This is a genomic window from Nocardia sp. bgisy118 (assembly GCF_057708605.1).
Genome location: NZ_JBYISM010000015.1, coordinates 57,672 through 115,342, shown reverse-complemented (window position 1 = coordinate 115,342; position 57,671 = coordinate 57,672). Strand labels below are relative to the sequence as shown.

Sequence of the window (57,671 nt, the reverse complement as noted above, 5' to 3'; positions counted from 1 at the left end):
ATCCGGTCCCTCGGCACCGCTTCGCCGTCGAGCCCAGCGGCCTGGAACGCATGGACCGGGACGTCCGGAGGCAGCACCGCAGCGAGTTCACGATAGAAGTAGACGCTGCCCCCGATCGGGTGGATCAGGAAAAGCGGCGCGCAATCGGGCACTCCCTCATTCAAAGTGACGAGGGTCCTGATGGCCGATGCAGCCGGGTCGGAATCGGCGAGCAGTACCGCCATTCCGGCCGCGGTAGGGGCGTCCAAGACGGCATGGCTCGGCAGAGTGACACCGAAAAGTTCGGCGACAGCGACGACTACCTGCAGAGCCAGCATGGAACTGCCGCCGAGCTCGAAAAAGTCGTCATGCACACCGATCGGGCTGATACCGAGAGTCTGTTCCAACACCGTGACCGCGCGGCGCTCGGCTTCGGTGCTCGGTGCAACGTATGGAGTGCGCAGGGCTGGACGCGGGTGAGCTATGCCCGGACTCGCCGTCCGGGACCCGTCCGCACCGCCGCCGCTCGACATCTGCCTACCACCCACCCGCCCCGGCGGATCAATCCAGTACCGCTGGAGATCGAACACATAGGTGGGCAACGGAACTCGGCGCGGACTGCGATCAGCATGCAGAGCTGCCCAGTCGACCTCGACACCGTGCAGCCACATCTGTGCCAGTGCTTCCCTGGTTGCACGCATCGGGTCGGTGCTGGTCATCGTGACTACCGTGTGGTCGATGGCTTCCGGCAACGAGGCTCCACCGAGATCGAGCAGCACGACATCAGGTTCGCTCGCGAGAAGTTTGCTCACATCCGGTCTTGTGTGTGAGTGCCGACGTCCGGTCCAGTAGGCCGGGCTCATTGCCTGCTCGTCGGCGATCCACTCACCGGTAGCGGTGGATGCGAACCGCACCTTGGGACGCTGCGGTGTGATCGCCGGAGCTGTGCCGGTCCCCGAGTAGCAGGCAAGTCGCACGGCCTCCGCCGCTGACAGGACTCCGGCGACCACCGCGGTCGCGTACTCGTCGTCGCCGATCACCGCGCATGGCCGGATACCCCAGGACTGCCACAATCGAGCTAGTGCGATCGACACGGCCGTCGCCACCAGCGGCGCGGAGTTGCCGGCCCGGACCAGGGTGAGTAGATCGAGGCCGCATTCGCGCTCGGCAAGGGTGGCCATTTCTGTGATAGCCGTGCGAAATACGGGTTCGTGGTCGAGAAGCCCGCCGAGCGGGTACGAACCGAGCAAGAATACGACCTGCGCGCGCGGTCGCGCGGGGACGGGCTGGGCTGCGGCGAGCAGGTCGGCGCATTCGGCCCGGTCCCGGCCAACCGCCGCCACCCGGTATCCGAACTCGTCCCGGCCCGTCTGCGCGGTGAACGCCACATCACTGAGCGTCACCTCGTAGGGTGACCCGGTACCGCGCAGGAACTCGGTCAACCGCGCCCGCTGACCCAGTACCGACTCCGCCGACTTCCCCGAAGCGACCAGCACCTCCCATCGATCGCCGCCAACCCACATCGGCGCCACCGCTGGGGGCTGTTCCACCACTACATGCGCATTCGTGCCACCGATGCCGAACGACGACACCCCCGCGCGCCTCGGCCCGTCCGAAGACCATTCGCGCAGTACATTATTCACGAAGAACGGGGACGACGCGAAATCGATGGCCGGGTTCGCGGTATCGAAGTGCAGGCTCGGCGGCAGCCAGCCGCGTTCTACGCACAACACGGCCTTGATCAGCCCTGTCACCCCCGCCGCCGCATCTAGATGCCCCACATTCGATTTCACCGAACCCAGCGCACAGGACTCCGTAGCCACCGCACCCGCCGCCCGGAACGCCTGCGACAGCGCCGCGACCTCGATCGGATCACCCATCGGTGTTGCCGTCCCGTGCCCCTCCACCAAGCCCACCGAGTCGGCGTCGACCCCGGCGGCCCGCAAGGCCTCCAGCACCACTGCCGCCTGTCCACCCACGCTCGGTGCCGTGAACCCGACCTTCCCCGCACCGTCGTTGTTCACTGCCGAACCCCGGATCACCGCGCGCACGCTGTCGCCGTCCCGCATCGCATCCGACAGACGTTTCAGCACCACCACGCCCGCGCCGCTGGTGAACACGGTGCCGCGCGCATCGGCACTGTAGGGGCGGCACTTTCCATCCGGAGAAGTCATACTGCCCTCGACATGGAAATAGCCACTGCGTTCGGGGGTGCGCACCTTGGCTCCAGCGGCCAGCGCCACATCGCAATCCCTGGCGATGAGGGCGCGACAGGCCTGCACGACGGCGACCAGCGACGTCGAGCAGGCGGTACCCACGCTGACTGCGGGGCCACGCAGATCGAGCCGGTAGGCGACGGTGGTGGCCGCGAAATCCTTCTCGTTGCCCAGGCCAACCAGTGTCGGGTCGATTGAGGTGTCGTCGCGGTGCGGGATCAGGTTGTTCAGCAAATAACTGCTCAGCGCGGTACCCGCGTACACACCGACCCGGCCCGGATATTCGCGAGGCCGGTATCCGGCGTCCTCCAGCGCCTCGTACGAGCAGGTCAGCAGCAGCCGCTGCTGGGGATCCATCAGTTCGGCCTCACGAGGTGTGAAGCCGAAGAACGCCGCGTCGAACAGGTCGACACCCTCGGGGGCTCCCGCCACGGCGACATAGGTGCCCGGTGTGCCCTGCGCGGATTCGGCCGGCTCGTCGGTGGGCACCAGGGAATCGACGCCACCCATCAGATTCGCCCAGAACTCGTCCGCTGACCTTGCCCCTGGCAGGCGCAATGCCATACCGATCACGGCGATGTCAGTGTCCGCACCATGGTCACCGACCGTGACCGAGTCCGAGAGATCTGCTACAGCAGTCTTGGAAAGATGCGCGGCCAGCTGCGAAATAGTCGGATACCCGAACAGGTCTGCCACCGACACGGTGACCTCGAGGCGCTGCCTTACCTGCCGCCCCGCCTCCAGGATCAGAACCGAGTCGCCACCCAATTCGAAGAAGTTGCCGCTGCGGTCGATCTGCTCGCGACCGAGCAAACCCCGCCAGATCTCGATCAGGACCTGCTCGACCTCGTCCGCGGTCCTGGTGACCACGGGACGTTCGACGGCGGCCCCGATGCGGTGCCGATCAGCACCCGACGCCAGCCGCCCCGGCAAGGTTTCGGTGGATACGATCACCCGACGCAGCCCGCAGAACAGGGCTCGTTCGAGGGCACCTAGCGCGTCCGATGCCGGGAACCCGGCCCGCTCGTGCCCGGCATGTGCCCGCACTACTTCCTCGGGTAGCCGGTTCGTCGAGGCCATACCTGTGTCCCACCAGGTGTCCCAGTCGATGACGACGGTATTCGGCGGAGCCTCCGCGGAGTTGGCCCAAGCGTCGGCGAAGGCGTTTGCAGCACAGTAATCGAGCTGGCCGAAGCCGCCGAGTAGCGCACTCACTGAGGAGAAGACGGCGAAGAAATCCAGGTCCCGGCCATGCAGGGCGGCAGCGAGGGCACGGGTGCCCAGCGTCTTGGGTGCCAGTACCCGACGCACGTTCTCGGGGATCTGGAACTGTGCCAGACCGCCACCGGCGATCCCGGCGGCGTGCAACACCCCGTGGATCACACCGAAACGCCGTTCGACCCTTGTCACCGCCGCGGCGACTGCCGCAGCATCGGTGACGTCGGCAGTTTCCACCACCACCTCGGCGCCGGCCGCCTCCAGGGCTGCCACCAGCGCGGCACGGCCGTCCGGATCGGGTTCACCGGCCGCCGGAACGGGAGTGCGGCCGAACAGCGCCAAACGGACAGGCCCCAGCCCGGTCAGATGCTGTGCTACTCGCGACCCGATACCGCCGAACGCACCCGTGATCAGGTATACGCCGTCCGGGCGAAGGGACGTGCGAGGCGATGCGCGGGTGAGCGGCTGTACCTGTTCGACCAGCCGTGTGTCGCCACGTATGGCGACGAACGCATTCGGCAGACCAGCCGTCAGCTCGGCTATCAGTGCCGCGGCGGCATCCTCGGCGGTGCACGCACTAGTAGCCTTCTCAGCCGTGCCGACATCGATGGCGGCGGCGCGCAGGCTGGGGTACTCCAGCGGCAGCGTCTTCACCGGGCCGAGCACCAGCGCGGCCTCCGGTTCATGCACGATCCCGTCGGCCGATGCCTGACCTCGGGTCACTGCGGCCAGCCGGATGGTGCCGGACCAGTCGGACAGGCCGAGGGCACGAGCCAGCGCGATCGGGCCGTCCACACTCACGACCGCAGGGTCGTCACTCCCGGGATCGGCCGACCACAGGTAGACGAGATGACGCAGCGGGGCTCCAGGGAGCGCGGCGTAAAGTCGCTCGGCGTCAGCGCTGTCGCCCAGCCTGACCTGGTAGGCATCGGCGCCGAGCCTGGCGAAGCCGGGGCCTCGGACCACGGTGGTTACCCGATGCGAGCTGGCGCGCAATCGGGTCAGCAGAGCCTCGCACAGGGGGGTGTCGTCGGCGAACACGATCCACTCAGCGCCCGGGCCATCGATCGGCTCCGGCCGCGGCTGTGCTCCGAAGACATGTCGAAACAGCCGGGCGGTCGACACTGGCGCAGCACGAGGACGGTCGATCCAATGCCGCTGGGAGTCGAAAGCGTACGCGGGCAACGGAACCCGCCGCCGGGGCCGGTCAGCGTGCAAGCCGGCCCAGTCGATGTCGGCGCCGTGCACCCACAGTCTTGCCAACGCCTCACGCACGACACACAGGTCATCGGCGGTTGACTGTTTGCGGCGCATCGAGGTGACCGTGACCCGGCTGCGGGCCTCGTCATGCTCACGCAGCATCGTGGTACCAACGGCGCTGGGGCCGACCTCCAGTATGACTGCCTCCGGCTCATCGGCCAGCAGCCGGATCACGTTGCCGGAGTAGCGAACCGCGCTCCGGACCTGACTACCCCAGTACTCCGGGTTCAGTGCCTCCTCATCGGTGATCCAGGTCCCGGTGACATTGGAACCGAACCGGATCGACGGCCGATGGAACGGTACCGTGCGCAACCTGCGGACGAACTCGTCGAGCATCGGCTCCATCAGCGGCGAATGGAACGCGTGCGACGTGACCAGCCGGTGATGCCGGACGCCGGTGTCGACCAACCGTGCCGACAGTGCCGCCACCGCCTCCTCCGTACCCGACAGCACGGTCTGTAGTGGACTGTTGACTGCCGCGACCACACAGTCGCCCGCCAGCTCGGCGACGGCCGACTCGCCCAGCGCGACCGCTAGCATCGCGCCACGCTGCTGCGCCTGCATCAGATCGGCGCGCCAGCACACCACCCGCATCGCGTCTCGTGCAGACCAAACCCCGGCGACCGCGGCGGCGACACACTCGCCGATGCTGTGCCCGACCATAGCGGCGGGTTCTATGCCCCACGACCGCCACAGGGCGGTCAGCGCGTACTGGACCGCGAACAGCGCCGGCTGCACGACTCGGGTATCGACGAGTTCAGCGGTGGGGTCGCAGACCAGGGTAACCAGGTCGATGCCGAGTTCAGCGTGGGCGACCTCGGCACAATCGTCCACGGCTGCACGGAACACCTGTTCACCCGCATACAGACCGGCGGCCATTCCGGGGAACTGCGAGCCCTGACCCGCGAAGCAGAACGCCACTGGAGCATGCGGCGTGGCCGAGTAATCGCTCGAGTCGGTGCCGACCAGCCGTTCGGCGCATTCGGCCCCATACCGGCCCACCACTGCGGTCCGGTATGCGAATTCCCCCCGGCCGGTCTGCAACGTGAACGCGGTATCGACCAGCGATTCGGCGGCCTCGCTGCGCAGGTGCCGGGCCACGCGTTCACGGTGCCGGGCCAGCGATGCCCGCGACTTGGCCGAAAGTGGCAGCACCTGCCAACCGTCGGACTCGCCTGTGCTCGTGTTACCGGTTGCCGTGACCGGTGGTTGCTCCACCACCACGTGCGCATTCGTTCCCCCCATACCGAACGAGGACACCCCCGCTCGCCGTGGATGCGGTGAGACCCATTCCTGGAGAACGTTGTTGACGTAGAAAGGCGACGAAGCAAAATCGATGGCCGGGTTCGCGGTATCGAAGTGCAGGCTCGGCGGCAGCCAGCCACGTTCTACGCACAAAACGGCCTTGATCAGTCCTGCCACCCCGGCGGCAGTATCGAGATGTCCCACATTCGATTTCACCGAACCCAGGGCGCAGGATCCGGGATCCACCGCACCCGCCGCCCGGAACGCGTCGGTCAGAGCCGCCACCTCGATCGGGTCCCCCATCGGTGTCGCGGTGCCATGTCCTTCGACCAGCCCGATCGAGGCCGCGTCCACCCCCGCGGCCTGCAGGGCCTCGAACACCACCGCTGCTTGGGCGTCGACGCTCGGCGCGGTGAAACCCACCTTGCCAGCGCCGTCGTTGTTCACTGCGGAACCCCGGATCACCGCACGAATGCAGTCTCCGTTTCGTACCGCCTCATCCAGGCGTTTCAGTACCACCACACCCACGCCACTGCCGCCGACCGTGCCCAGGGCGGCGGCGCTGTAGGGGCGGCACCGGCCGTCCGGTGAGAAGATATTGCCTTCCTGGTAGCGGTATCCGCCGCGCTGCAGCACATTGATCGTCGCACCGCCTGCCAGAGCCACATCACATTCGAAATCCAGCAGGCTCCGGACGGCCTGATGCACGGTGACCAGGGAAGTCGAGCAGGCCGTGCCGATCGTCATGGCCGGACCGGTCAAGTCGAGCCGGTGCGCGAGATGGGTTGCCGCGAAATCCTTGTCGTTGAACAAAGACACCTGCCGGGCGAACGCGCCGAGCAGCTCCGCGCGCGGCAGCAACTGCGCCAGGAAATAGCTACTGCGGCCAATGCCGAGGAACGCGCCGACGGTGCCGTCCGCGCGGGCCGGATCGTGCCCGGCGTCGTCGAGTGCCTCCACAGCGACTTCGAGCAGGAATCGCTGCTGCGGGTCCATCAGCTCGGCCTCGCGCGGGGTGAACCCGAAATAGTCAGCATCGAAATTCTCGATACCGTCCAGCAGCCCGATCCGCCGCACGAGGGCCGTATCGGCCAGTACCGCGGGATCGTCATACACCGACAGCAGATCGTCCTCGGTCAGGTCGGCGATAGAGTCGACACCGTCGCACAGGTTGCGCCAGAACGTCTCTACATCGGGTGCGCCGGGGCAACGCAGGGCCATGCCTACTACGGCGACTGCGGTGCCGAGATCGTCCCCGGTCTCTCTGTCGTAGTCGTAGACCGTGGTCATCGAACGCTCCTCTCGCGCGCCGCGCGCCGACGTGCGATCCGGTTCTGCACCTCGGCGAATGCGGGCGACGCCTCCTCACCCGGCGCGACTTCCAGATGGCGGGCCAGGGCGGCGATGGTCGGATGCCGGAATAAGTCGGTGATGGCCAACTGGCCGGGGAAGACACGGCGCAACTGGCCGAACACCTGGGCCAAGGTCAGCGAATCGCCGCCGATGTCGAAGAAGCTGTCGTCGGCGCCAGGCTGTTCGATCCCGAGTACCGCCGTCCATACCTCGGCGACAGCGGATTCGATCGGACCGGACGGCACCCGAGAAGAACGCTGCGCCACAGTCGGTTCCGGTGCCGGCAGCGCCTGCCAATCGACCTTGCCATTGGGTGTCAACGGAATCCGATCCAGCACCAACACGGCGGTGGGGATCATGTACTGGGGTAGCACGTTACGCAGTGCATCGAGCAGACGACCAGGTTGCAGTGCGCCCGGCCCGAGAGTGGTTCCGACCGCGTAGGCAATAAGACGCCGCACCCCACGCTCGCCGGTGTACACCACGGAGGCCGCATCGGATACACCGTCCAGCGCGCGCAGCGCCGACTCGATCTCACCCAGTTCGATACGGAAACCACGCAGCTTCACCTGCCGGTCGTTGCGCCCCAGATACTCCAGCTGCCCGTCGTCGTGGCGCCGCACCAGATCGCCAGTGCGATAGAGCCGGGCGCCGGGAACCGATCCGAACGGGTCGGGGACATAGCGATCCGCCGTCAGCGACGGCCGCTCGTGGTACCCCTGCGACACACCGTCTCCTCCGAGGTACAGCTCGCCGGGCACCCCGACCGGAGCAGGGGCACCAGCGCTGTCGAGCACATACACCTGGCTTCCGCCGACCGGCACGCCGATCAGCGGTTTCCCCGAACCGCGGGGAATGCGTGCCCACGTCGAATACACCGTGTCTTCGGACGGGCCGTACAGATTGCGGACCAGCCGATCCGAGTCCTGCGCGTGCAGCCGGTCCACCAGGGTCCGAGGCAACGGCTCACCGGCCAGATTGACCGCGCGGACCCCGGCTGGCAGTCCGTCAGCGCGCAGCAGTGCATCCATCGCCGACGGCACGGTGTTGACCAAGGTCACCCGGTCCCGGCCAGGAGCCGATGGCAGAAGCAGCACGTTGGGCACCAATACCACTGCGCCGCCGGTGCACAATGGCAAGAACAGCTCGAATACCGACAGATCGAAGCAGATCGAGGTGGATGCCAGCGTGCCCGCCAGATCGCCCGGATCGAATTCCCGGCGGCCCCATTCCAGCAAGGCGCGTACATTGCCGTGGGTGATCCGCACTCCCTTGGGGGTCCCGGTCGATCCGGACGTGTAGATCACCATTGCCACCGACTGCTCATGCACCGTCGCGGCGGGCGACACCGCAGGATCCGCCACCACGGTGGCCGGATCGTCGACGAGCAGGATGCGCCTCGTCCCGGCAGTAATAAGATCCTGGGTGCTCGACTGGGCCAGCACAACCGGAGGCCGGGCATCGCCGACGATCTGCGCGATCCTGGACTCTGGATAGGCGGGATCAAGGGGAACGTAGGCGCCCCCTGCCTTCAGCACGGCCAGGATCGACACCGGTAGATGCGCCTCCCGTTCCAGGCACACGCCCACCAGCGTGCCATCGACCACGCCGGCAGCGCGCAAGCTACTGGCGAGGATGTCCGAGCGCTTATCCAGCTCCGCATACGACAGCACCTGCTCGCCGACCACCAGCGCATCGGCGGTCGGCGTGCGCCGCACTTGCTCCCGGAACAGCTCGTGCAACGCGAGCGCTCCGAAATGCGGCTGGACAGCTGGTGTGACGGCGGTGAGCACCGCCAGCTCCGGGCCGGTCAGCACCGGCAGGGTACGAAGCGTGCCCGGGGTGCCCGCAAGCGCCGTCAGCACGGTCTCGAGATGGCCGAGCATGCGCGTGATCGTGGCCGCATCGAATCGTTCGACGTCATAGCAGAGCTGCAGCGATAACTCATCGCCCGGCACCGCAGTGAGGGTGAGCGGAAAGCCGGGGTGCTCGGACATGGAAGCGTTCTCGACGGTCAACGGGCTGTCACCGAGCCGGGTGGTCGCGCCTAGGGGGACGTTCTCGAAGACGACGAGCGATTCGAACAGCGGCGTATCGCCGCGCAGACCCGCCCAGTTGCGGATGGTGCCCAGCGGGACATAGCCATGCTCCTCACGGTCCACCTGATCGGACTGCAGTTGCCGCAGCCAGTCGAACACGGGTTTCTCGTCGTCGACGAGAACCCGTACCGGCAGGATGTTGAGGAAGCAGCCAGCCATCGCGTCCGCGCCCTCCAACACAGGCGGCCGCCCGGCAACCACAGTGCCCGTGACCACATCGTGCTCACCGCTGTAACGGCGCAGCAGGATTGCCCAGGCGCCGAGCACGAAGGTGCTGAGGGTGATCCGTTCGCGCCGCGCCGCCCCGGCCAGCGCCGCGGTCGTGGCCGCAGTGAGCCGCGTGCGGTGTTTGCGGACCGAGCTCAGGCCGAGAGTGTCCCGTCCCAGCGGCCGATCCACGGCGAACGGGGTCGGCCCTGTCACCCCGGACAGCGTGCTACGCCAGTAATCCTCGTCCTTGGTCAGATCCCGCCCGCGCAGCCAGGAAATATAGTCCCGGAACTGTGGGGCGGGCGCGACCGCCGGGACCGCGCCACCCGCCAGGGCCGCATAGTCGCGCAGCACATCGCCGATCACGATCGGCATGGACCACCCGTCGGAGATGGCGTGGTGACGGGTCCAAAGCACACGATGTCGGTCCTCGGCCAGCCGCACCACCGTGATCCGCATAAGCGGCGCCTGCGCCGGATCGAAATCCTGCGATTTGTCCTGACCGATCAACTCGGCGAAGCGCCGCTCTTGCCGAGCTGGGTGCTCGTCCGACCAGTCCAGCTCCTGCCACGGCAGCTCCGCTGTGTGCCGGACCACCTGCAGCGGTTTGGGCTCTTCCAGCCGTACGAACAAGGTGCGATGCATATCGTGCCGGGCCACGGTCGAGGCCCACGCCTGCCGCAGCGCGACCGGATCCAGCGAACCACACAAGTCGAAATGCATCTGCACCAGATAGACACCGCTGCCCGGATGCAGCTGCGATTGCAGCAGCATCGCGCGCTGTAGCGGAGACAGCGGGTAGACGGCCTGGATATCGGCCCGATCGATCATCATCGGTCAGCCCTCGCTTGCCAGTTCGTTGAACAGATCGTCCAGCTCGTCGACGGTGAGGCCGGCTTCCCGCAGGTCCGCCTCGCTGAACCCGACCACACCCAGCTCGCCAGTCAGCGCCCGGCGCAGGGTGGCGGCGAAGGTGTCGCAGACGGCTGCGATCGTGGCCCGCTTGTGTACCGCCGCACAGTAGGTGAAGTCCACCCGCAGCTGGCCGTCGGCCACCAGCCCGTTGATGTTCAGCAGGTGACGGCGCCGCTGCGCTGGACCGTGCGGCGGACCAACCGGATCGGTGGACAGCCGGAACAGCGCGTCCGCAGTGCGGGAGGCGTCGGCCTGGCCGAGATAGTTGAAGACGATCTCGGTCCGCTCGGCTCCGGCGAGTACCGACCGAACTTGCGGGTCGGCGGACAGATACCGCAGGAGTCCGAAGCCGAGACCATGGCCCGGTATCGCGCGCAGCTGATCGCGGACGGCGGTCAGGTCGGCCGGGCCCCGGTCGCCTGGCAGCCGCAATCGCACCGGATACATCGCGGTGAACCACCCGACAGTCCTCGAGATGTCCACCCCATCGAGCAGATTCTCGCGGCCGTGTCCTTCGACATCGAGCAGAATCTCCCGGTCCCCAGTCCACTCGGTGACTGCATCGGCCAGCGCGAACAGCAGCACCTCGGGCACCTCTGCTCGGTACTTCGTCCGTACCTCACGCAGCAGGGTGGCGGTCTCGGCAGCGGTGAACTCTACCGAGAGCGTGGCGGCGTCGCGTTCGGTGTTGGCGGCAGCGTAGTCGCGGGGCAGCACTGCCGTATCCAGCGCCACCTGCGCCGTCCATTGCCCTAGTTCGGCGCGGACGGCGGGACTGTCGGCAGCGACGACCAGGCCCTCTGCCCATCGCTGGTAGGAGGTGGTCTTAGGCGGGAACGCCGGTGTCTGCCCGGCGCGCAGCATGGTATATGCGAGCTGGAGATCCTCCAGCAGCACCCGCCATGAGATGCCGTCGATGACGGTGTGGTGAATCACTGTGCACACCTGGGCCGGGCGCGCGACACCGAAGTCCAGATACGCCATTCGCAGTAGCGGCCCGTCGGCAAGGTCGAGCCCGGTGTGCAGCCTGGTCAGCGTATCCATCCGTACCTGCTCGTCTGCCCCGTCCAGGCGAAGCACTGCAATTGGGCCGCCACTGTGCGAGCCCACGGTGTGCTGGCGCGCGCCGGTCAGGTCGAACCGGTTGCGCAGGGCGTCGTGGTGGCTCACCACGGCGTCGCGCGCGGCCGCAAGCAGTTGCAGATCCAGATCAGCGTCGTTCACGTCCAGCAAGACGGCCTGGTTGTAATGAGCCGGGTCGGCGAGATCCTGCTCGAAGAACCAATGCTGAATGGGCGTGAGCGGGGTCTCGCCCGTCACCGGCCCCTGATCGGCGTCGATTGCACTACCGGCGCGCGCGATCGCGGCCAACTCCCCCAGGGTCTGGTTGCCGAACAGGTCTCGCGCGGAGAATTCGATTCCGGCGCGCCGGGCCCGCGACACCATCTGGATCGCGATGATCGAGTCGCCACCCAGGGCGAAGAAGTTGTCGTTGGTCCCTACTCGAGGGACGCCGAGCAGCTGCGACCAGATCCGCGCCAGTTCCTGCTCCGCACGGGTAACCGGAACCTGGGAACCGTCGATCTTGCCGACAGCGGGGTCCGGATCCGGTAGGGCACGGCGGTCGGCCTTACCGCTGGCCAGCAGCGGCATCTCGGACAATTCCACAAATGCCGCGGGCACCAGTTGCCTGGGCAGTCGGCTCTCCAGGTGGCGGCGCAGGGCTGTCCAATCCGCCGGCTCGCCGTCCAGGACGACGTAGGCGACCAGTCGTTTGCCGCCGCGTCCGTCGTCGGCGGCTAGGACCGCGGCGGCCCGCACGCCTGGAGCCTCGGTCAGGTATGCCTCGATCTCACCCAGTTCCACTCGGAAGCCATGGATCTTCACTTGGTGGTCGCGCCGGCCGAGGAACTGCAAGGTGCCGTCGGGGCGGCGGCGCACCAGATCACCGGTCCGGTACAGTCGGGCGCCCGGCACGGAGGTGAACGGGTCAGGCACGAATTTCTCGGCCGTCAGCGTGGGACGTCGTAGATAGCCGGGTGCCACGCCCTCGCCGCCGAGCACCAATTCGCCGACGATGCCGATCGGGACCGGCCGCAGCCGTTCGTCGACCACGTAGGCCTTGGTGTTGCTCAGCGGCTGTCCGATAGAGGTGTCGGCGCCGGTCACGAGATGGCTTGTAGCCCAGACCGTTGCCTCCGTCGGGCCGTACACGTTGAGTACGTTTCCGCCGACCGCGCCCGACAAGGCGGAGGCCAGGACCGGATCGAGCGCTTCCCCGCCGATCAGCAACCAGTCGAGGCCGCGCAGCGCGGCCCGGCATTCCTCGTCCGCCGACAGCAGCCTCGCCACCGATGGTGTGCACTGCAGATGGGTGACCTGGTGGCGTTCGAGCAGTGCCGCCACATCCTGGCGAGTGTCGTCGCGGGCCACCGGCATGGCGTCCCGGCGTACCTGGTCCAGTGCTCGCAACCCGGCCAGCACCTCGTCGGTACCGACACCGAAGTCGATGAGGCAAGCGATCTCGTCGACCCCGGCAAGTTTCAGCTTGTCGACCATCGCCGCGCATCTCTGCGGAGTACCGAACAAGCCGCTGGTCTCGTAATAACGGTCAAAGGCGTGATCGAGCAATGCTTGCTGGTCCTGTGCGTCGAAAGTCTCCAGCTCCAGTCCCCGCTCCACGGCGAGCGGGCGCACCAGCTCTACCGATTGGGACAGGTAGGTGCGGAACGGGTCCCGAACCAGCGCGCGCACCTGGTCATCGTCATCGCCGACGAAGGTGTGCAACATCAGCGACACGTGCCCGGGACCGTCGTGGCCCGCGTCCTGCCGCGCCTGCCGGTAGATCCGGATCGCGGTGGCCAGTTCGTCGACCGACTGGCCGAGCAGATGGGTGAGCAGGTTCGCGCCCGCCGCACCGGCCCGGCGGAAGGTATCGGGACTGCCTGCGGCGGTGATCCACACCGGCAGCTCCGGCTGCACCGGCCGGGGCAGGGTGCGGACATCGATCTCCTCGCCGGTGCCCGATCGCGTCCGCACCGAGCCGCCGCGCCACAAGGTGCGTACCGTCTCGATGTCCCGGAACATCACGTCTTTCCGGTCGGCGTAGTTGCCGGGTGCCAGCGCGAAATCGCGCGGCTGCCAGCCGGAAGCGAAGGACAGACCGATCCGGCCCCCGGATAGGTTGTCGATCATCGCCCAGTCCTCAGCAACCCGGATCGGATTGTGCAGCGGCAGCACCAAGCTGCCGGTACGGATGCCGATGGTGCTGGTCACCGCCGCCAGTGCGGCCGATGTGACAGTTGGGTTCGGGTACAGGCCGCCGAAAGCCCCGAAATGCCGTTCTGGAGTCCATACCGCCGCGAACCCGTGCTCGTCGGCGAACCGTGCGCCCTCGAGCAGCAACCGGTACTTCTCGTCGCCGCGGTCGCCCGTGTCGCTGGCGAAGTAGAACAGGCTGAAATCCATCGGCCGATGCGCGGCCGGCCGCTGCGCCGAACCTACGGCCAGTTCGTCGCCGCCGAGCACCACCCGGTAGCCGCGGGTGAGTGACCAAAGCAGTTCCAGTACCGAGATATCGAAGGTGTGGCTAGTCAGTGCCAGCCAGGTGCCCGGCACAGAATCACCGAATCGGTCGTCCATCGCAGCACAGAAACTATGAAGATTGCGCTGGGTGATCACGACACCCTTGGGTTGTCCGGTCGACCCTGAGGTGTAGATCACATACGCCGGATGGTCCGGCCCAGCCTCCCGGTCCGGTGCGGTGTCGTCATCCGGGTCGAGCATGCCATCCAGCACGGCCGGATCGACGACCTCGATTCCATCCGGCAGACCGTCCCGCTCAGCAGGGCCGGCGAGGACGAGCCGGGCCCCGGCATCGGCGATGAGGTAGGCCGTTCGGGCCGGTGGCGCGGCCGGATCCAGGGGCAGATAAGCGGCCGACGCCTTCATTACGGCGAGCATCGCGATCACCAGTTCGGGCGAGCGTCTCAGCCGGATACCGACGGGTGTCTGCGGCCGTGCCCCCTGCGCACGCAGGTGGTTGGCCAACCGATTCGCGGCCCGGTCCAGTTCAGCAAAACTCAACTCCCGCGCACCGCAGACCAGTGCGACCGCGTCGGGTTTGCGTTGCACCTGCTGCTCGAATTCGGTGACGGTCCCAGCGACAATCGGTCCGGGCGCCCGATAGCCGGCGTTCATCCCAGAGCCGACCAGCTCCCGTTCCGTGGCCGACATCAGGTCGAGGTCGCTGAGCCGTGTGGTTGGCGCGTGTCCGATCGCGGCGAGCAGCGTGTGCACATGCCCGGCCAGACGTTCGATGGTGTCGGCGTCGAATAGATCGGTGCGGTATTCGATGCGGCCACCGATTCCGTCTTCTCGCTCGACCAGATCCAGGGTGAGGTCATATTTGGCGACTGCGCTCGGCAGTGGCAGCTGCCGAACCGCCAGCTCACCCATGGCGGCATTCTCGCCCGGATCCTGCTGGTAGACGAACAGCACTTGAAACAACGGAGTGTGCCCGGGATCACGCGGCGGATTCAGCGCGTCCACCACCAGCTCGAACGGGACCTCTTGATGCGCCTGCGCGGCGATCATGACGGTCCGGACCCGGTCGAGCAGTTCGGTGAACGCCGGATCACCGGAGGCGTCGATCCGCACCACAAGGGTGTTGAAGAAACAGCCGAGCAGCTGTTCCACCTCGGCTCGGGTGCGGTTCGCGATCGGCGTGCCGACCGCGATATCGCTGGCGCCGGTGTACCGCGACAGCACTGTGGCGAACGCCGACAGCACCACCATGAACATGGTCCCGCGGTTGCCACCTGCCAGGCGACGCAGCATCTCCGTCGTAGCGGCGTCGATATCGATCGGGATGCTCGCGCCATCGAAGCCCTGCACCGCCGGTCGTGGCCGGTCGGCGGGCAGTTCCAGCAGGGCGGGCAGATCAGCCAGCTGGGCGCGCCAGTAATCCAGATGCGCCTGCTGCTCCGGACTGGCCAGCGAGTCGTTCTGCCAGGCGGTGTAGTCGGCGTATTGGATCGGCGGGGGCGATAGAGGCGACGGGCGACCGACGGCGTATGCCTCGTAAAGCGCCGACACCTCCCGCCACAGCAGGCCTGTGGACCAGCCATCGGACACCACGTGGTGCAGGCATAGCAACAGGACGTGATGGTGCTCGGACACACGAAGCACCATCGCGCGCAGCAGTTCGTCCTCAGCCAGATCGAGGGTGCGCCCGGCGAATTCGTCTGCCATGCTGAGGATTTCTGCCTCATCAGCGGTGACGACGGGGAGCGGCACCTGCGCTGGGTCACGGATCATCTGCCGAGGTTCCTCGTCGACAATCACCAGATTCGTACGCAGCACTTCATGGCGCCGCACCACTTCCGTCAGCGCGTCCTGCAACGCCACGGTGTTCAGAGCGCCGTCGATACGGATTGCGGCTGGGATGTTGTAGGCAGCGGTTGCACCGTCGACCTGAGAAAGCACCCACAGTCGGCGCTGGGCATAGCCCAGCGGCAGCGGGCCTGAGCGGTCGACCGGTTCGATCGCCCCGGCCATCACCGCATGCTCGCGCGCGGCGTCTACGCGGGCCGCGAGTTCGGCGACGGTGGGTGCCTCGAAGATATCGCTGACCGGTAGCTCCAGGCCGGTCGCGGCACCGAGCCGAGCCACAACACGGGTGGCGTCCAGCGAGTTCCCGCCCAGTACCAGGAAGAAATCGTCGCGCGATCCGATCTGCGGCACGCCGAGAACACCCTCCCAGAGTGCGGCGAGCGCACGTTCGGTGTCGGTGGCTGGCTCCACGTAGTGCTCGGCCCGCGACACAACCGATTCCGGGGCTGGTAGCGCGCGCCTGTCGACCTTGCCGTTGGCGGTCAGCGGCAGCGTCGGCAGCGCGAGCACGGCCGCGGGCACCATGTACTCGGGCAGCCGCTCGCGCAGGTAGGCGGTCACTTCCGCGGGCTCGATGCCAGCGGTGCGGCGGGCGGCCACATACGCCACCAACTGTGTGTCGCCGCGGTCGTCGGCGCGCGCCACCACCACCGCATCGGTGACCTCGTACTGGTCGCGGATCAGGGACTCGATCTCACCGGGTTCGACGCGGTTGCCACGGATCTTGACCTGAGTATCGGCGCGGCCCAGGAACACTACGGACCCGTCCGGTAGGCGGCGGGCACGGTCACCGGTGCGATACATCCGTCTGCCCGGCTCGCTGGTGAAGGGATCGGGCAGGAAGGAGTCCGCGGTTGCTGCGGGCCGCCGCCAATAGCCGTGTGCCAACCCGGCGCCGGCTAGGAACAGCTCGCCCAGCGCACCATCGAGAACCGGGCGCAGCTGGTCGTCCAGTAGGTAGGCGCGATAACCGCCTAATGGGTAACCAATGGGCACCGGGGAATCGGCGACGGTGACCTCGCGGGCTACCAGGGCGCCCACTGTGGATTCAGTCGGGCCGTAGTGGTTGACGATCCGCAGGCCAGGCCGCAGCGCGTGCACCCGGGCCACCAGATCGACTGGTGTTTGCTCACCACCCAACAGCAGGAACCGGCTGGGGAGCAGTTCCTGCGCGTGGTCTGCGTCCAGTAGCGCCGCCAGATGTGACGGAACAATCTTGAGGAGGTCGATGGGCCGGTCGCGGAAACGGCGAAGCAGTTCGGCCGGAGCCAACACCTCCTCAGTGCGGACCAGCATCAGGGTGCGTCCCGCGCAGAGGGCACCGAAAACCGCAGTGTATCCGAGGTCGGCGGCGGGAGTGGCGAGTGTCGCCAGCACCCCGTCCTTGGGCAGGTCGAGCGCCGCCGCCAGGCCGTCGAGATATCCGCAGAGGGCGCGGTGTGGCACCGCCACACCCTTGGGCCTGCCGGTCGTGCCCGAGGTGTAGACCAAGTAGGCGAGGTCTTCGGGGGAGACGTTCGTGCCAAGACCCCCGACGTCGTCCAGGTCCTCGGTGTCACCGCCGTGCTCGGCGTCGATGGCGAGCGCCGGAACGTCCCCCGAGTACCGCCCGTGATGGGTGAGGAGCACGGCTGGGGCGGTATCGGCGAGGATCTGCTCGATCCGGGCAGTCGGCCATGCCGGATCCACGGGCACGAAGGCAGCTCCGGTCTGGAGCACCGCAAGCAGCCCCACCACATAGTCGGCAGAACGGTCCGCGATCACCGGTACCACGGATCCGGTGTGCACCCCCGCGGCGCGCATCGCCTGCGCTAATGCCGTCGACCGCCGGCACAGGTCGCGGTAGGTCAACGAGTCCTCACCGCAGACCACCGCGACCCTGTCCGGTGTCCGGGCGGCCGAGGCGAGTATCCGATGATGGACCACGAGTGGTCCTGCCGGGTTGATGACTGCGCCCGCCGCCTGTGCCAGTGCCCTTATCCGCTGCTCCCCCTCGGCGAGACCGAGATCGGCGAGCGGTGCGTCCGGCCACTCGGCGACAGCGCGCAGCACCCCACCGAGCTGGTGGAGGGCTCTGGTCGCGGCGGTACCCGACACCGATGGCCCGCCGGGCAGCAGGCTCACGGTGACGGCACCCGAAGAGTGGCCGACAGCCTGCAGGTGCAGGGCGCTGTCGGGCTCGCCGTCCACCGTAGTCACCGCGATCTCTGCACCACCCACGGTCGCGGGCGCCGGCAGGGGAAGGTAGGAGAAGGTGAACGGCGCCGCCGACTCCGGCTCGTCGCCCGCCACCCCGAACTGGTCTTCTTCGGCGGCGTGTAGCAGCTGCTCGACCTCGGCGGCGAGATCGCGGAACGACTCGTTTCCCCGGATCGGGGTGCGCACCGGAATCGGCGACTCGAAATGCCCGACTACGCTGGCCAGGTCATCGAGCCCGCGCGCGGTCGGCAGTACCAGCGTGGTGATGTCAGTGTCTCCGGTGAGCCGCCACAGCAGCACATGCCAGGCGGTCAGCAGTACGGCGCGAGCAGAGATGTGTGTTGCGCTGGCCGCCGCGACCAGCGTGTCACCCACCTCGTTGTCGCGTGCCCACGCGGGCTCACCGGATTCGAACGGTACCGAAAGGCTCCGAGCGCGTGCTACGCCGTTACGCCAAGTCCCGCCGCGGGCCGCCACGTCGCCGGCCTCGTTCTGCTCGTGCAGCCATTCGGCGGCATCGAGGTACTGCAACTCCACCTCGGGAAGGGGTGCCCCGGCGAGTTCGCGGATCAGATCCTCAGCCACGATCAGGCAGGACCGGCGATCCAATAGGGTCGCGGATACGGTCAACAGCAGCACCGATACATCGGTGCTTGTCAGCAGCCGCGCGCGTACTGGATGCTCGGGCCCGGCCGCTCGCTCGGCACGCGCCACCGCGTCCACCTCGGACGGCTCGCCGAGAGGATCCACCTGCCAGTACGGCACTGCAGCGTCGTCGACTTGCTGCAATGGCGCGACCAAGCCGTCCACCGCAATCAGCCGGGTCCGCAACGGTTCGTGGCGGGCCACGACCGCGTGCAGCGCCCGCTGGATCTCCTGGGCGTCCGATGCGCCCCGCACCTCGATCCGGCACTGGATCCGCCGATCGGCCAATCGCGACCATGACAGCAGCTGCGACGGGGCGAGCCGGAACCCGTCGACCGGAGACATCGCGGTGTCGGTCATTGCCGGCCCGCATCCGCGATCGTAGGTACATCCAGTTCCAGGCGTAGCCCGGCATCGGTCGCATTCATCATGTCGCCGAGCGCCACCACCACCTTGCGCGGACCGGAGAAGGGGTTGCGCGAATGCGCGACAAGCATGTTGTCGATCACCAAAATGTCGCCCTCCTGCCAGATGAACTGGAACGACAGTTCGTGCATGAGCTCGCGCACCTCGGTGACGATCTCGTCGTCGATCGGGGTGCCATCGCCCCAGTACACGTTGCGCGGCAGGCCCTGCTCGCTGTAGAGGTCCAGTAGCGACTGACGAGTGGCGGGGTCCAGACAAGACACGTGGTGCAAGGCCAGTTGGTTGAAGAACACCGATTCCGCAGTGCGGGGGTGGCGTAGCACCGCGTCGGCCACCCGCCAGGTGCGCAGTGTGCCGTCGGGTGCCCAGGCGAAATCTGCACCCGACTCGATGATCTTGCGCTCGGCTTCTTGCGGATCATCGGTGCCATAGAACTGAGACCAGCTCACGTCGACCGACTTGATGAAGTTGCGCACATACCGAAGCTTCCGGTCGCGGAACATCGCCACCAATTCCGGGCGTAGCGCCGCGAACACTTTGCGGCAGTCCACGATTGGCGTTTCGCCGCCGCTCTTCGGCGCCACGATGCAGGAGAAGAATTGCCGCATCGGCCACGAAGGCAGGTGCGAACTTTCATTGTGGAAAAGAATGGAACGGTCTTCGGGATACGGCGTCGACTTGTAGATCTGGTCGGACTTGCCCTCGGGGGGCAAGTCACCATATTCGGAAAACAGCGACGGGCAGATCGCCGACGCGACCGCCTCGAAGCGTTCCACCGATCCGCTGTCAAACCCTCGAAGCAGCACCGCGCCGTGCTTGTGCAGCAGTTCTTCGGTGCGGGCCGCATGCGCGCGCAGCCAACCGGGCAGGTCTACGCCCGGCTCGGTCGGCGAGAGCACGGCGGGGGCATCGGCCAGGCCGGGCAGGAATCCAACGTCGACCGGGTCGATGCCGGCGATCGTCACCGACCGCCGTTTCGAGCTTCTCAGCGACTGGAGCCGGGTACTCCTTGCGGTGGATTCAGTCAAGGTCCTCAACCTCACTTCGTCGTCTATATCCATGCTCAGCGCGCCGATCCGCTCGTCCGGCTCGGCCATCGCGCTACGCAACAGTTGCGTCAGATGGGCCGCCATGCGCTCGATACTGGAGGCATCGAAGAGCGCGGCATTGTAGATAAATGTTCCGGTGATACCGGCACCGTCCGGACCCGCGTCTTGTTCCTCCATGAACAGCGTCAAATCGAATTTGGTGTGCAGCGCGTCGACTTCCATCGTGTGCGCGGCGATACCCGGCAGTTCCAGGGAGATGTTCAGCTTCTGTACCAGGAACAGCACCTGGAACAATGGCGGGTGCGCCGCGCTGCGGGGCACCCGCAGCTCATCCACCAGGGTCAGGAACGGCAGATCCTGATGCGCGTAGGCCTCCACCGCCGTGGCGCGCACGCGAGCCAGCAGTTGCCGGAACGTCGGCCGGCCGGTCAGGTCGGTGCGCAGCACCAGATTGTTGACGAACATGCCGATCATCTGCTCGAAAGCGGCCCTGGTCCGGTTCGCGCTAGTGGTTCCGACCACGACGTCCTCGGTGTCGGCGTAACGGCCGAGGACCACCGTGAAGGCACTCAGCAGCACCATGAACAGGGTCGCGCCCTCGGCCCGCCCCAGGTCGTGAACCTGGGCGGCCAGGTCCGGCGGTACTTCGAAGCGGTGCACCGCACCGCGGATGCGCTGCACGTCCGGCCGGGGCCGATCGGTGGGCAACTCGAGCAACGGGGACGCGCCTGCCAGCTTGCGCCGCCAGTAACGGGCCTGCTCGTCGAAGACGTCGCCGGTCAGCCACCGCCGCTGCCAGTGCGCGAAGTCGACGTACTGGTGCGGCAATGGCGGTAGCGGTGCCTCGGTGCCGAGGGTGTAGGCGGCGTAGAGGGTGATCACCTCATGCACCAGCACGCCGAGCGACCACCCGTCGGACACGATGTGGTGGATGTTGACCAGCAGGACGTGATCGGAGTGCGCGTCCCCGACCCGCAATAGCGCCACTCGGATGAGCGGGCCGGTGCGCAGGTCGAACACGGTGCGAGCGTGTTCTTGCGCCAGTTCGTGCACCTCGTTCTCGGCCACGACGCGCACCGGCAGGTCGAGAGGGCGGTCCTCGTGGATCCGCTGCAGAGGTTCACCGTCGACGGTGTCAACGGTGGCGGTCAGGATCTCATGGCGCCGCAGCACCTCACGCAGGGCGCGACCCAGGCAGTCCACGTCGAGTGCACCGATCAGCCGCACCGCGCCGGGGATGTTGTAGGTCGGGCTGGGGCCGTTGATCTGCTCGGACAGCCACAGCGACTGCTGCCCCAGGGACAACGACAGCGGCCCGCTTCCGGTCACTCGTTCGAGCGGGATGTCGGTGTGCGTACCTGCCTGACGCGCCGCGCGGACCTTATCTGCCAACCCGGCCACGGTGGGTGCGTGGAACAACGCGCTGACCGCGATATCGATGGCGAAGGTGCGGCGCACCCGAGCGATCACCTGGGTGGCGAGCAGCGAATCTCCGCCCAGTTGCTGGAAGTCGTCATGCAACCCAACGGTGTCCATCCCGAACAACTGCCGGAACAGCGTCAGCAGTTCGTGTTCCACTTCGTCGTCGGGAACGGTCCGCGATCCTGCCGAATCCTGCCGCTGCGTGATCCGGGTCTGCGCCTTGGCGGCCACAGCGGGGCCAGGGTTGTGCTGGGCGACCACCCAGGTGCCGCCGTGTCCAAGAGCGCGAACCACGTCGCCGAGTTCAGAGGTGCCGTCCCAGTGCACGACGGTGCCGAAGTCGTCCCCGCCGTTCATGGGGACCAGGCCGGGGCCGCCGTCTGGAGCGAAGAGTGCCACCACCGAGACGTGTGCGCCTTCGGCCCGCAGCGACCAGATCCGGTCGTCCTGCCGGCGCAGCGCGGCACACAATTCGGCGGGGGTGAGGTCACCGGGCAGAGGTTCCAGGATGTGGACGATCCCGCTAGCCCCGTCGGCGGGGTCTAGCGCCACCTCGTCGACCGGGACCACAGTGGCGCGCACACCGAGCGCTTCCAGCTCCCGCACCAACTCGATGCGCCGACGTACCCGGGTCAGGAGGGTGCGCCCCTCCCGGTCCAAATGTGCGCCGAAACGCGGGGTATTCGGCATCAGCAGCTGATGGCCGAGGATCAGGCCGTAGTCGGTGGCTGCCCGCGCGTTGTCGTCGCGAGGGAAGGAGACCACCTCGGCCAAGCCCTGCCGGCGCAATACGGTGTCCCAGGTGTCCAGTCCGACCAAGGGGGTGCCCGTCCGCACGTCAGTGTCCTCGAACAGCCACCAGCCCTCGGCCAGGCCCCACAGCATCTCTACCCAGCGCATCGACCGTACGGCCTCGACCAGACACAGCACGCCGCCCGGCGCCAGCACGTCACGCAGATTCGCGACGGTGACGTCCAGGCGCGGCGTGGCGTGTACCACGTCGAATCCGATGACCGCGTCGAAGGCGAACAGGTCGATACCTTGCTCCGCGGGGTCACGCGAGATGTCGAACACCTGGCAGCGCAGCCGGGAAAATCCGTACTCGCCACCCCGCTGCCGGGCCCGCCGTACGAACGAACCGCCCAGATCAGTGAAGGTGTAGTGGATGTCGCGGCCACGCAACGCCGCGGCCAGCACGGTGGTCAGCTGACCGTTTCCGCCGCCCACTTCGAGGATGCGAAGCGGCTGGTCCGGCCGGGCGTCTGCCTGTCCGGCGAGTAGGCGGCCCAGTAGCGCGGCGTAAGTGTGGTAGTTGCTGCCTTCGAGCATGCGAGCGAACGCGTGCTCGAGCCTCTGGGGGCTGCCGTCGGGGAACAGCACACCAACGGCGTCGATCCGGCCGCTCAAGGCCGCAGGATAGTTGTGCGCGCAGTGTTCGATGAAATCTAGAGTCGGCTCGAATCCGGGGATCAGTTGCCGCGCCGCGACCGGGTCGGTCCCGCCGACCATCTCCGGGCCGGCGATCACGGTGAAGTGTTCGCCATCCGAGCGCAGTACGCCATCCTCGGTCAGCACAGTGAGAAAGAAGTCGAGAAACCGCTCGAATGCGGGTCTCAAGTTCATGGCCACCGAGATCTCGGCGCGCTGGTGAACCCGGCCTGGGGTCAGATCCACCCCCGAATCCACCAGGGTGCGGTACACCAGTGCGCCGCACAGCCGATCGAGCGTGCCCGCAACCGCGACACGGTCGAAGGATGGTGCCGCCCTGGCGTCGTCCAGATCACGGTGCACCTGTTCGAGGGCATAGAGCCGAGCCGTTGCGGGTGCGGCGGTGATTGCGCGTCCGGCAGCGGCACGGGCCACCTGCTCGCCCGTGGCGCCGACCCACCGGGACCATTCGTCGCGATGCGGTAGCACGACATGTGTTTCAGTGTCCGCGACGGTCAGGGTAAGCCCGGGGTTGTATCCGATGTCGCCGGAGCGGGCGGCCAAGGCCCTGGCTACGTCCGCCGACGGTCCTTCTACGTCGCCGACAACGGTGTACGCGCCGACGGTCGGTTCGCCGGGTGCGGCGACCGGCGTGAAGGTGGCGACTTGCCGGATATCGTCCCGATAACGCACCACCGGGTCAGGCAGCCCCGCCGCAATCTCTGCTCGCACCTGCGCCGGATCGGTGGTGTCCACGCAGGCAAGTTCCCGGGCTGTCGGCGCGGCGGCCGCGACCCGGCACCAGCCAGCCGTCGCGGAATCAGCGGCGAGGACGACCAGCGGTACTGATTGACCACGGGCAGTCAGCGCCGCAATCCACTCGGCGACCAGTCGAATACCGTTGTCCGCCAATGGATCATCGTCGGGACGCAGCACGATCGCGGCGGGTGCGCGGTGCTGCGCGTCCAGCTCCGCCAGGTACGACTCGATATCGGCGAGGTCCGGGACGGTTCGAATAAGCCAAGGCATATCCCAGGCGTATTCCTGTTCCGGAGCCTCACCCACCAGCAACCAGGTCCCGGGCATGTCGGGTGCCGTCGGCAACGGAGCGGGCCGCCAGGCCGGCGCGAAGTGTGTGCGCGCCTCCGTGCCCGCTGGGTCGATCCAGTGCCGGCCACGATCGAACGGGTATCCAGGCAACGGCACTCGCTGTCGCGCCTGCGTACCCCAGAAATCGTTCCAGGACAACGGAACTCCGGCACAGTGCAGTGCGCCGACGGCGGCAAGCAGGGCGGTTTCCTCGCTGTCGAACTCCCGACGGCCGGTTCCCGTGCAGGCGATGCGACGCGGCTCAACACCGTTGCGCCGGATCAGCGGGGCTAGCGTGCGGACCGGCCCCACCTCGAGGAACACCAGGTTTTCAGTGGCGGCGACGGTGGCGACCGCGTCGGCGAATCGCACCGTGCCGCGCAGTTGCCGTGCCCAGTAATCGGGGTCGGCGAGTTCGGCGGCAGTCAGCACCGCGCCCGTATGACTGGACACCACCGGTATCCGCGGCGCGGATCGGCGCAGCCCGGCCACTCGCCGCCGCCACCGATCCAGGATCGGGTCGAGCGCGGCGGAGTGGAACGCGTGCGGGATGTTCAGCCGGCGGTATTCGACCTCGCGCGCGTCCAACAGCCGCTCCAGGGCTTCGACAGCGGGCACCGGGCCAGTCACGACACACTGATCCGGCCCGTTCACCGTCGCCAATTCGCAGGCGCCCAGCAGGTGCACCAGGTCGGCTTCGGGCATGGTCACCGCAACCATGGCGCCCGGGGGCAGCTGCGAGGTCAGCTGCGCACGCGAGATCACCAGTTCGAGGCCTTCCTCAGGGGTGAAGACACCGGCGACGGTGGCCGCGACGTACTCACCGAAACTGTGGCCGAGTACGACATCGGGACGCACGCCCCAGGACTGCCACAGGTCGGCCAATGCCAGGCATACAGCGAACAGCACCGGCTGGGTCAGCAAGGTCTCATCCAGCCGCGCCTGGGCGCTGTCCTCGGTGCCTGCAGGCGGGTACAGCACGTCACGCACGTCGACGCCGAGCACGGTGCGGCCATGCTCGGCACAGCGGTTCATGGTGGCCCTGAATACCGGCTCGTCCCGGTAGAGTCCGGCGAGCATTTCTACTCGCTGATCCCCTTGACCGGGGAATACGAAGGCAACCCGGGTAGTATCGCCCAGCGGAGCTTGCCCGGCAGTTGCCGAAGCGGTGAGCTCCGCAACCGCTTTTTCGTTGTCGTCGGCGACGATCGCCCTCCGGTACTGATGATGCCGACGTCCGATCGACAGCGTGTAGGCGACATCGGCCAGCGGTAGGTCATTATTCGTCAGTACGGCGGCCAGATCTGCGCACGCCCGCTTCAGGGCGTCTGCCGACCGCGCGGATACCACCAGCGGCACCACGGTTCGCGCCGGGGCGGCGGGCGGGCGCGGCGGTGCCTGTTCGAGGATGACGTGTGCGTTGGTGCCACCAATTCCGAAGGAGCTGACCCCGGCCCGGCGCGGCCCAACGGTGTCCCACGGCCGTAGCGTGTCGCTGACATAGAACGGGCTGTTCGCGAAGTCGATTGCCGGGTTCGGTATCCGATAGTGCAGGCTCGGTGGCAGCTGTCGCTGCCGCAGTGCCAGCACGGTCTTGATGAGACCGCTGACTCCGGCGGCCACATCGAGGTGGCCGACGTTGGTCTTGACCGATCCGATCGCGCAAAACCCGGTACGTTCGGTGTGCTCGCGATAAGCGCGGGTCAGCCCGGCGATTTCGATGGGGTCGCCGATGGCCGTGCCGGTACCGTGTGCTTCTACGTAGCCGACGGTGCCCGGCGGTACCTGCGCGAAGGCCAGCGCTTCGGCAATGACCGCCGCTTGCCCTGGCACGCTGGGGGCGGTGAATCCCGCCTTGGCGGCACCGTCATTGTTCACCGCGGATCCGAGGATTACCGCGTGGATGTGGTCGCCGGCGGCGACTGCCTCGTCGAGGCGTTTGAGCAGCACCAGACCGACGCCGCTGCCGAACAGGGTGCCACCGGCCTGCGCGTCGAAGGCCCGGCAGTGCCCGTCGGGGGAGGCGATACCACCCTCGATGTGCTCATACCCCACGCCGCGAGGCAAGGCCACGCTGGCACCGCCGGCCACCGCGAGGTCGCAATCGAAAGCCAGCAACGCCCGACAGGCCTGATGTACTGCGACCAGCGAGGTCGAGCAAGCGGTATCGACGCCGATGCTGGGTCCGGTCAAGCCGAACTTGTAGGAGATCCGGGTCGGCGCGAACCCCTTGTCAGTGGAATAGAAGATCTTGTGCATGCCCAGCCGTTGCAGGATCTCCGGATTCGGCAGCAGATTGTGGACCAGATACGAAGGAAAGCCGACGCCGACATAGACGCCGACCGGCGCGGTCAGCGTGGACGGATCGTATCCAGCATTGTCGAACAGGTGCTGGGTGTTCTCCAGCAGCAGTCGCTGCTGGGGATCGAGGACCGCCGCCTCCAGCGGCGTCATCCCGAAGTACTCGGCGTCGAATAGGTCGACGTCATCGAGGTCACTCGCGTAAGGCACATAGCCCGGATCACGGAAGGTCGTCTCGTCGACCCCTGCCCAGCGCAGTTCATCCTCTGACAACCGGTGGATCGACTCCACCCCGCCAGCGATGTTGCGCCAGAACTCTTCCGGATCGTTCGCGCCGGGGAATCGACCCGCCAGACCGATCACGGCGACGTGCTGGTCGACGAGCAGCTGTTCGGATTCGGTCACGCGCTCTTCCTTCTCTGCTTGCGGCGCTGCGCGGCGGCGAGCTGGCGGCTCGCCCGGTCGGCGGCTCGGCCCGGCACGGACACTCCCTCATCTCCGGCTCGCAGTCGGCGCGCCAGTCCGGCGATGGTCGGATAGGTGAACAGATCCACCAGTTCGAGCCTGCCGAGGTCGGCGGAGGTGATGCGCGCGTGCAGGGTGGCCGCGAGCAGCGAATGCCCTCCGATTTCGAAGAAGTTCTCCTGAGTGCCGATTCGGTCGATGTCGAGCAGTTCCACCCACATCGCGTGCAGGGCTACTTCGATCTCGTCCTTCGGCGGGATGTAGGCGACCTCGGCACGGTCGAGCTCCCCCGCCCGCTCCATCAGCTCGCCTCGGTCGATCTTGCCGTTGACGGTCAGCGGTAACCGGTCCAGCAGCACGATTCGTGAGGGAACCATGTAGTCGGGCAGTGTGGCCCGAAGTCGTTCCCGCAGTTCGGCGACGTCGGGTGCCGTGTCTGGTGCGCCCACCACGAATGCGACCAGGCTCACGTCTCCGCTGTGCCCGCGCGGTGCGGCGACAACACATTCGGCAACGGAATCCTGCGCCAACAGCAGCGCCTCGATCTCCCCGGCCTCGACCCGGAAGCCGCGGACCTTGAACTGAAAGTCGATGCGCCCCAGGAATTCGAAGCGGCCGCGGCCTAGGTGGCGGACGAGATCGCCGGTGGCGTACATCCGGGCCCCGGGCACTGCGCTGAACGGATCGGGCACGAAGACATTCGCGGTCTGATCCGGGCGATTCCAGTAACCGCGGCCGACGCCGGCACCGCCGATGTGCAGCTCACCCGCAACACCGGGGGGTTGCAGGCGCCCATAGCGGTCCAGTACGTACAGCGTGGTGTTTGCGATGGGCCCGCCAACGGTGATCCTGCCGGCGGGATCCGAGGGGGTGGGCTGTACTGCCGACCAGACACAGGTCTCGGTGGGACCGTACATGGTCAGGACCTGCTCGACTCCGGCCGCGCGCAGCTGTTCTCCCAGCTCCGATGGGACCGCGTCACCGCCGACGAGCACTGCGCGTGGCATGGCCGGTGCCGCGTCGGCACCCGACTCATGTTCCAGCAGAAGGATTTTCGCCAACGCGGGAGTACATTGCAGGTAGCTGACGTCATGTGCGGCGATCACCTCGGCCGGGCTGGCCACCCGTTCCTGGACCGCCGCGGCGAGCGCGTCGCGCACCGTGGCGAGATGGGTCAGCGCATCCAGCACCAACTCGTCATCGATACCGAAATCGACCAGGCAGGCGATCTCGTCCACTCCGATCGCCGCAAGTTCGGCCGCCAGCTCCGCGCAGCGCTGCGGGGTGCCGAACAGCGCGCTGGTGCCCGCGAATCGGGTGAACGCGTGTTCCACGATCACCTCGCGGTCCCGTTCGGGATCCAGTCCGAGTCCCTTGGCCAGACCTCGCATCAGATCGATCGAGGTTCGCAGATAGTCGCGGAACGGTTCGGCGATCGCCGCCCGCACCACGCTCTCGTCCGGGTGCACGAAGGTGTGCAGCATCAGCGAGACCACACCCGCGTCGTACCCAGCGTCTGCACGTGCTTTGCGGTACACCTCGATCTTGCTGGCCAGCTCCCGAGGGTTCTGCCCGAGCAAGTGGGTCAGCAGGTTCGCCCCGGATGCGCCCGCCCGCTGGAAGGTCTCCGTGCTTCCAGCCGCGGTCGCCCATACCGGCAGTTCTGCCTGTACCGGGCGCGGATAGGTGCCGACCTCGATGTCGGCACCGGCCCCGTTGCGGCGTGTGATGCGCTCACCGCGCCAGAGCGCGCGCACAGTGTCGATACCGCCCCACATGTCCTCGCGGCGTCCGGCGTAGGCGTCAGGGGCGAGCACGAAGTCGTTGGGCTGCCAGCCGGAGGCGAACGACAGTCCTACCCGGCCGTCGGACAGATTGTCCACCACCGACCATTCTTCGACGACCCGCAGCGGATCCTGCAGCGGCAGCACGACACTGCCGGCTCGGATACCGGTTCGCTCGGTCACCGCGGCCACTGTGGAGGCGAGAACTGACGGGTTGGGGTATGCGCCGCCGAAGGCGTGGAAATGCCGTTCCGGCACCCACACAGCGGAGAAATCGTGCGAGTCGGCGAAGCGCGCGCCGTCGAGCAACAGCCGGTATTGGTCACGCCCGGACCGTCGTCCGGAGTCGGCGGCGAAATAGAACAGGCTGAAGTCCAGCCGCCCGGGTGCGGGCGCACCAGGGCGGGCACCGGCGGTCCAGGCGGCGGTCTCGACGATCACGCGGAATCCGCGGGACAGCGTCCACAGCAGTTCCACGACGGAGATGTCGAAGCACACGCTGGTCACCGCCAGCCATACCGATTGCGCACCAGCGGTGTCCGTGCCGACGGAGGCGTCCAACCCGACGAAAAGGTTGACTACGTTGCGGCGGGTCACCATCACGCCCTTGGGCCGACCGGTAGACCCAGAGGTGTAGATGACGTACGACAGAGACTCGGGTGCGGCTGCAGGCTGGTCCGGTACTACCGCGGGGTCTCCCTCCAGCGCGGACAGCGGCACCACCGCATCCGAGCTGCGGCCGAACACCTGTAGCCCGACTGCATCGCAGATGGTGAACAACACGCTGGCGTCGGTAACGGTGTAGGACAGACGGTCAGCTGGATAGCGCGGATCCAAGGGCACATATGCCCCGCCCGCCCAGCAGACCGCCAGCATCGTGACTACCAGCTCGATCGAGCGTTCCAAACAAAGGCCGATCCTGACATCGGGCCCGACACCACGCTCGATCAGTAATCCTGCCAGTCGCCGCGCACGGGTCGCCAGCTCTTGATAGCTCAGTTCTTCGCCGTCGCAGACCAGCGCGATCGCGTTTGGGGTCCGGTCGGCCTGGGCGGCGAATTGGGCCAGCCAATCCGTCTCCGGCAGGGCTTTCACCGGCCCCGTGCAGTCGCGCAGCACGGCTTCGCGATCGGGCTCGGACAGGGTGGGTAGTACGGAGATCCGGGTCGCCGGAGCGTCAGCTACCGCCCGCAGGACAGCTTCGAAGGACCGGGCGAAGCGCTCGACGGTGGGGCGCTCGAACAGGTCCACGTCGTAGGACCAGGTGCAGGAGTATCCGGTGTCGCTCTCGCCGACCGACAACACCAGGTCGTAGGGGGCGCCGCGCTGACCTGAGCAGGGAAGAAGGGTGAAATCCCCGGCTGCTTGTTCGGATTCGGGGGTCTGCTGCCATACGTACATGACCTGGAACAGCGGCGAGCGGTTACGGTCCCGCACCGCGCCGAGTCGCTGCACCAGGAGCGGAAACGGATACGGATGGTCCAGCGCCCGTAGGACGGCGGAGCGGGTGCGCTCCAGGACGGTGCCGAAGGTGGGATCTCCGCTGAGGTCCGCGCGGATCGGCACCGGATCAGCAAAGAAGCCGACCGTGCCGTAAGTGCGCTCTGTGCGTGGCCCCACCGCGGGCATACCCACGACTGGCCGCTCGGTACCGCCGAGCATGCCCAGTAGTACTTGGAAGGCCGACAGAAACAGCATGTTGGCCGAGACATCTGCCGCCCGGGCGACTCGCCCGAGATCTGCCGAAAGCCGTGGGTCCAGAGCGACCGGAAGTAATCCCCCTCGAAAACCAGGCGCTGCCGGGCGCACTCGGTCGACCGGCAGATCCAGCGCCTGTGCGCGACCTCCCAATTCCTCCTGCCAGAAGGCCAGGTTGCGGGTGGCCTGCGTGCCCGCAAGCCAATCCTGCTCGGCCCAGACCCGCGTGTGGAAACCGTCGGGTCCTGCCGAGACGGAGCCGTGCCGCCGCGGGGACTGCCCGGCACGATTGTGGTATTCCGCGAGCCACTCACGCACGATGATGTCCACCGACGACAGATCAGCGGCGATGTGGTGTACCACCATCGCCACCACCGTCTCACCGGATTCCGAGCTATGCCCAATTGCGCCTGAGCGAGAGCCCTGCGTAGTGACGCATGCTGCCTCCGCCGGGCCCTGACCGCTCCTGGCGCGCAGCACAGCAGCCCTGATCGGCAGGTCCCGATCCAGGTCGAACGGCGAATCCAGATACTCGACGAGTGCATGGTCGAGTTCTGTCTCGGCGACGTCGATCACCTCGAGTAGCGATGCGGGTGCGGGCCCGGCCTGCTGCAGCAGCTCCACTTCGTCCCAGATGTAGGTGGTGCGCAGGATGGAGTGCCGGGACACCACGGCGCACAGGGCCTCGTTCAGCAACCGGATGTCGATCTCCACAGCCATGTTTGCCGCGAACGCCAGGTTGTATGCGGCGCTGCTGGGTGCAAGCCGCTGATGCAAATACAGGCTCTGCTGGCCGGCCGTCAGCGGGTGCGGGCGGCTCGGATCGTCGCGCCGGGTGAGCAAGTCGACGATCTCCGCCTCACGGGACCGCACATGCTCGAGCACGTCGGGGGTGAGCACGTCGCTTGGCCCGCTGCACTGCACGCGCCCATTCCGTAGCGACAACCGGACGCCGACCGCGGACAGCGCCGACACCGTTTCTTCTACCGTCACCGCTGCAAGGACATTGTTCGGCATGACTGCTGCCGACCTCCGGGTTTCGATTCGGTCGTCAGAGCTCAACGTGGACCTCGGCCGACACAGCTGTCATATCGTCTTTGCCGCGGACCAGGTCCGCGAATTCTGCGACCGTGTGCACCGTGGATATCTCGGACAGGCTCAGTTCGATCCGGTTGTGCACGCGGAGTCGTTCCAGCAAGCGGGCCGCCTTCAGGGAGTCGCCGCCCAGTTCGAAGAATCGATCGTGCACGCCAACCCGGGGGATCTGCAGAATCGCGCTCCATGCCTCGGCTACAGCCTGTTCCACCTCGTCACGCGGCGCCAGATATGGCACCGAGGTCGTTCGGTCGTGCACCGGCTGCTGCGCGAGATAGTCGGCTCGGATGGCACTGCGCCGCACTTTGCCGCTGGAGGTTCGTTTGAGACCGCCGCGCGGCAGGAAATAGATGTCCGACACCGGCACGCCGTGGAGTTCGCCGATCCGGTCACGGATCTTCTCCGCGATCTCTTCCCTCTGGAAATCGGGGACCGAAGATGCGACCTGCACCGCGAGCACCAAGCCTTCGTCACCGTCACCGTCGCCGGGAACCGAGAATGCCGCGCAGCGCGCGTAGTGAACAGCGTCATGGGCCTCACCGGCAGTTCGTTCGATGTCGTGCGGGTAGTGGTTCCGGCCGCGCAGAATTATCAACTCCTTGCGACGTCCGGTGACGAAGAGTTCGCCGTTGTGCACAAAACCCAAGTCGCCCGTGCTCAGGAAAGTGTCGTCATCGATGGCATCCGCTGGATGCGCGCGGAAAACCTCGTCGGAGACCTGCGGACGCCCCCAATAGCCTTGGCCTACGCTTGCCGTGCGGATCCAGATTTCCCCGATCGAACCAGGCTCGAGTGGAAGCCGTGTATCGGGATCGACGATCAGCACCTGCTGCCGAGGGTCAGAAACCGGTCCACAGCCGATCACCAGCCGATGCTCGTCCGACTCGGTCTCCACCGCCTCGTTCTGCTCGAGCCGCACCGGGTCCAGCCGCAGTTTCGAGGTAGCACCGTGATTGGCCGACACAAGGAGGGTGTTCTCGGCCAGGCCATAGGATGGGTAGAAGGCATCCTCGCGCAACCCCGCCGGAGCAAACGCCCGCAGGAATGTCGCCATCGTTTGCGCTCGCACCGGTTCTGCGCCCGAGATCAGCACATCAACCGCGGACAGGTCGAGTTCGGCGATACCGCGAGGGTCTGCTAGAGCTATCTCGGCACAGACTTCGTAAGCAAAGTTCGGGGCTGCCGTACCCATGGCACCGTAGTGGGACATCGCCCGGATCCACCTCATCGGATCACTCAGGAACGATGACGGTGCCATCGATTGCAAGCGCCCACCCGAATACAGTGCGGAATAGATCCCCCCGATGAGACCCATGTCGTGGTAGGGCGGCAGCCAGAACACGGCGTTCATGCGGTCCGCTAGCCGGTAGACATCTGCGATGTACTCGAGATTGGACAGTAGACCGGCGTGGGTGAGCATTACCCCCTTGGGATCACCTGTGGATCCCGAGGTGTACTGCAACAGGGCAAGTTCGTCGCGGCGGCAGCCCGGATCGTGCCACTGCTCGGCAGCACCTTCCTCCGTGATGGCCGCTGTATCGACCCACGGAATGCCGGCCAGGTTCCCGAGTCGTGAACTTTCGCGCAGCGCCGTCGACGCAGCGGGGTCGACCAGCACGCAGGTAGGACGTGCGTTTGCGGCTATTGTGGCAATACGTTCGACGCTGCGATTCAAACGTCCTGGCTCGGGTGGGTAGATGGGCACAGCCACCGCCCCGGCGAGCATGCTTCCGTAAACCGCCACCACATAGTCCAACCCCGGGTCCTGCAAGATGAGCACTCGATCGCCCGGGACAGCATGGCGCTGGATACGGGTGGCGAGCGCCATCGCACGGGTTACCAATTGCGCATTGGTAACCGAGCGCTCGCGCCAGGCGCCGGAATCATCGAACTCGTCGAGAAATGTGTAGGTGATCCCGTCTGGATCGACCTCCGCGCGGGTGCGCAGCAGCGTATTCATATCCATGTACGAACTCATGAACTATCGTTCCTCTATTCGGAGGACAACCGTCTGATCGACACACGCCGCTCATCGGCACACGCCGCCGCGAAGTCAGCGCGCAAAGATTTCAGCGCTCGCCGAAACAAATTAATTTGCGAGGACACGCTACGGATAATTCGCTCTCGCAGCGTAAATTTCTTCCCAGGAGTGACGTACGCGTTTCGGAGGTACGCAACCATCCCCTCGGGTTTACACCGAAGGGGGAGTATCCGCCATGCGAAGGCTCAGCGGTCGCATATCGATCCATATTTTCTCGATATGCGCCAGGCACTCCGACTTGGTGCCGCGAAACCCCGTGCGAGACCACCCGGCAGGAACACTATCGTCCGCACGCCACGTGGAGTACTGCTCTTCAGAATTACACACAACATCGAACTGAACGTCCATGTCGAATCTTCCCCCAAGTCTGATCATGAAAGATGACTGCTTGTCGACTGTTCGAAATCACTCCCCACAGCGATATTAACATTGCGTCACGACCACGTCCAGAGGAGATATGTGACGTGTGCCATGCAGGCCATCCGCCAAGACGACACCGCTTCCGACGGCGACTGCGAGGAGTTCCGCGAGTTCCGGCCCAACTGCCGCTTCAGCTCGGCTGGCTCGACGTGCAGCCGCACGATCGTGCCGGCTGGAGACACCACCAGCTCGGCGAGCTCGTCATAGGTCGGCTTCGGCACGAAGATGCTGTGGCCACAGCCTGATTCGAGCCAGATCAGCAGGACGCCACGACCCAACCCGGCCAGTCGCGTAAGAGCAATCTCCATGTTGGCAATCGTCGACCCAATCATCCGCATCGAGCGACGAATGTCGACGTGGACAAGGTCCGAGATCAGCTGCATCAGCACCGAATCAGCAATTCCCCGACTGCATCGAGGGGTATCAGCCCAATTGCCCGGCAAACCAACTGCTCATAGCGGAACCGTATGGCATACGTGTCGCTTCCGGAGGCAAACGACCGTCCCCCCCGACAACGCTCGCAGTGACGAGCAATCTGATCCTAGCCTTGACCACGACCTCCTAACAGCAGTAGATTCGCCTCGTCAAGCTTTGACAGGGGGAAGTCGCTTAACATTCGGATGGGGATCAACGCGAACCTAATACAGGCGCGGAGACCTATCCATGCCCTTGTCCGGCCTGGCAAGGTGAATCTTTGGCCAACGGCTGAGCTTCTCACTCGCCCGTACTCCGGCGGCTCCGCCAGAGGGAGGAATATCTTCGATGCACTTTCCACCAAATCTGCTGGCGCCTACGCGGAAAGTCGTTGCAGCCGCATTTCAGCAGGCGATCTCCTCGAAGCCGACGGGCATTGCATTGCGCCGGTACATCACCTGGCTCGAGAACAGGATGCCGACAAATTCGCCAGCGGGTGGCGACGCGCTGGTACCGAACGACCCGTTCCCCTGGGCCACCCTCCTCGAGCGCAGCTGGAAGTCGATACGTTCCGAACTGGACCAGTTGTCTCACAATTTCGATGCCCTGCCCCGCTTCGACGATATCTCACCTGAACAGCAACGGATCAGCGAGAACGCGAACTGGCGGACCTATTTCCTGTACGGATATGGGGCGCCGGTGGCGCGCGCGTACGATCGGTGCCCGCAGACCGGCGCACTGCTCGACCAGATACCCGGACTGATCACCGCTTTCTTCTCGGTGCTCGGACCAGGCTCACGGGTCACTCCGCACCATGGGCCATACAAGGGTGCCCTGCGTTACCACCTCGGCCTGCAGATTCCTGCCGACCGGGAGCGCTGTGGACTCCGGGTCGGCGATCACACCCTGCACTGGGAGGAGGGACAGGGCTTCTTCTTCGACGACACCTACGAGCATGAGGTCTGGAACGAGACCGACGAATGGCGGGTGGTGTTGTTCCTCGACGTAGCCCGGCCCTTGCGCTTCCCATACTCGGTGATGAATGAGGCCCTGATCGGTCTCATCAGCCGGTCTGCGCAGGTCGCGACCGCACGCTCGAACCATGAGGCATGGGAAGAAAGTTTCGAGCGGCTGTTCGATGCTTCGGCCGGACCGCGGAAACCATGAGCGGCAACAGCCATCCGCAGGGATCGGAGAACAAGGCCGCCCTGATCAGCAGTGTGGAGTCGGATTGCGCGGTCGTGCTCGACAATGTGACAAAGAAGTTTGGCGACAACGTTGCTCTCGACAGCCTTGACCTCCAAGTTCCGGTCGGCGGAGTTTACGGACTGCTCGGTCCGAATGGGGCCGGCAAGACCACTGCCGTCCGCATCATCGCGACACTGCTGCGCCCCGAACATGGGCACGTCTTCGTATCAGGACGAGATGCACTCAACGATGCGGACCGAGTGCGAGCTTCGATCGGCTTGTCCGGACAATACGCCGCGGTCGACGACAAGCTGACGGCTTTTGAGAACCTCCACCTGGTGGCGCGGCTGTACGGCGCGGGCGAAGCCGCGGCACGGAGATCGGCCTACGAGCTGATCGAACGGTTCCACCTCGAAGGGGTCGCCGACCGCAGGGCGCAAACCTACTCTGGCGGAACGCGTAGGCGGCTCGATTTGGCCAGCGCGCTGATCGCGTCGCCCCCGCTGGTCATACTCGACGAACCTACGACCGGCCTGGATCCACAGAGCCGCCTTGATACCTGGTCGGCGATCGGCGATCTCGTGTCCGGTGGGACCACCGTACTGCTGACCACGCAATACCTCGAAGAAGCGGATCGCCTCGCCGAGCGGATTGCCGTGATGAACCGCGGGAAGATAATTGCGGAGGGCACCAGCGACGAGCTCAAATCAGCTGCCGGAGGGGGGCGCATGGAGATGAGACTCGCCACCGACGAGGACTTCTCGACGGCGCGAGTTTGCCTCGCGGAGTTCGGCATTCCATCGGTGGATCGGCGCGAGCGCCGTGTCACGCTGCCCGTCAACGACGGTCAGCGAGACCTTGTGGCCATTGCTACCCGTCTCAACGACCAAGGTGTCCAAGCGCTCGATATCGGGCTCAGGCGGCCGACTCTCGATGAGGTGTTCTTCGCTCTGACGGCGCAGGCTGGTCCGACGATAGATCTCGATCGCGCAATCTCCGGATCATCGTCACCGCCCGAACGGTCCCGCCGTCCCGTCCCGCTCCCCGCGCCGTCGATTCCATCCCACGTCGCCGCAGTCCCCGACCGCCAGCACCTGACCAAGACCCTTCTCGACGGAATCATGTTGTCCGGCAGGGGTATTCGAAACATTCTTCGAACCCCGGGCGCTGCGTTCAACTGTGTCGTTCAACCCATCGTGTTCGTGCTGCTGCTCGGCTACGTTTTCGGCGGGAGCCTCGGCGGCGCGTCGTACCGGGAATTCATCATCGCGGGGATCTTCGCCCAAACCGTCACCTTCAACTCCTCCTTCACCGCCATCGCCCTGGCCACGGACGTGCAGAAAGGCTTGTTCGATCGGCTTCGCTCGCTGCCTGTGTCGCCGTTGTCGATCATCCTCGGGCGGACATTGTCCGATCTCGCCGTCAATATCTTCAGCATCGCAATCAGCACTATGTGTGGCTTGCTGGTCGGCTGGCAGGTCAACGGCACCGCCGCCGAGGCTGTCGGCGCCTACGTTCTTATCCTGGCGTTCTCGTTCGCCATGTCCTGGGTGGGCGCCTTCATCGGACTCGCCGCGCGCAGCGTAGAACTCGCCCAGAGTCTTGGCTTGATATGGCTGTTTCCGGTCACCTTCGTCTCCTCCGGCTTCGTCTCGGTGTCCGCACTGCCAGGACCGCTGGCGAAACTGGCCGAATGGAATCCGGTCACGTCCCTATCCAGCGCAGCACGCGCCATGTTCGGCAACAACGTCCCCACCACCCTGGCGCAACCGCATGGCTGGCCGGCCCAGCACCCCGTACTATCCACAGTGTCATGGATCGTGCTTATTCTGGCCATCTTCATGCCGCTGACCATCCGGCAGTACTCTCGCATCGCTCAGCTGTAGGAGCGAACGCCTGGTCCCTCCCGGATGGCGGCATACACGACAGGCGAGGCTGAGATGTCGGGTGGATTCATTGGGTGATGGGCAGATTCGCGCGGACGGTCCCAGGCCCATCGCCCCACGGCACCGGGTCATCGCTTGTAACTGACCAGGTTGGGCCGTGGCGTCCTGCCGATCTGGCTTGAATCAGGCTGTGGCACAGTATGTTCGTGCCGAAGTCGACCTATGACGAGCTCGCCGAGCTGGTGGTGTCGCAGGCCGCCACGATCGTGCGGCTGCACGTCGAGGTAGCCGAGCAGTCTTGGCTGCCCGCATAGACCTGGCCAGTGACCATCGCTTCGACTATCGCAAACACATACAACGGAAGGTATGCGCGTGACACAATACGGCTCTCCGGTCCCGGACAAGCCCTCCCTCGAGGGGCTGGAGACGAAGTGGTCGGCATTTTGGAACGAGACGGAGCTGTACCGCTTTCGTCGGCCGGGCACCCGTGACGCCGTATTCTCTGTAGACACCCCTCCCCCGACCGTCAGCGGATCGCTGCATGTCGGGCACGTGTTCAGCTACACACACACCGATATCATTGCGCGCTACCAGCGGATGCGCGGAAAGCATGTGTTTTACCCGATGGGTTGGGACGACAACGGTCTGCCCACCGAGCGACGCGTTCAAAACTACTACGGTGTGCGTTGCGATCCATCACTGCCGTACGACCCTGCCTTCGAGGTCCCAGTTCCCGTGATGGAGCGTACCGGCGCGGAGAAGAAGGCTGCGGCGGTCAATATCTCACGGCGCAACTTCGTCGAGCTGTGTACCGAGCTGACCGGCGAGGACGAGCGAGTCTTCGAACGGCTGTGGCGGAATCTCGGGTTGTCGGTGGACTGGTCGATGACGTATTCGACAATCGGTGAGCGTGCGCAGCGGGTGTCGCAGGCGGCTTTCCTACGTTCGGTGACACGGGGCGAGGCGTATCAGGCCGAGGCTCCGACGATGTGGGATGTGACCTTCCAGACGGCGGTGGCGAACGCCGAAGTAGTCGAGAAGGAAGTTTCCGGTGCCTACCATCGATTGGCGTTCACCTACGACAGCCAGATCGTAAATATCGATACTACGCGGCCGGAGTTGCTTCCTGGGTGTGTGGCGCTGGTGGCGCATCCGGACGATCAGCGCTACGCCGCATTGATCGGCAAGGAAGCAGTCTCGCCGATCTTCGGTGTGCGGGTGCCAGTATTGGCACATTCTGCCGCGGACCCGGAGAAGGGCACGGGTATCGCGATGATCTGCACCTTTGGCGACACCAATGACGTCAAGTGGTGGCGGGAGTTCGCATTGCCGACACGAACGGTCGTCGGCCGCAACGGTCGCATGTTGCCGCTCGACTTTGCCGGCCTCCCGGCGAAGGACGTCGCGAGTGCGCAGGAAGTGTACGACCGCTTGGTCGGTCTTACCGTCCACAGCGCTCGCGAAACAATGAGCGAGTTGCTTCGCGAATCCGGCGCGCTGATCGGCGAGCCTCGGCCGACTACACGGGCGGTGAAGTTCTTCGAGAAGGGTGACAAGCCCCTCGAGATCGTCAGCAGCCGTCAATGGTTCATCAAAACCCTTGACTACCGTGACGAACTCCTCGCGCGGGGAGCCGAACTCGACTGGCATCCTTCGCACATGAAGGCTCGATATGACGGGTGGGTCAACGGACTCAACAGCGACTGGCTGATCAGCCGGCAACGCTTCTTCGGCGTGCCGCTGCCTGTCTGGTACCCCCTGGATGACGACGGTCAGCCGATCTATGAAGCGCCGATCTTTCCGAAAGAAAGTCACCTCCCCGTCGATCCATCGAGCGCCTGTCCCCCCGGCTACGAACCCGATCAACGCGGCATGGCCCGCGGCTTCGTCGGCGAACCTGACGTAATGGACACCTGGGCAACGTCATCGCTGAGTCCCCAAATCGTTTGCGGATGGCTCGTCGACGACGCCTTGTTCAACCAAACCTTTCCAATGGATCTGCGTCCCCAGGCCCATGACATTATCCGCACCTGGTTGTTCGCCACCGTGGTTCGTTCCCAACTGGAAGCTGGGCAGTTGCCCTGGCAACACGCCGCGCTGTCTGGGTGGATTTTGGATCCGGACCGCAAGAAGATGTCGAAGTCGCAAGGCAACGTCGTGACGCCCGGCCATTTGCTCGACGAATACGGCGCGGACGCCGTTCGGTATTGGGCAGCGTGCGGTCGGCCCGGCACCGATACCGCGTACGACCCGAAGCAGATGAAGATCGGCCGCCGGTTGGCGATGAAACTGCTCAACGCCGCAAAGTTCGTCCTCGCGGTTCCCGCACCCTCCCGGACAGCGGTGGTGACCGAACCGCTCGACCGTGCGATGTTGGCCAGACTTTCGGAGACGATCCAAGAGGTCACCGCCGCTTTGGATGGGTTCAACTACACCACGGCACTCGACCGAACCGAGCGGTTCTTCTGGTTCTTCTGTGACGACTACCTCGAACTGGTGAAGGAACGCGCTTACGGGCTCAATGAGTTCGGCGCCAGCGAATCCGCACGCCAAGCCCTTCGACGGGCGTTGGATGTGATCATCCGACTTTTGGCGCCGGTGCTGCCTTATACGACCGAGGAAACGTGGTCGTGGACTCACGAGTCGTCGGTCCATCTCGCACCGTGGCCGACTGCGGACGAGTTGCTTGCCGAAATCACTGACGCCGACGCCGAGTTAGCGGACTTGGCATCGATAACCATCGGTGGAGTGCGCAAGGCAAAAGTCACCGCCAACGCGCAGCGCCGTGACGATGTCGCGCGAGTCGTGGTGGAAGCATCCGATGCAATTTTGGTACAAATCAAGCGATTCGTCTCGGACGTCCAAGCCGCCGGGCGGATTGGTGAAATCATCTACAAGGCGAACGAGAACGCCGATGTACCGTTGGTGACCGTGTCGGCTTGATCTGCCCTCGCAGCGAAGCCGGGGACCGGTTCGACACCTCGATCGGCACCTGGCTTGCCGGGTGCGAGACATGATGCGGTTCCGCGCAGCGCATTGAGCCAATCCGGAGATGCGGCGTGTCGTGCGGTCACGAAGTCAGGCCGTGTTCGACCTTCGCTCGTCGGCCAACTCCACGTCAGAACGCTGATCGAGCCGGAACACGCACTTCGTCCCGGTATAGATGCTCGGCATGCACAGGTTGCAGTGGGTGCAGGCCGAGCGGTTCGCTTCGTCGGATCGGATGCGGAGCAGCAGGTTCGGCTCGCGTAGCAGGGCTCGGCCCATGGCGACGAACTCGAAGCCCTCGGCCATCGCCTGGCGCATGGTGTCGAGGTTGGTGATGCCGCCGAGCAGGATCAGCGGCATGGACAGCTCGCGGCGGAACTGGCGGGCCCGTTCGAGCAGGTACGCCTCGTGGTACGGGTACTCGCGCAGGAACCCGCGGCCGACCAACCGGAAACCCCAGCGAGCCGGTCCAGGAAGGACTTTCGCGAACTCGCGGCGTGGGGCGTCGCCGTGGAACAGCAGCATCGGGTTCAACAGCGAGCTTCCCGCCGTCAGTTCGAGGGCGTCCAGCGCACCGTCCTCCTCCAGCCACGCGGCGACCTGGAGCGATTCCGGCACCGTGAGCCCGCCGCGCACGCCGTCTTCCATGTTCAGCTTCGCCGTCACCGCCAGCCTGCCGCCCACGGCTTCGCCCACCGCGCGGGCGATTTCGCGGACGAATCTGGCCCGGTTGGCCGTCGACCCGCCGTAGCGGTCGGTGCGACGGTTCAGCAGCGGGCTGAGAAACGAACTGGCCAGGTAGTTGTGCCCGAAGTGGATCTCCACCGCGTCGAAGCCGGCCTGTTCGGCGAGCTTCGCGGCGTCTGCGTGCGCGGCGACCAGCCCGCGGATCTCGGACTCGCCGGGCACCTTCATCGACCGCATACCGAGCGGACTGAACATCCGGCTCGGCGCGAGCGCGGGCAGCCGGTTGGAGGCGGCATTGGCCACCGGTCCGGCGTGCCCGATCTGCGCGCTGGCCGCCGCGCCTTCGGCGTGCACGGCATCGGTCAGCCTGCGCAGGCCGGGCAGCGCCTCCTCGCGCATCCAGATCTGATGCCGATCGGTGCGCCCGCCCGGCGCGACCGCGCAGTAGGCGACGGTGGTCATGCCGACGCCGCCCGCCGCGGTCTCGCGGTGGAATTCGATCAGTTCGTCGGTGACCAGCGCGTCGGGTGTGCGGCCCTCGAAGGTCGCCGCCTTGATCACCCTGTTGCGCAGGGTGATCGGGCCCAGTGCCGCCGGTGCGAAAACATCGGTCATCGCGCACCGCCTTCCGGCGCGGAGAGTCCGGCGATCACGAAGTCGCGCAAGGTGGCGACGGCGGGCTCCGACAGGTCTCGGTCGCCGGCCCCGAACGACATGATGACGAGGTCGAAGGCAAACGACCAGCGCCGCCTGCTCTCCGGCTCCGCGAGCTCGGGGAGCAGGCCGACCCAGGAGTCCATCCGGAACCAGCGCTGCTGCCACAGCAGCGGGTGACGCCCGAGCACCAGTTGCGCGAGCAGCCGCAGATGCAGGCGGCCCGCCGGGTCGGCGGACAGTTCGACGAACGGCTCGATCACCGCGTCGACGATCTCGGGCACCGAACCACGCTCGGCGCTCACCGCCGCGAGGCGGTCGGCCCACAGCGGTCCGAGTCGGCCCTCCAGCAGCGCCGCGACCAGCGCTTCCTTCGATCCGAAGTGGTAGTGCACGGCGGCCGGGTTGGCGCCGGCCTCCGCGCAGATCGCCCGCACGGAGACGTCCTCGTAGCGGTCGGTCAGCAACAACCGCTCGGCCGCGGCGAGCAGCCGCTCGCGGGTGACCGCCGAAACTTTCTGAGCCATGGGTGAAGTAAAACACGTTTCAAACATCGATTCAATCACTGATTGAAATCGCTACCGCGGCGACGGCACGGCCCGTGAAGAACCCCTCGCCCTCGGTGTGGCAACCCGATCCATACGGTTACCGATGGTTTGCTGACTTCGCACGATCTGGTTCCGGAATCAGACCATCTGATGCGAAGGGAGCGAGTCGATGCTTCGATATATCTACTCCGCCGCCGCGGTCTGCTGCGCGGCGACGATCGCCCTGGCCCCCGCAGCGAACGCGGCGCCATCGCCCGAGGACCCCAACGACGCGCGCGGCACGGAGGCAGTGAATCCGGCACTCTCCGCGGGCGTCGACCTGTTTTTGACCTCGGCCCGCCTCGGCGCGAAAGCCATAGCGCTGACCATCGTTCCGATCCACTATTTCCCGTCGTTCGATGCGATCATCACGCGGGAGAGCGGCTGGAATATGTTCGCGGTCAACCCGACCAGCGGCGCCTACGGCCTCGGCCAGGCGCTCCCGCCGGAGAAGATGTCCACCCACGGCCTCGATTGGCGGTTCAACCCCGTCACCCAGCTCCGCTGGACCTACGACTACATGGTCGACCGCTACGGCAGTCCCGACGCGGCCTGGGTGTTCTGGCAGCAGAACCACTGGTACTGACGCGGCGCGTCAGTCCTCGACGGCGAGCGCCTGTCGCATCGTCAGACGTCCCTGCGTCTGCATCAGCGAGCGCCGGTACATCTTCTCCGCGATCAAGACGGTGCCATAGGTCCCCACCGCCATCAGGATCAGCGCGACGACAGGCTCCCACCACGCCGCGGTGCCCTCGGCCAGCCTGGCGGGCATGGCGACGATCGATACGAGCGGGACATAGGAGGCGATCACCAGCCACGTGTCCGTGAGGAAGATGCCCGCGAACAGCACGATCATGATGAGCATCGACATGGGCATCGAGGTGGATTGCAGGTCCTCGGTGCGCGTCGCGAGCGCGCCCGCGACCGCCCACAGACTGGCCAGGGCGAGGAAGCCCACCACGAAGAAGACGACGAACCAGCCCGCCGCGCCCGCGATCGTGGCGACCTGATCGCCCCTTCCGGTGGCGGCCAATCCGATCAGGCCCGCCCCGACGAACAGCGCGAGCTGGGCGAAGGCCATCACGGTGTTGCCGAGCACCTTGCCGATCAGCAACTGCCGCAACGGGATGGCGCTCGCCAGGATCTCCACGATCCGGTTCTGCTTCTCCTCGACCACGCTCTGCGCGATGCTCATGCCGAACAGGATCGACGCGGCGTAGAAGAGGAACGCGAAGACGAAGCTCACGATCCTGGCCAAACCCGGTTCGATCGCGGACCGATCGAGCAGGTCATAGGTCACCGCGCCGCCGCTACCCAACTGCGCAAGGCTCAGGCCCGCGGCGGCGGCATTGCGCTGCACCGCGAGCTGCTGCACGGCGGCGGTGAGATACGTTGCGGCGTCGTCGTTCTGGGCGGAATCACCGATGAGCCGCCAGCCGCCCGGCTCGGCGGGCGTCAAGCCGACCTCGACCTCCTCGTCGCGCACCCGCCGTTCGACTGCCGCCACATCGGGCTGTGGGCGAGCGGTGAAGGTTACCTTCTTGTCGGCGCTCGCCGCCAAATCATTGGCGGTCGCGACGATCTGGTCCGCTCCCGCGCCCGCGACGGCGACGTCGATCTCGTCGGTGCGGTTGCTCATGAAACCGGTGATGGCCAGGGACGCGACGATCGCCACGATCGTGATCACCGTGGACACCAGGAAGTTTCGATCGCGCAGCTTCACCGCGATCTCGCGGGCCGCTACGATCCGCCACACGCCGCGCGGAGCGAAATCCGTACTCATGCCGTCACCTCGCGGTAGATCTCCGACACCGAGGGCCGGACCTCGGCGAGTTCGCGCACCGGGCCGCGGGACAGCGCTTCGCCGAGCAGCGCTTCGGTGGTCGCGCCGTCGAGTTCGAGCAGCACGCTGGAACCGTTGGTCTGCAGCACCCGCACGCCGGCGAAGGCGTGCAGCCAGGCCGGGTCGCCGCCGAGCGCGAGCCGATAGCGGGTCGCACCGGTGGAGCGGAGCTCGTCCACCGAGCCCTGCCCGACGACCCGTCCCGCGGCGAGAATCACCAGCCGATCGCACAGCCGCTCCACCAGATCGAGCTGGTGCGAGGAGAAGAGCACGGGCACGCCCGCGGTCGCGTATTCGCGCAACAGTTCGGCCATCGAATCGACGGCGGACGGGTCGAGACCGGAGAACGGCTCGTCCAGGATCAGCAGCGACGGCTGCGCGATCACCGCCGCGGCGATCTGCACCCGCTGCTGGTTACCCAGCGAGAGGGATTCCAGCTTGTCCCTGGCGCGGTCGCCGAGGTCGAAGCGGTCCAGCAACTCTCGCGCGCGCAGCCGGGCGTCGGCAGCCGTGCGCCCGCGCAGCCTGGCCAGGTAGACGAGCTGCTCGAGCACCGGCTGCTTCGGATACAGGCCGCGTTCCTCGGGCATGTAGCCGAACGACCTGCGGTCGGCGGCGCTCACCGGCCCGCCCTGCCAGCGCAGTTCCCCGCCGTGCACCGCGAGCACGCCCATGATCATGCGCATGGTCGTGGTCTTGCCCGCTCCATTGCCGCCGACGAATCCGGTCAGAGCACCGGGCTCCACGGTGAAGGACACGTCGTTTACCGCGACGACGCCCCCGAACCGGCGCACCAGGTGCGCGACTTCCAACATCGAACTCCCCTTGTCCTCAGCTGTTCCACCCACCCTAGTGCGGCACGGGCGAGTATGGACCGGCCTGCGCACAGTCTTCGGCCGAACGGCGCCGAGCCCGAACAATCACGCGGCAGATCGCAGCTCGCCATGATGTGCAAGCGCGCGGTGACATCGATCCGGCGCGGGCCGCACGACGCTTCAGCCGATTTGCCGCTGTACTCGAGCATCGCGTGGATTCGCAGGCACCCCCGGGCATTTCGGCTCGGTATTGGCCCGTGCAATGCCGGTACGCCTCGGCGCATCGACCGAGGACATGAGGCTTTCCATCGCGGATATCGCGTCAGCCCTGCGGCGCGGGCAGTGGGATGACGATGCCGAACGGCAGGATGATGCCGGGCTGAGGCACTGGAGGCTGGGGCACAACAAGTTCCGGATCGCGAGCGGGCTCTGCCGTGTCATCGGGAGCCGGGGCCGGTACGTGCTCTGGCTCTGGCTCGGGTTCGGAGTTCACCATCGGCGCTTCGGCTTTCGGCTCCGAGTACGGCAGCGGTCCACCGGGCTGCGGGCTCCCGGTCCCGCACGCCGGATCCGGCTGGGCGGTCGCGACTTCGGGCTCTCCGGCACGACCGCCGTAGGACCGGCCCGGCGCGATCGGCAGTTCTCCGGGTGCGCCCGGTCGCGGCATCGGAGCCGGAACCGCCTGCGCGCACGGATCGGCTTGCGGCGGTGGGCAGAAGATCCCGCACGGAATCGGCGGCAGACCGGGGATGGTGATCATCACCTGCGCCGGTGCGGGCGGAGAGGGAACGGTCGCGACCGGCGGCGGTTCCGCCGGGGACGGCGTCGACGGCAGGGCGGTATCGCGAGCGGACAGCTCCGGACCGGCCTGGATCACGGGCGCCGAACCCGGCGGAACCAGATCAGGGCCGATCTCGACGCGAGCCGGAGCGCCGCCCGTGCGATACGCCGCCGACCAGCTCAGCACGTCGCGCGCATAGGACACCGAATTGTTGTAGCGCAACACCGCCCGCAACTCCTGCGCCGAATCCAGCAGGTTCGTCCCGCCCGAACACAGATACTTTCCGGCGGCCAGCGACGCGTCGAACACGTTGTGCGGGTCGGCTACTCCGTCACCGTTGCCGTCAGCGGCATACGCGCTCCAGGTACTCGGCAGGAATTGCATGGGCCCTATCGCGCGGACGAATCCGCCGCCTGCGGCCTGGATGATCTCGTTGCCCGGCAGGGTCCCGTCCAGGGCGGGGCCGAAGATCGGCCCGAGTGTCGTCCCCGCCGCGTCGGTACGTCCGCTCGCGGCGTGGCCGGATTCGATCCGGCCGATCCCGGCGAGCAGATTCCACGTCAAGCCGCATCCGGGCATCGAAGACTCCAGCGCCAGCTCGGCATTGCGATACGCCGCCAGCACGATCTCCGGAATGCCCAAGGGGCCGCCGGTATTCGGCAGCGAGATGTCGTGCAACGGCACCGCGCCCGCGAACGCGGGTGACCTCGCCGGAGTCACGGCGCGGAGCGTGCGCGGCGAATCCGGTGCGACAGGAAGCAACCCGACGGCCCGTGACAGACCCGCACCGGCGATGTCTTCTGTGCCGTCCCCCGCGGCCGACAGCGCTTCGGAAACTTCGGGCGGGGCGCTGGAACCGGCTTGGTGCACGGCCGAACCCGTGACCACCAGTCCGGCGACGGCCAGCGCCGATGCGGTCAGTGCTGCGGATACACGCATTCGGCTCGACCCATACCTCTACGTCATCGGAGAGCGGCTGTGTTGCCTCGGCGCGCCCCAATGGGGTCGCTGCTACGCGTCTCCCCACCGGGTGCCGCACCGAAGTTCCTCAACCCCCACCTTCAGAAGAGGAACTGCCATTAACATACACGATGATTTGCCGACGCCGAGTCGATACCTCGAAAAGACTTAGCGATTACTTATCCCAAGTCCGACGCTGCTCGATCATCGAGAGCCCCTCGGCATCCAGCTCCGGACACGGCGATACGCGACGGCCGGACCCTCGCCTAGGAAGCATCCGCCGCCGACCGGAATACGTTGTACCGCCGGGCATCCCCGGCATGGTCACCAGTCGACGAAGCCCAGCTCGTGCAGCTTGCGGAAGACGAGCATGGAACCGGGAGCGACATGGTCCATGGCGGCGTACTCGCGCACGGTGAAATACCGGAGTTCGGCGATCTCGCCGCTGGGGTGCGGGTCGCCGTCGAGTTCGGCGGTGAAGCAGGTCATGTGCAGCCGCGTGCCCGGCGCGTGGCCGTACGCCTCGGCCTGGAAGACGCCGAGTTCGGCGCAGGAGGCGACGCCGACGCCGAGTTCCTCCCGCACCTCGCGGTGCAGCGCCGCGACGGGCGTTTCCCCCGCGTCGATCTTGCCGCCCGCCATGTAGAAGACGTCCTTGCCGAGGGTTCGCGCCTGCAGCAGACGCCGATCCCGGACATGAGCCAACGCAGCTGTGCGAATCACCGGCCCACCCTACTGACCGGCCCGGGCCGCCGGTCAACCGAATAGGCAGCCGCCCGCCGGTGCGGGCTGGTCGGCCAGGTGTCGGAACGGGTGGCACGAAACCCCGAGTGCGTCCGACGACGGCGCGCGGTGTTCTACAGTCGCCTCACACCGATCCGCATCCGGCCGACACGGCGCGAGGAGGAATCGTGTCCGACGGTTCACGGTCCACCGTCCTGACGAATATCGGCACGCTGGTCACCAACGACCCGGGCTCGGGCGTCGGCCGGCTCGGCGTGCGGCGCGACGCGGCGGTGGTGTTCGCGGACGGGCTGGTCGCCTGGGTGGGTGACGCGCACGAGGCCCCCGTCGCCGACGTACGCGTGGACATGGCGGGCCGGGCGGTGCTGCCCGGATTCGTGGAAAGCCATGCGCACCTGGTGTTCGCCGGGGAACGAGCCGAGGAGTTCGCGGCCAGGATGTCCGGGACCGCCTACGCGGCGGGCGGCATCCGCAGGACCATCGCGGCGACGCGAGCGGCCGACGACGATCGGCTCGCCGCCAACGTCCGGCGGCTGATGGACGAGTCGGTGCGCTCGGGAAGCACGACGGTCGAATGCAAGACCGGCTACGGCCAGACCACCGAGGACGAATTGCGCAGCGCGCTGGTGGCCGGACGCTTCACCGACGAGGTGACCTTGCTGGCCGCGCACGTGCCACCGCCGGAGTACGCCGGGCGAGCGGACGAGTACGTGGAGATGGTGTGCCGGGACATGATTCCGGTGTGCGCGCCGCACGCGAAGTGGATCGATGTGTTCTGCGAGCGGGGCGCGTTCACCCGGGAGCAATCGGAGGCCGTGCTGCGGGCGGGCATGGCGCACGGGCTGATTCCCCGGGTGCACGGCAACCAGCTCGGTCCCGGCCCCGGCGTGGGCTTGGCCGTCGAACTCGGCGCGGCCTCTGTCGACCACGTCAGCTACGTCACCGCCGCCGATATCGACGCGCTGGCGGGCAGCGCCACGGTGGCGACACTGCTGCCCGCCGCCGACTTCTGCACCCGCAACAGCTATCCCGACGCCCGCGCCCTGCTCGACGCGGGCATCACCGTCGCGCTGGGCGCGGACTGCAATCCCGGCACGTCGTACACCACGAGCCTGCCGTTCTGCATCGCGCTGGCGGTGCGCGAGCTGCGGATGACACCGGAAGAGGCGGTGTGGTCGGCCACTGCGGGCGGCGCGCGGGCGCTGCGCCGCGACGATGTCGGCAGCCTGCGCGTCGGGGCGCGCGCCGACGCGCTCGCGCTCGACGCCCCGTCCTATCTGCACCTGGCCTACCGGCCCGGCGTGCCGCTCGTGCGTTCGGTGTGGCGCGGCGGAGTCCGCGTCGCCGGATCGGACGCCGCGTGAATCCGCGCCGCACGGTCGATATCGCGCCGCGGCCGTGGACCGGCCGGGTCGACGGCGACGCGCCGGAGCACGCGCGCTGGCATCAGCTGATCCGGCCCTACGATCCGGCGCGAACGGTCGGAAAAGGTTGTGTGCTGATCGGTTTCGCCAGCGACGAGGGCGTCCGCAGGAACAAGGGCCGTCCGGGGGCGGCCGCGGGTCCGGACGCGCTGCGCGGCGCGCTGGCGTCGTTGGCGCTCCCCGAACCGCTCGATCTGGAGGACGCGGGCACTGTCGCGGTCACCGGCTCGGATCTGGAGTCGGGTCAGCGACGGCTGGGCCTTGCCGTGGCGGCCGCACTCGACGCGGGCCGCTTTCCGGTGGTGCTCGGCGGCGGTCACGAGGTCGCCTTCGGCACCTATTCCGGCATCGCGGCGGCCCAGCGGCGCGGCGCGCTGCGGTTGGGCATCCTGAACCTGGACGCCCACTTCGATCTTCGCGCCGATCCGGCGCCGAGCTCGGGCACCCCCTTCCGGCAGATCGCCGAGGCCGAGCGCGCGGCAGGGGCGTCCTACCGCTACGACGTGCTGGGCATCAGCCAACCCGGCAACACCGTCGCACTGTTCGAGACGGCGCGCGGGCTCGGCGTCCGCCATCTGCCCGACGACCGGTGCGGCGTAGGGGACCGCGCGGCCGTGGACGAGTTCGTCGATGCCTTCCTGAACGACGTCGACCTGGTCTATCTCACCATCGACCTCGACGTCCTCCCCGCCGCCGTGGCCCCGGGCGTCAGCGCGCCCGCGGGCTACGGCGTACCGGTGGAGACCGTGCAGCGCGTGTGCGACCGGGTCACGGCCAGCGGGAAACTCGTCGCCGCCGACGTCGCCGAACTCGCGCCGGTCTTCGACATCGACGACCGCACCGCTCGCACGGCCGCGCGGCTCATCCACCGGATCGTCACCGGCCACCGAGCTGTGCACTGAGAGGCGTTGCCCACTGACCGAACCGGACCACCCGACGCCGCACCGACGGCGGGAGGTGAAGCCGGGTACGCGCCCGGGACCGGTCGAGTCGCCTCGGTCCGTCAGCCGCAGACGGCCGCCACGGCGGCGATGAGCAGATCCAGGCCGCGGTCGAGCTCATCCTCACCGATCGTCAACGGCGGCAACAACTTCACCACCTCGTCGACGGAGCCGGACGTCTCCACCAGCAGTCCGCGATCGAAGGCCACCTGGCAGACCTTGCCCGCCAGCGACGGGTCCTCGAAGACGATGCCGTGCACCAGCCCCCGCCCGCGAGCCGAGACGCCGGGATACGCGGCGGCGACTCGGGCGAGCGCCTTCTCGATCCGCTCGCCCTTGGCCAGAGTGGCCCGCTCGAGCGCGTCGTCGGACCAGTAGTGCCGCAGCGCGACCTCGGCCGTGACGAAGGCGGGGTTGTTGCCGCGGAAGGTGCCGTTGTGCTCGCCGGGCGCCCACTGGTCCAGCTCGGACTTGAAAAGCACCAGCGCCATGGGCAATCCGTAGCCGCCGATCGACTTGGACAGCGTCACGATGTCGGGGGTGATCCCGGCGACCTCGAAGGAGAAGAACGGACCGGTCCGGCCGCAGCCCATTTGCACGTCGTCGACGATCAGCAGAATGCCGCGCGCCCGGCACAGCTCGGCCAGCTCGCGCAGCCACTGCACGCGCGCCACGTTCACCCCGCCCTCGCCCTGCACGGTTTCCACGATCACCGCCGCGGGCTTGTCCACTCCCGAGGAGGGATCGTCGAGCGCCCGCCGCATCCAGTGCAGGTCGTCGCCCGCGCCGAGGTAACCGTCGTAGGGCATCGGCGTGACGTGCACCAGCGGCACTCCCGCGCCCGCCCGCTTGGCGGCGTTGCCGGTCACCGACAGCGCGCCGAGCGACATGCCGTGGAAGGCGTTGGTGAAGTTCAGCACCGGCTGTCTTCCGGTGACCTTGCGGGCCAGTTTGAGCGCGGCCTCCACGGCGTTCGCTCCGGTCGGGCCAGGGAACTGCACCTTGTAGTCCAGGCCGCGCGGAGCGAGCACGGTGTCGCGCAGGGTTTCCAGAAGCCTGCGCTTGGCCACGGTCGACATGTCCAGTCCGTGGGTGATGCCGTCGCCGACGAGGTAATCGATCAGGGCGCGTTTGAGAACCGGATTGTTGTGACCGTAGTTCAGCGCGCCCGCGCCTGCGAAGAAGTCCAGGTAGTCGCGGCCCTGCTCGTCGCGCAGCCAGGCGCCGCTGGCCGTGTCGAACACCGTCGGCCAGGATCGGCAGTACCCACGGACATTCGATTCGAGGGCCTCGAAAATGGTCGACTCGGCGACAGTCATCACGATCCTTCCTGTCGTGCGCGAGCACTCCACAAAATCTGAAGTGACTGTGTTTCTAACATTGGCGCGTCAGGTTCGTCGCACTTTCGGCGAAATCGCGCGGTAACCTACCGCGCGTCGACGAGCGGACAGTAACGTTGACTTCTTGTGCGCTGGAGTGCGGGAGGGGAGGAGCGGCTGGCCGCAGCAACCCAGGCGCGACGCGAGGCGACGCTGTATTGGCGGCTCGCGGTGGCGGGGTTCCGGCGGCAGTCGCAGTACAAGCTGGCGATGTTCGCGGGGCTGTTCACCAACTGCGTGTTCGGGTTGGTGCGCGCCGCGGTGATGCTCGCGGCGGTGCGTGGCGCAGGCGAATTCGGCGGGTACGACGAAGGCACCATCGGCGCCTACGTCTGGCTCTCGCAGGGACTGCTCGGCGCCATGCAATTCATGGGTCCGCCAACGGAGTTGGCGGAACGGGTCAAGAACGGCGACATCGCGATCGACTTCCTGCGCCCGGTCGACATTCAATTCGGCTATCTCGCGGCCGATCTCGGGCGCGCGACGTGCACCATCGTGCCGCGCTTCCTACCGAGCGTGCTGTTCGGTTTCCTGACCGTCGGGCTCGCGATGCCCACCACGCCCGGACCCTATGTACTCGGGACGATTTCGGTGCTACTGGCCGTCGCACTGTCGTTCCTGCTGCTGTTCGCCATCGGACTGATCGGCTTCTGGGTAGTGGAGACCCGGGGCATCCGGGTGCTGTACCAGATCTGCGGCACCTTCCTCGCCGGCCTCTTCGTGCCGGTGCACATGTTTCCGGACTGGCTGCGCACACTCGCGAACGCCACCCCGTTCCCCTCCATCCTGCAAGCCCCGATCGACGTGCTCTCGGGGCGAATCACCGGCATGGACAGCGTGACCGTGGTTGGCGCACAGCTCTTCTGGGTGCTCGCAATCGCCGTGGTCGGCCGGCTGATGCTGACCGCGGGCCGTCGCAAGCTGGAGGTGCAGGGTGGCTGACGCGTCGCCGATCGCCGTGCCCTCGGGCCGATGGTTCACACCGTATGCCGCGGTGTTGCGCTCGCGCATCCGATCCCAGCGCGCCTACCGGCTGTCCTTCGCCAGCGAGGTGTTCAGCGCCTTCCTCATCGGTGTCGTCGAATTCGCCGAGGTGTGGGTCATCTTCCACAACGTGCGGGTGCTCGGCGGGCTCGATCTGCACGCGGCGCTGCTGCTGTTCGGGCTGAGCAACACCACGTTCGCGCTGGCCCAGGTGCTGGTCGGGCATCTGGACACCCTGCCGACGCTGATCAGGATGGGCACACTCGACGCCTACCACTTGCGCCCGCAGCCGCTGTTGCTGCAACTGATCACCGGTGACGTCTCGATGCGCCGATTCGCCCGCGCCGCAGTCGCCATCGCGGTGCTGATCATCGGGTTGCTACAGAACGACATCGATTGGGACGCGTCCGCATTCGTCCTCGTGGTGATGACGCTCTGCTGCGGTATTCTGCTGTTCGGCGGGATCTTCGTCTGCGCGGCCGGGTTGCAGTTCTTCCTGATCGACGGTTCCGAGCTCACCAACAGTTTCACCTACGGCGGGTCGTTCGCCGCGATGCAGCCTGCCTCGGTATTTCCGCTGCCGCTGAAACTGTTGTTCGGATTCGCCGTCCCGGTCGCGTTCACGGCGTACCTGCCCACCATCGCCCTGCTCGGGTTGCCCGGCCCGCCACTGCTGCCGTCCTGGCTGGCCTGGCTGACTCCGCTGGCGACGCTGTGGATATGGCTGCTGGCACTCGGTTTGTGGCGGCTCGGGACGAGGCACTACCAGGGAGGCGGGGGGTAAGCGTGGCGGACAGCGACTTATCTGACGCGATCATCGATATCGAGAATCTGACAAGGCAATTCACGCTGTATCGCAAGCACGGTCGCCGATGGCGCAGGCAGCGCGACATCCTCACCGCGGTCGACGGGATGACCTTCCGAATCGAACGCGGCGCGGCCGTCGGTTACATCGGGGCGAACGGAGCGGGGAAATCCACCACCATCAAAATGCTCACCGGCATTCTGGTCCCCTCCACCGGGCGGGTGCGCACCTGCGGCCTGGATCCGGTCCGGCAGCGGCGCCAGCTGGCGAGCCGCATCGGGGTGGTGTTCGGCCAGCGGTCGCAGCTGTGGTGGGATCTGCCACTGCGCGAATCGTTCACGATCCTGGCCGCCATCCACCGGCTGGAACCCGACATCACCCGCAAGCGCACCTACGAACTGGTCGAGCAACTGGAGATGGCCGAGACGCTGGACACGCCGGTGCGTCAACTCTCGCTGGGGCAGCGGATGCGCGCCGAGGTCGCCGCGGCGCTGCTGCACTCCCCCGAGCTGGTGATCCTGGACGAACCGACGATCGGCCTCGACGTGCTGTCCAAACAACGGCTGCGGGAGTTCCTGCGCGCCGAGCGGGCCGACCGCGGCACCACATTGCTGCTCACCACCCACGATATGGGCGATATCGAAAGGCTCTGCGACCGCGTGCTCGTCGTCGACCACGGCAGGCTGGTCTACGACGGTTCGCTCGCCGGACTCGGGGCGACGGTGGGCGCGCGCCGCGTGCTGGTGGTGGATCTCACCGAGCCCGCCGCGGATCTGCGCGAGCTGCCGCCGGGCGCGGAACTGCTCACCAGCGAGGCCGACGGCATGCGCCAGCGCCTGGCCTTCGACGCCGAATCCATCACCGCCGCACAGCTGCTCGCCGCCGTGTCGGATCGGGTCGAGGTACGAGATCTGTCGATCGAGGAGCCCGGCATCGAAGACGTGGTCCGCCGCATATACGAATCCGCCCGCTGACGAGTCGGCGGGCGGATTCGCGGTGATCGGTTCGATCGGGGGTTACGGCTCGCGCGATCCCTGGTCGAGCCGGAACGGCGGGTACTCGTCACGCATCAGCGAGGCGTATGCCTGCAACCGGATCGCCCACCGGTTGATGCCGACGACGAAGTCGTACAGGCCCTGCGGGTAGCGAGCGGTGAACAGCAGCGCGATCAGCGCCACCGCCAGCAGGAGGTAGATCACCGGCCAGGTCACCACCAGATCCCAGGCCTGGGAGCCGTCGTCCTGCACCGCGTTGCCGATCGCACCGCTCATCAGCGCGCCGATGATCAGATAGTGCGGGATGGCGAGCAGCCACCATTTGATCAAAACCAGGCCGCGATGCAGGGTTTCAGGATAGTCGACCTCGAGATCGGCCGGATAGTCCGCGTCCTGCCGCAAATGGAACGGCGGATACTTGTCGGTGCCGAGCACGGTCAGCGCGTAGAAGCTGACCCGCCAATTCCACCGCATCACACCGACATTGAAGTCGAACAGGCCGCGCGGATACTTTCCGGTGAACAAGATCGCGAAGAACGCGATCACCGAAACCACGAAGTACGCGATGTGCAGGAAGAACAGCACGATGTAGTGCGGGATGGCCAGTATCCACTTCACCAGCCACATCCATCGCGACAGACCGGGATCGAGATCCCCGCGGACGCGAATCGGATTCGCTGCGACCACCGGCTTCTCGGGTTCCATTTCCATGATCGACGCTCCTTAATTTCACAGGGCCACTGTGAGGTATCTCATAATTGTCCAGCACCCCCTGAGCGGTTAGGCCACGATGCGATACCGACACGCCAACAAAAACGACCGACCAGCCTGACCAGTACGTTGCGAAAGGCAAGCGCGGCCGCGATACTTGCTGGCGTTTGGATCGAAAACCGTTGTGTTTGGGGGGAATCCGATCATGCGAAACTCTCGTCGCCTCGTGTTCGTCGCCGGCCTGCTGCTGATCGCGGTGCTCGCGATCTCGGTGAGCGGCTGCGGCTCGAGCAAGAAACGGCGCCACTCGTCCTCCGGGCCGGTGGCCACGGCGACCACCGCCGCGGCAGATGCCTTCCGCACCTGCGAGGACGCCTGGGCGGCGGGTAGGGCTCCGCTGCGCCGCCATGACCCCGGCTACTCGGCGCAACTGGATCGCCTGGACGGCAAGGAGGACGGCGTCGCCTGCCTGGTGCGCTCCACCACCGCGCCCCAGCGCTGATTCGACGCCGTACGCCGGAGTCGATTGACGCCGCGCCCCGGCGCTGATGCGACACCGCACGCCAGCGCTGATGCGACGCCGCACGCCCGAGCCGAATCGACGGGCCCGGCCATCATGCGACGCCATCAGCCGGTGCCGCGTCGACGGTCGAGTAGCGGCTCCGATTCCGCGCGACGATCGATAGATGACAACGCCTCGGCGCGGAATCCGCGGTACGCCAGAAGCTGAACGAGCGATCATCCACCTGCGCAGGTCCCCATCGCCACCACAGGGCGGCGGCTGAGCGCGCCGACTGTCCCGCCGCAAATACCGCGCCGACCGCGGCTGGACCGGCGGACCGTCCGGGGCTTGTACTATCGGCAGACGTGATGTTCGGTGCGATACGGGGCCCCGGTATGCGGGCAGTGATCGCCTGCGTCTTCGCCGCGTGGGCGCTCGCCATGGCGCTGCCGGACTGTCACCTGTTCACACCCGCCGCCACCATTCACGCGCACATCGAATCCTCCGGTCCCGGCGTCGCGTCGCAGGTGGTGCCGTGGGCGGGCGCCGACCCGCACCAGCATGTCGCCGAACCGGACCGGCACCTGCCCACCGACGCGGTGATCGCGGCGCTCCCCCGGTCCGGTCCGTCACTCCAGGAACTGCTGCTCGTCGGCCTCGCGCTGCTGCTCGTGCTGCCCTTGACCGCCGGGCTCGGCGTCGGTCCGCGTGCGCCGCCCGTCGCCACCCTTCCGGTCCGTCGCGGCCGGGATCTGCTCACTCGATTCGGCATCGATCGGAACTGATCGGTCAGCGTCAGGTCGTGGCCTGCCGGGGCCCGGCCGGTGTTCGTGCGTTCCCGCACCACACCCTCGCTGCCACAGCGACCGCACAGAATCGATGATTCCTCATGACTGCTGCACTGCGGAACGATGCCGTGTTGAATCCCGCTCTGCTCGAAGCGAATTCGGAACCACTGCCCAGCCCTGCGAGTCTGCTCACCACCGCGGGCCGCTGCCCGCGCCCGGCCACCATGGTCGGCAACACCCCCGTCCTCTGGATCACCGAACCGCTCGCGCCGACGGGTCGCGGATTCTGGGCCAAATTGGAAGGCGCCAACCCGGGCGGCATGAAGGACCGGCCCGCGCTGCACATGGTCGAACGCGCCGCCGCCCGCGGCGAGCTGACACCGGGCGCGCCGATCGTCGAGTCCACCAGCGGCACCCTCGGCCTCGGCCTCGCCCTGGCCGGGATGGTGCACCGCCACCCGGTCACGGTGGTCACCGATCCGGGCTTGGAGCCGATCATGCACCACATGCTGGCGGCCTACGGCGCGCGAGTGGAGACGGTGACCGAACCGCACCCCGTCGGCGGCTGGCAGCAGGCACGCCGCGATCGCGTCGCCGAACTGCTCGCCGCCGATGCGCGCGCCTGGTGCCCCGACCAGTACCGCAACCCCGACAACCGCGCCGCGTACGAATCGCTGGCCATGGAACTCGTCGCGCAACTCGGCCGCGTCGACGTGCTGGTCTGCTCGGTCGGCACCGGCGGCCACTCCTCGGGCGTCGCACGCGCGCTGCGCCGCTACTTCCCGCACCTGCGGCTGGTCGGCGTGGACACCGTCGCGTCCACCATCTTCGGCCAGCCCGCCGGACCGCGGCTGATGCGCGGACTCGGTTCGAGCATCCACCCCGACAACGTCGACTATCCGGCGTTCGACGAGGTCCACTGGGTCGCGCCCGCCGAGGCGGTGTGGGCCTGCCGCGCGCTGGCCGCCACCCATCACGCCAGCGGCGGGTGGAGCGTCGGCGCCGTCGCGCTGGTCGCCGGGTGGCTGGCCCGCACCGGCGAGCCGGACGCGCGCATCGCCGCCGTCTTCCCGGATGGACCGCTGCGCTACTTCGACACCGTCTACAACGACGCGTATTGCCGGGAGCACGGTCTGCTCGGCATCGAACCGCCGACCGACCCCGCCACGATCGGACACCCCTACGCCGAGGTGGTCGACTCGTGGACCCGGTGCACGACTGTCCTCGATCCGAAGCAGCACGCACCTGATCCCACCCAGCACCGATCCGATTCACACCTCCAGGAGCTCACCGTGCCCAGCGACAACCCGGTGGCCGCCCGTCGGCCCGACACCACCGCGCCGGGGGCCGCGCGATGAGGGATGTCTACGCGACCTATCGCGGTTTCGGCAGGCCGAGCCGGATGCTGATGGTCAACCAATTCGCCATCAACACCGGTTTCTTCATGCTCATGCCTTACCTGGCCGGTTATATGGCGGGCCCGCTCGGACTCGCCGCGTGGGCGATCGGGCTGGTGCTCGGCATCAGGAACTTCTCCCAGCAGGGCATGTTCCTGGTCGGCGGCACCCTGGCCGACCGGCTGGGGTACAAACCGCTGATCGTGGCCGGATGTCTGCTGCGCACCGGCGGTTTCGCGCTGCTCGC

General features: G+C 66.9%; 29 protein-coding genes (2 of these 29 cut by a window edge). 13 read left to right on the top strand and 16 right to left on the bottom strand.

Translation table 11 applies throughout. The annotated features are described in order from the left end of the window. The 8 genes from AC3EO7_RS19715 to AC3EO7_RS19680 all read right to left on the bottom strand — a co-directional run. Positions 1 to 7,208 carry the 5' portion of a type I polyketide synthase gene (locus AC3EO7_RS19715; protein WP_435592015.1) on the bottom strand. The gene continues 535 nt to the left of window position 1, outside the view, so only the first 7,208 of its 7,743 coding nucleotides appear in the window; the start codon lies at positions 7,206 to 7,208; its stop codon lies off the left edge, out of view. Continuing rightward, positions 7,205 to 10,411, bottom strand: a complete 3,207-nt coding sequence (locus tag AC3EO7_RS19710) for an amino acid adenylation domain-containing protein (RefSeq protein WP_435592055.1) — start codon at positions 10,409 to 10,411, stop codon at positions 7,205 to 7,207. Before AC3EO7_RS19710 ends, AC3EO7_RS19715 begins: the two co-directional genes overlap by 4 nt. A 6-nt stretch (positions 10,412 to 10,417) precedes the next feature. Beyond that, positions 10,418 to 19,093, bottom strand: coding sequence for an amino acid adenylation domain-containing protein (locus AC3EO7_RS19705; protein WP_435592014.1), 8,676 nt, complete (start codon positions 19,091 to 19,093; stop codon positions 10,418 to 10,420). Beyond that, a complete protein-coding gene (locus AC3EO7_RS19700; RefSeq protein ID WP_435592013.1) occupies positions 19,090 to 26,853 on the bottom strand; it encodes a condensation domain-containing protein in 7,764 nt (2,587 codons plus the stop codon). Before AC3EO7_RS19700 ends, AC3EO7_RS19705 begins: the two co-directional genes overlap by 4 nt. Continuing rightward, positions 26,850 to 31,388: a MupA/Atu3671 family FMN-dependent luciferase-like monooxygenase gene (locus AC3EO7_RS19695; protein ID WP_435592012.1), complete on the bottom strand. Its 4,539-nt coding sequence runs from the start codon at positions 31,386 to 31,388 to the stop codon at positions 26,850 to 26,852. Before AC3EO7_RS19695 ends, AC3EO7_RS19700 begins: the two co-directional genes overlap by 4 nt. 58 nt (positions 31,389 to 31,446) lie before the next feature. Continuing rightward, positions 31,447 to 33,468 carry an AMP-binding protein gene (locus AC3EO7_RS19690; protein ID WP_435592011.1) on the bottom strand — a complete coding sequence of 674 codons (2,022 nt, stop codon included), beginning with the start codon at positions 33,466 to 33,468 and terminating at the stop codon, positions 31,447 to 31,449. 213 nt (positions 33,469 to 33,681) lie between these two features. Continuing rightward, entirely contained in the window at positions 33,682 to 33,879 is a 198-nt protein-coding gene (locus AC3EO7_RS19685; protein ID WP_435592010.1) for an MbtH family protein, read from the bottom strand. An 86-nt stretch (positions 33,880 to 33,965) separates the two neighbouring features. Continuing rightward, positions 33,966 to 34,340: a hypothetical protein gene (locus AC3EO7_RS19680; protein WP_435592009.1), complete on the bottom strand. Its 375-nt coding sequence runs from the start codon at positions 34,338 to 34,340 to the stop codon at positions 33,966 to 33,968. A gap of 373 nt (positions 34,341 to 34,713) precedes the next feature. On the opposite strand from AC3EO7_RS19680, the gene AC3EO7_RS19675 reads away from it, so the two are divergent. The 3 genes from AC3EO7_RS19675 to valS all read left to right on the top strand — a co-directional run bounded on the left by AC3EO7_RS19675 (position 34,714) and on the right by valS (position 40,382). Next, positions 34,714 to 35,532, top strand: a complete 819-nt coding sequence (locus AC3EO7_RS19675) for an aspartyl/asparaginyl beta-hydroxylase domain-containing protein (protein WP_435592008.1) — start codon at positions 34,714 to 34,716, stop codon at positions 35,530 to 35,532. Beyond that, on the top strand, positions 35,529 to 37,439 hold the full coding sequence (locus tag AC3EO7_RS19670; protein ID WP_435592007.1) for an ATP-binding cassette domain-containing protein: 1,911 nt from the start codon (positions 35,529 to 35,531) through the stop codon (positions 37,437 to 37,439). Before AC3EO7_RS19675 ends, AC3EO7_RS19670 begins: the two co-directional genes overlap by 4 nt. A 372-nt stretch (positions 37,440 to 37,811) precedes the next feature. Next, positions 37,812 to 40,382 (top strand): valine--tRNA ligase, encoded by a 2,571-nt coding sequence (gene valS / locus AC3EO7_RS19665; protein ID WP_435592006.1) that lies wholly within the window; start codon positions 37,812 to 37,814, stop codon positions 40,380 to 40,382. A 135-nt stretch (positions 40,383 to 40,517) separates the two neighbouring features. On the opposite strand, the gene AC3EO7_RS19660 is transcribed toward valS, so the two are convergent. Together AC3EO7_RS19660 and AC3EO7_RS19655 are read right to left on the bottom strand one after the other, a co-directional pair. Then, positions 40,518 to 41,729, bottom strand: a complete 1,212-nt coding sequence (locus AC3EO7_RS19660; protein WP_435592005.1) for an NADH:flavin oxidoreductase — start codon at positions 41,727 to 41,729, stop codon at positions 40,518 to 40,520. Continuing rightward, positions 41,726 to 42,295, bottom strand: coding sequence for a TetR/AcrR family transcriptional regulator (locus AC3EO7_RS19655; protein ID WP_435592004.1), 570 nt, complete (start codon positions 42,293 to 42,295; stop codon positions 41,726 to 41,728). Before AC3EO7_RS19655 ends, AC3EO7_RS19660 begins: the two co-directional genes overlap by 4 nt. A 190-nt stretch (positions 42,296 to 42,485) precedes the next feature. Here AC3EO7_RS19655 and AC3EO7_RS19650 point away from each other — a divergent pair, with 190 nt between their 5' ends. Beyond that, positions 42,486 to 42,941: an aggregation-promoting factor C-terminal-like domain-containing protein gene (locus tag AC3EO7_RS19650; protein ID WP_431962576.1), complete on the top strand. Its 456-nt coding sequence runs from the start codon at positions 42,486 to 42,488 to the stop codon at positions 42,939 to 42,941. Positions 42,942 to 42,950: 9 nt separating this feature from the next. Here AC3EO7_RS19650 and AC3EO7_RS19645 read toward each other — a convergent pair whose 3' ends face one another. The 4 genes from AC3EO7_RS19645 to AC3EO7_RS19630 all read right to left on the bottom strand — a co-directional run bounded on the left by AC3EO7_RS19645 (position 42,951) and on the right by AC3EO7_RS19630 (position 47,477). Beyond that, a complete protein-coding gene (locus AC3EO7_RS19645) occupies positions 42,951 to 44,138 on the bottom strand; it encodes an ABC transporter permease (RefSeq protein ID WP_435592003.1) in 1,188 nt (395 codons plus the stop codon). After that, the gene (locus AC3EO7_RS19640) at positions 44,135 to 45,013 is read right to left on the bottom strand and encodes an ABC transporter ATP-binding protein (protein ID WP_431962573.1); all 879 of its coding nucleotides are present in this window, start codon (positions 45,011 to 45,013) and stop codon (positions 44,135 to 44,137) included. The genes AC3EO7_RS19645 and AC3EO7_RS19640 overlap by 4 nt, the downstream gene beginning before the upstream one ends. 322 nt (positions 45,014 to 45,335) lie before the next feature. Beyond that, on the bottom strand, positions 45,336 to 46,733 hold the full coding sequence (locus AC3EO7_RS19635) for a lytic transglycosylase domain-containing protein (protein ID WP_435592002.1): 1,398 nt from the start codon (positions 46,731 to 46,733) through the stop codon (positions 45,336 to 45,338). 345 nt (positions 46,734 to 47,078) lie between these two features. Continuing rightward, positions 47,079 to 47,477 carry an NUDIX hydrolase gene (locus AC3EO7_RS19630; RefSeq protein WP_435592001.1) on the bottom strand — a complete coding sequence of 133 codons (399 nt, stop codon included), beginning with the start codon at positions 47,475 to 47,477 and terminating at the stop codon, positions 47,079 to 47,081. Between the two features lie 185 nt (positions 47,478 to 47,662). On the opposite strand from AC3EO7_RS19630, the gene hutI reads away from it, so the two are divergent. Further along, the gene (hutI, locus tag AC3EO7_RS19625) at positions 47,663 to 48,862 is read left to right on the top strand and encodes an imidazolonepropionase (RefSeq protein WP_435592054.1); all 1,200 of its coding nucleotides are present in this window, start codon (positions 47,663 to 47,665) and stop codon (positions 48,860 to 48,862) included. Then, a complete protein-coding gene (gene hutG, locus AC3EO7_RS19620) occupies positions 48,859 to 49,824 on the top strand; it encodes a formimidoylglutamase (protein WP_431962567.1) in 966 nt (321 codons plus the stop codon). Before hutI ends, hutG begins: the two co-directional genes overlap by 4 nt. 101 nt (positions 49,825 to 49,925) lie before the next feature. Here the strand turns inward: hutG and ectB are convergent, their stop codons facing one another. Further along, complete coding sequence (gene ectB, locus AC3EO7_RS19615; RefSeq protein WP_435592000.1) at positions 49,926 to 51,182, bottom strand: diaminobutyrate--2-oxoglutarate transaminase; 1,257 nt, start codon at positions 51,180 to 51,182, stop codon at positions 49,926 to 49,928. 147 nt (positions 51,183 to 51,329) lie between these two features. Between ectB and AC3EO7_RS19610 the strand changes: the two genes are divergently transcribed. The 3 genes from AC3EO7_RS19610 to AC3EO7_RS19600 all read left to right on the top strand — a co-directional run bounded on the left by AC3EO7_RS19610 (position 51,330) and on the right by AC3EO7_RS19600 (position 54,005). Then, entirely contained in the window at positions 51,330 to 52,184 is an 855-nt protein-coding gene (locus AC3EO7_RS19610) for an ABC transporter permease (RefSeq protein ID WP_431962563.1), read from the top strand. Next, positions 52,177 to 53,010 (top strand): ABC transporter permease, encoded by an 834-nt coding sequence (locus tag AC3EO7_RS19605; protein ID WP_435591999.1) that lies wholly within the window; start codon positions 52,177 to 52,179, stop codon positions 53,008 to 53,010. Before AC3EO7_RS19610 ends, AC3EO7_RS19605 begins: the two co-directional genes overlap by 8 nt. 128 nt (positions 53,011 to 53,138) lie before the next feature. Further along, positions 53,139 to 54,005, top strand: coding sequence for an ABC transporter ATP-binding protein (locus AC3EO7_RS19600; protein ID WP_431963555.1), 867 nt, complete (start codon positions 53,139 to 53,141; stop codon positions 54,003 to 54,005). A 42-nt stretch (positions 54,006 to 54,047) separates the two neighbouring features. On the opposite strand, the gene AC3EO7_RS19595 is transcribed toward AC3EO7_RS19600, so the two are convergent. Then, positions 54,048 to 54,737: a DUF4389 domain-containing protein gene (locus AC3EO7_RS19595; RefSeq protein WP_431962559.1), complete on the bottom strand. Its 690-nt coding sequence runs from the start codon at positions 54,735 to 54,737 to the stop codon at positions 54,048 to 54,050. 205 nt (positions 54,738 to 54,942) lie between these two features. Between AC3EO7_RS19595 and AC3EO7_RS19590 the strand changes: the two genes are divergently transcribed. The 4 genes from AC3EO7_RS19590 to AC3EO7_RS19575 form a co-directional block, all read left to right on the top strand. Beyond that, positions 54,943 to 55,239, top strand: coding sequence for an excalibur calcium-binding domain-containing protein (locus tag AC3EO7_RS19590; RefSeq protein WP_431962557.1), 297 nt, complete (start codon positions 54,943 to 54,945; stop codon positions 55,237 to 55,239). A 395-nt stretch (positions 55,240 to 55,634) separates the two neighbouring features. Beyond that, entirely contained in the window at positions 55,635 to 56,024 is a 390-nt protein-coding gene (lpqS, locus tag AC3EO7_RS19585; protein ID WP_431962555.1) for a putative copper homeostasis (lipo)protein LpqS, read from the top strand. Between the two features lie 104 nt (positions 56,025 to 56,128). Further along, positions 56,129 to 57,385 (top strand): PLP-dependent cysteine synthase family protein, encoded by a 1,257-nt coding sequence (locus AC3EO7_RS19580; protein WP_435591998.1) that lies wholly within the window; start codon positions 56,129 to 56,131, stop codon positions 57,383 to 57,385. Further along, positions 57,382 to 57,671 carry the beginning of an MFS transporter gene (locus AC3EO7_RS19575; RefSeq protein ID WP_435591997.1) on the top strand. 967 nt of this gene lie beyond the right edge of the window, so the window shows 290 of its 1,257 coding nt (coding positions 1–290); its start codon is at positions 57,382 to 57,384; the stop codon falls past the right edge of the window. The genes AC3EO7_RS19580 and AC3EO7_RS19575 overlap by 4 nt, the downstream gene beginning before the upstream one ends.

Bases quoted from the DNA above. Each gene is read 5' to 3' on its own strand.
- AC3EO7_RS19710 (WP_435592055.1), bottom strand. From the start codon at position 10,411: ATGATCGATCGGGCCGATATCCAGGCCGTCTACCCGCTGTCTCCGCTA.
- AC3EO7_RS19705 (WP_435592014.1), bottom strand. From the start codon at position 19,093: ATGACCGACACCGCGATGTCTCCGGTCGACGGGTTCCGGCTCGCCCCG.
- AC3EO7_RS19690 (WP_435592011.1), bottom strand. From the start codon at position 33,468: ATGAGTTCGTACATGGATATGAATACGCTGCTGCGCACCCGCGCGGAG.
- AC3EO7_RS19685 (WP_435592010.1), bottom strand. From the start codon at position 33,879: ATGGACGTTCAGTTCGATGTTGTGTGTAATTCTGAAGAGCAGTACTCC.
- AC3EO7_RS19675 (WP_435592008.1), top strand. From the start codon at position 34,714: ATGCACTTTCCACCAAATCTGCTGGCGCCTACGCGGAAAGTCGTTGCA.
- AC3EO7_RS19670 (WP_435592007.1), top strand. From the start codon at position 35,529: ATGAGCGGCAACAGCCATCCGCAGGGATCGGAGAACAAGGCCGCCCTG.
- AC3EO7_RS19660 (WP_435592005.1), bottom strand. From the start codon at position 41,729: ATGACCGATGTTTTCGCACCGGCGGCACTGGGCCCGATCACCCTGCGC.
- AC3EO7_RS19655 (WP_435592004.1), bottom strand. From the start codon at position 42,295: ATGGCTCAGAAAGTTTCGGCGGTCACCCGCGAGCGGCTGCTCGCCGCG.
- AC3EO7_RS19650 (WP_431962576.1), top strand. From the start codon at position 42,486: ATGCTTCGATATATCTACTCCGCCGCCGCGGTCTGCTGCGCGGCGACG.
- AC3EO7_RS19645 (WP_435592003.1), bottom strand. From the start codon at position 44,138: ATGAGTACGGATTTCGCTCCGCGCGGCGTGTGGCGGATCGTAGCGGCC.
- AC3EO7_RS19640 (WP_431962573.1), bottom strand. From the start codon at position 45,013: ATGTTGGAAGTCGCGCACCTGGTGCGCCGGTTCGGGGGCGTCGTCGCG.
- AC3EO7_RS19635 (WP_435592002.1), bottom strand. From the start codon at position 46,733: ATGCGTGTATCCGCAGCACTGACCGCATCGGCGCTGGCCGTCGCCGGA.
- ectB (WP_435592000.1), bottom strand. From the start codon at position 51,182: ATGACTGTCGCCGAGTCGACCATTTTCGAGGCCCTCGAATCGAATGTC.
- AC3EO7_RS19600 (WP_431963555.1), top strand. From the start codon at position 53,139: ATGACCTTCCGAATCGAACGCGGCGCGGCCGTCGGTTACATCGGGGCG.
- AC3EO7_RS19595 (WP_431962559.1), bottom strand. From the start codon at position 54,737: ATGGAAATGGAACCCGAGAAGCCGGTGGTCGCAGCGAATCCGATTCGC.
- AC3EO7_RS19590 (WP_431962557.1), top strand. From the start codon at position 54,943: ATGCGAAACTCTCGTCGCCTCGTGTTCGTCGCCGGCCTGCTGCTGATC.
- lpqS (WP_431962555.1), top strand. From the start codon at position 55,635: ATGCGGGCAGTGATCGCCTGCGTCTTCGCCGCGTGGGCGCTCGCCATG.
- AC3EO7_RS19580 (WP_435591998.1), top strand. From the start codon at position 56,129: ATGACTGCTGCACTGCGGAACGATGCCGTGTTGAATCCCGCTCTGCTC.